The 56,499-nt window shown below is 62.8% G+C and carries 51 protein-coding genes, 2 tRNA genes, 2 pseudogenes and 3 riboswitches (2 of these 58 only partly in view); of the genes and pseudogenes, 23 read left to right on the forward strand and 32 right to left on the reverse strand.

The window, feature by feature from the left end; genetic code table 11:
- The 5 genes from C7I36_RS00735 to C7I36_RS00755 all read left to right on the forward strand — a co-directional run.
- Positions 1 to 122 carry the end of a sigma-70 family RNA polymerase sigma factor gene (locus C7I36_RS00735; RefSeq protein WP_245879985.1) on the forward strand. 394 nt of this gene lie to the left of the window's left edge, so the window shows 122 of its 516 coding nt (coding positions 395-516); its start codon lies beyond the left edge, outside the window; the stop codon is at positions 120 to 122.
- Positions 115 to 843: a DUF3379 domain-containing protein gene (locus C7I36_RS00740; RefSeq protein ID WP_106451835.1), complete on the forward strand. Its 729-nt coding sequence runs from the start codon at positions 115 to 117 to the stop codon at positions 841 to 843. Before C7I36_RS00735 ends, C7I36_RS00740 begins: the two co-directional genes overlap by 8 nt.
- Positions 844 to 1,048: 205 nt before the next feature.
- Positions 1,049 to 2,512 (forward strand): sodium/proline symporter PutP, encoded by a 1,464-nt coding sequence (putP, locus tag C7I36_RS00745; RefSeq protein ID WP_106451836.1) that lies wholly within the window; start codon positions 1,049 to 1,051, stop codon positions 2,510 to 2,512.
- A 171-nt stretch (positions 2,513 to 2,683) separates the two neighbouring features.
- The gene (locus C7I36_RS00750) at positions 2,684 to 3,982 is read left to right on the forward strand and encodes an outer membrane protein transport protein (RefSeq protein WP_106451837.1); all 1,299 of its coding nucleotides are present in this window, start codon (positions 2,684 to 2,686) and stop codon (positions 3,980 to 3,982) included.
- 114 nt (positions 3,983 to 4,096) lie between these two features.
- On the forward strand, positions 4,097 to 5,323 hold the full coding sequence (locus C7I36_RS00755) for an EAL and HDOD domain-containing protein (RefSeq protein WP_106451838.1): 1,227 nt from the start codon (positions 4,097 to 4,099) through the stop codon (positions 5,321 to 5,323).
- Positions 5,324 to 5,329: 6 nt separating this feature from the next.
- Here the strand turns inward: C7I36_RS00755 and C7I36_RS00760 are convergent, their stop codons facing one another.
- Both C7I36_RS00760 and C7I36_RS00765 read right to left on the reverse strand, forming a co-directional pair.
- Positions 5,330 to 5,908: a thymidine kinase gene (locus tag C7I36_RS00760; RefSeq protein WP_106451839.1), complete on the reverse strand. Its 579-nt coding sequence runs from the start codon at positions 5,906 to 5,908 to the stop codon at positions 5,330 to 5,332.
- Between the two features lie 3 nt (positions 5,909 to 5,911).
- Complete coding sequence (locus C7I36_RS00765; RefSeq protein ID WP_146137288.1) at positions 5,912 to 7,465, reverse strand: Na+/H+ antiporter NhaC family protein; 1,554 nt, start codon at positions 7,463 to 7,465, stop codon at positions 5,912 to 5,914.
- A 72-nt stretch (positions 7,466 to 7,537) separates the two neighbouring features.
- Positions 7,538 to 7,712, reverse strand: a riboswitch (Lysine riboswitch).
- A gap of 379 nt (positions 7,713 to 8,091) precedes the next feature.
- On the opposite strand from C7I36_RS00765, the gene C7I36_RS00770 reads away from it, so the two are divergent.
- Positions 8,092 to 8,496 carry an H-NS family histone-like protein gene (locus C7I36_RS00770; RefSeq protein ID WP_106451841.1) on the forward strand — a complete coding sequence of 135 codons (405 nt, stop codon included), beginning with the start codon at positions 8,092 to 8,094 and terminating at the stop codon, positions 8,494 to 8,496.
- 215 nt (positions 8,497 to 8,711) lie between these two features.
- Here the strand turns inward: C7I36_RS00770 and C7I36_RS00775 are convergent, their stop codons facing one another.
- The 7 genes from C7I36_RS00775 to cmk all read right to left on the reverse strand — a co-directional run bounded on the left by C7I36_RS00775 (position 8,712) and on the right by cmk (position 14,173).
- Positions 8,712 to 8,954, reverse strand: a complete 243-nt coding sequence (locus C7I36_RS00775; protein WP_106451954.1) for a DUF3820 family protein — start codon at positions 8,952 to 8,954, stop codon at positions 8,712 to 8,714.
- The gene (pyrF, locus tag C7I36_RS00780) at positions 8,947 to 9,660 is read right to left on the reverse strand and encodes an orotidine-5'-phosphate decarboxylase (RefSeq protein ID WP_106451842.1); all 714 of its coding nucleotides are present in this window, start codon (positions 9,658 to 9,660) and stop codon (positions 8,947 to 8,949) included. Before pyrF ends, C7I36_RS00775 begins: the two co-directional genes overlap by 8 nt.
- 152 nt (positions 9,661 to 9,812) lie before the next feature.
- The gene (lapB, locus tag C7I36_RS00785) at positions 9,813 to 10,982 is read right to left on the reverse strand and encodes a lipopolysaccharide assembly protein LapB (RefSeq protein ID WP_106451843.1); all 1,170 of its coding nucleotides are present in this window, start codon (positions 10,980 to 10,982) and stop codon (positions 9,813 to 9,815) included.
- 8 nt (positions 10,983 to 10,990) lie between these two features.
- Positions 10,991 to 11,278 carry a LapA family protein gene (locus C7I36_RS00790; RefSeq protein WP_106451844.1) on the reverse strand — a complete coding sequence of 96 codons (288 nt, stop codon included), beginning with the start codon at positions 11,276 to 11,278 and terminating at the stop codon, positions 10,991 to 10,993.
- A gap of 88 nt (positions 11,279 to 11,366) precedes the next feature.
- Complete coding sequence (gene ihfB, locus C7I36_RS00795; protein WP_106451845.1) at positions 11,367 to 11,648, reverse strand: integration host factor subunit beta; 282 nt, start codon at positions 11,646 to 11,648, stop codon at positions 11,367 to 11,369.
- Between the two features lie 66 nt (positions 11,649 to 11,714).
- Complete coding sequence (gene rpsA / locus C7I36_RS00800; protein WP_106451846.1) at positions 11,715 to 13,385, reverse strand: 30S ribosomal protein S1; 1,671 nt, start codon at positions 13,383 to 13,385, stop codon at positions 11,715 to 11,717.
- A 107-nt stretch (positions 13,386 to 13,492) separates the two neighbouring features.
- Positions 13,493 to 14,173 carry a (d)CMP kinase gene (gene cmk, locus C7I36_RS00805; protein ID WP_106451847.1) on the reverse strand — a complete coding sequence of 227 codons (681 nt, stop codon included), beginning with the start codon at positions 14,171 to 14,173 and terminating at the stop codon, positions 13,493 to 13,495.
- 205 nt (positions 14,174 to 14,378) lie between these two features.
- On the opposite strand from cmk, the gene ribA reads away from it, so the two are divergent.
- Positions 14,379 to 14,978, forward strand: coding sequence for a GTP cyclohydrolase II (ribA, locus tag C7I36_RS00810; RefSeq protein ID WP_106451848.1), 600 nt, complete (start codon positions 14,379 to 14,381; stop codon positions 14,976 to 14,978).
- A gap of 88 nt (positions 14,979 to 15,066) precedes the next feature.
- On the opposite strand, the gene C7I36_RS00815 is transcribed toward ribA, so the two are convergent.
- The 5 genes and pseudogenes from C7I36_RS00815 to fruB all read right to left on the reverse strand — a co-directional run.
- Complete coding sequence (locus C7I36_RS00815) at positions 15,067 to 16,806, reverse strand: PTS fructose-like transporter subunit IIB (protein WP_106451849.1); 1,740 nt, start codon at positions 16,804 to 16,806, stop codon at positions 15,067 to 15,069.
- Between the two features lie 10 nt (positions 16,807 to 16,816).
- Positions 16,817 to 17,752, reverse strand: a complete 936-nt coding sequence (gene pfkB / locus C7I36_RS00820) for a 1-phosphofructokinase (RefSeq protein ID WP_106451850.1) — start codon at positions 17,750 to 17,752, stop codon at positions 16,817 to 16,819.
- Positions 17,749 to 19,518, reverse strand: a complete 1,770-nt coding sequence (gene ptsP / locus C7I36_RS17905) for a phosphoenolpyruvate--protein phosphotransferase (RefSeq protein WP_245879993.1) — start codon at positions 19,516 to 19,518, stop codon at positions 17,749 to 17,751. Before ptsP ends, pfkB begins: the two co-directional genes overlap by 4 nt.
- Positions 19,498 to 19,785 (reverse strand): annotated as a pseudogene (locus C7I36_RS17910) (HPr family phosphocarrier protein); the annotation flags it as partial. The pseudogene C7I36_RS17910 and the gene ptsP, both read right to left, overlap by 21 nt.
- Positions 19,786 to 19,830: 45 nt before the next feature.
- Positions 19,831 to 20,925 (reverse strand): annotated as a pseudogene (gene fruB, locus C7I36_RS17915) (fused PTS fructose transporter subunit IIA/HPr protein); the annotation flags it as partial.
- A gap of 173 nt (positions 20,926 to 21,098) precedes the next feature.
- On the opposite strand from fruB, the gene cra reads away from it, so the two are divergent.
- A complete protein-coding gene (gene cra, locus C7I36_RS00830) occupies positions 21,099 to 22,076 on the forward strand; it encodes a catabolite repressor/activator (RefSeq protein ID WP_106451852.1) in 978 nt (325 codons plus the stop codon).
- A 2-nt stretch (positions 22,077 to 22,078) separates the two neighbouring features.
- Here the strand turns inward: cra and C7I36_RS00835 are convergent, their stop codons facing one another.
- The 3 genes from C7I36_RS00835 to C7I36_RS00845 form a co-directional block, all read right to left on the reverse strand.
- On the reverse strand, positions 22,079 to 22,768 hold the full coding sequence (locus C7I36_RS00835; RefSeq protein WP_106451853.1) for an SDR family NAD(P)-dependent oxidoreductase: 690 nt from the start codon (positions 22,766 to 22,768) through the stop codon (positions 22,079 to 22,081).
- Positions 22,769 to 22,836: 68 nt separating this feature from the next.
- Entirely contained in the window at positions 22,837 to 23,508 is a 672-nt protein-coding gene (locus C7I36_RS00840; protein WP_106451854.1) for a TIGR01621 family pseudouridine synthase, read from the reverse strand.
- 65 nt (positions 23,509 to 23,573) lie between these two features.
- A tRNA-Ser gene (locus C7I36_RS00845) sits at positions 23,574 to 23,664 on the reverse strand.
- Between the two features lie 208 nt (positions 23,665 to 23,872).
- On the opposite strand from C7I36_RS00845, the gene C7I36_RS00850 reads away from it, so the two are divergent.
- From C7I36_RS00850 to C7I36_RS00860, 3 genes are all read left to right on the forward strand, one after another.
- Positions 23,873 to 24,532, forward strand: a complete 660-nt coding sequence (locus tag C7I36_RS00850; RefSeq protein ID WP_106451855.1) for a Bax inhibitor-1/YccA family protein — start codon at positions 23,873 to 23,875, stop codon at positions 24,530 to 24,532.
- Between the two features lie 116 nt (positions 24,533 to 24,648).
- A complete protein-coding gene (gene yccS, locus C7I36_RS00855) occupies positions 24,649 to 26,784 on the forward strand; it encodes a YccS family putative transporter (protein ID WP_106451856.1) in 2,136 nt (711 codons plus the stop codon).
- 26 nt (positions 26,785 to 26,810) lie between these two features.
- Positions 26,811 to 27,140: a TusE/DsrC/DsvC family sulfur relay protein gene (locus C7I36_RS00860; protein ID WP_106451857.1), complete on the forward strand. Its 330-nt coding sequence runs from the start codon at positions 26,811 to 26,813 to the stop codon at positions 27,138 to 27,140.
- 3 nt (positions 27,141 to 27,143) lie between these two features.
- On the opposite strand, the gene dedD is transcribed toward C7I36_RS00860, so the two are convergent.
- The 6 genes from dedD to C7I36_RS00890 form a co-directional block, all read right to left on the reverse strand.
- Positions 27,144 to 27,833 carry a cell division protein DedD gene (gene dedD / locus C7I36_RS00865; RefSeq protein ID WP_106451858.1) on the reverse strand — a complete coding sequence of 230 codons (690 nt, stop codon included), beginning with the start codon at positions 27,831 to 27,833 and terminating at the stop codon, positions 27,144 to 27,146.
- 9 nt (positions 27,834 to 27,842) lie between these two features.
- Positions 27,843 to 29,102, reverse strand: a complete 1,260-nt coding sequence (gene folC, locus C7I36_RS00870) for a bifunctional tetrahydrofolate synthase/dihydrofolate synthase (RefSeq protein ID WP_106451859.1) — start codon at positions 29,100 to 29,102, stop codon at positions 27,843 to 27,845.
- Complete coding sequence (gene accD / locus C7I36_RS00875) at positions 29,102 to 29,965, reverse strand: acetyl-CoA carboxylase, carboxyltransferase subunit beta (RefSeq protein WP_106451860.1); 864 nt, start codon at positions 29,963 to 29,965, stop codon at positions 29,102 to 29,104. Before accD ends, folC begins: the two co-directional genes overlap by 1 nt.
- Before the next feature lie 106 nt (positions 29,966 to 30,071).
- Positions 30,072 to 30,863, reverse strand: a complete 792-nt coding sequence (truA, locus tag C7I36_RS00880; protein WP_106451861.1) for a tRNA pseudouridine(38-40) synthase TruA — start codon at positions 30,861 to 30,863, stop codon at positions 30,072 to 30,074.
- 106 nt (positions 30,864 to 30,969) lie between these two features.
- Entirely contained in the window at positions 30,970 to 32,811 is a 1,842-nt protein-coding gene (locus C7I36_RS00885; RefSeq protein ID WP_106451862.1) for a FimV/HubP family polar landmark protein, read from the reverse strand.
- Positions 32,812 to 32,992: 181 nt separating this feature from the next.
- Positions 32,993 to 34,099, reverse strand: coding sequence for a 4-phosphoerythronate dehydrogenase (locus C7I36_RS00890; protein WP_106451863.1), 1,107 nt, complete (start codon positions 34,097 to 34,099; stop codon positions 32,993 to 32,995).
- Between the two features lie 115 nt (positions 34,100 to 34,214).
- Between C7I36_RS00890 and C7I36_RS00895 the strand changes: the two genes are divergently transcribed.
- The gene (locus tag C7I36_RS00895) at positions 34,215 to 34,952 is read left to right on the forward strand and encodes a phosphatase PAP2 family protein (protein WP_106451864.1); all 738 of its coding nucleotides are present in this window, start codon (positions 34,215 to 34,217) and stop codon (positions 34,950 to 34,952) included.
- A gap of 358 nt (positions 34,953 to 35,310) precedes the next feature.
- Here C7I36_RS00895 and fabB read toward each other — a convergent pair whose 3' ends face one another.
- Positions 35,311 to 36,525, reverse strand: a complete 1,215-nt coding sequence (gene fabB / locus C7I36_RS00900; RefSeq protein WP_106451865.1) for a beta-ketoacyl-ACP synthase I — start codon at positions 36,523 to 36,525, stop codon at positions 35,311 to 35,313.
- A gap of 105 nt (positions 36,526 to 36,630) precedes the next feature.
- On the opposite strand from fabB, the gene mnmC reads away from it, so the two are divergent.
- Positions 36,631 to 38,616, forward strand: a complete 1,986-nt coding sequence (mnmC, locus tag C7I36_RS00905; RefSeq protein ID WP_106451866.1) for a bifunctional tRNA (5-methylaminomethyl-2-thiouridine)(34)-methyltransferase MnmC2/FAD-dependent 5-carboxymethylaminomethyl-2-thiouridine(34) oxidoreductase MnmC1 — start codon at positions 36,631 to 36,633, stop codon at positions 38,614 to 38,616.
- Positions 38,617 to 38,635: 19 nt separating this feature from the next.
- Here mnmC and C7I36_RS00910 read toward each other — a convergent pair whose 3' ends face one another.
- Positions 38,636 to 39,133: a DUF922 domain-containing protein gene (locus C7I36_RS00910; RefSeq protein WP_245879986.1), complete on the reverse strand. Its 498-nt coding sequence runs from the start codon at positions 39,131 to 39,133 to the stop codon at positions 38,636 to 38,638.
- 186 nt (positions 39,134 to 39,319) lie between these two features.
- Here C7I36_RS00910 and corA point away from each other — a divergent pair, with 186 nt between their 5' ends.
- On the forward strand, positions 39,320 to 40,267 hold the full coding sequence (gene corA / locus C7I36_RS00915) for a magnesium/cobalt transporter CorA (RefSeq protein WP_106451867.1): 948 nt from the start codon (positions 39,320 to 39,322) through the stop codon (positions 40,265 to 40,267).
- A 133-nt stretch (positions 40,268 to 40,400) separates the two neighbouring features.
- Here corA and nrdD read toward each other — a convergent pair whose 3' ends face one another.
- Positions 40,401 to 42,176 (reverse strand): anaerobic ribonucleoside-triphosphate reductase, encoded by a 1,776-nt coding sequence (gene nrdD / locus C7I36_RS00920; RefSeq protein ID WP_106451868.1) that lies wholly within the window; start codon positions 42,174 to 42,176, stop codon positions 40,401 to 40,403.
- A complete protein-coding gene (gene nrdG, locus C7I36_RS00925; protein ID WP_106451869.1) occupies positions 42,173 to 42,628 on the reverse strand; it encodes an anaerobic ribonucleoside-triphosphate reductase activating protein in 456 nt (151 codons plus the stop codon). Before nrdG ends, nrdD begins: the two co-directional genes overlap by 4 nt.
- A 204-nt stretch (positions 42,629 to 42,832) precedes the next feature.
- Between nrdG and C7I36_RS00930 the strand changes: the two genes are divergently transcribed.
- Positions 42,833 to 43,294, forward strand: coding sequence for a CreA family protein (locus C7I36_RS00930; RefSeq protein WP_106451870.1), 462 nt, complete (start codon positions 42,833 to 42,835; stop codon positions 43,292 to 43,294).
- Between the two features lie 51 nt (positions 43,295 to 43,345).
- Here C7I36_RS00930 and uvrB read toward each other — a convergent pair whose 3' ends face one another.
- Complete coding sequence (gene uvrB / locus C7I36_RS00935; protein ID WP_106451871.1) at positions 43,346 to 45,346, reverse strand: excinuclease ABC subunit UvrB; 2,001 nt, start codon at positions 45,344 to 45,346, stop codon at positions 43,346 to 43,348.
- Between the two features lie 158 nt (positions 45,347 to 45,504).
- Between uvrB and C7I36_RS00940 the strand changes: the two genes are divergently transcribed.
- Positions 45,505 to 45,580 (forward strand) — tRNA-Asn (locus tag C7I36_RS00940).
- Between the two features lie 136 nt (positions 45,581 to 45,716).
- On the opposite strand, the gene C7I36_RS17175 is transcribed toward C7I36_RS00940, so the two are convergent.
- Positions 45,717 to 45,980 carry a hypothetical protein gene (locus C7I36_RS17175; RefSeq protein ID WP_146137290.1) on the reverse strand — a complete coding sequence of 88 codons (264 nt, stop codon included), beginning with the start codon at positions 45,978 to 45,980 and terminating at the stop codon, positions 45,717 to 45,719.
- A 125-nt stretch (positions 45,981 to 46,105) separates the two neighbouring features.
- On the reverse strand, positions 46,106 to 47,605 hold the full coding sequence (nagE, locus tag C7I36_RS00945; RefSeq protein ID WP_106451872.1) for an N-acetylglucosamine-specific PTS transporter subunit IIBC: 1,500 nt from the start codon (positions 47,603 to 47,605) through the stop codon (positions 46,106 to 46,108).
- Between the two features lie 207 nt (positions 47,606 to 47,812).
- On the opposite strand from nagE, the gene nagB reads away from it, so the two are divergent.
- The 5 genes from nagB (at position 47,813) to C7I36_RS00970 (ending at position 52,076) form a co-directional block, all read left to right on the forward strand.
- The gene (nagB, locus tag C7I36_RS00950) at positions 47,813 to 48,610 is read left to right on the forward strand and encodes a glucosamine-6-phosphate deaminase (RefSeq protein WP_106451873.1); all 798 of its coding nucleotides are present in this window, start codon (positions 47,813 to 47,815) and stop codon (positions 48,608 to 48,610) included.
- Between the two features lie 12 nt (positions 48,611 to 48,622).
- A complete protein-coding gene (gene nagA / locus C7I36_RS00955) occupies positions 48,623 to 49,768 on the forward strand; it encodes an N-acetylglucosamine-6-phosphate deacetylase (RefSeq protein WP_106451874.1) in 1,146 nt (381 codons plus the stop codon).
- On the forward strand, positions 49,765 to 50,979 hold the full coding sequence (locus tag C7I36_RS00960; protein ID WP_106451875.1) for an ROK family transcriptional regulator: 1,215 nt from the start codon (positions 49,765 to 49,767) through the stop codon (positions 50,977 to 50,979). The genes nagA and C7I36_RS00960 overlap by 4 nt, the downstream gene beginning before the upstream one ends.
- Positions 50,976 to 51,293 carry a translation initiation factor gene (locus C7I36_RS00965; protein WP_106451876.1) on the forward strand — a complete coding sequence of 106 codons (318 nt, stop codon included), beginning with the start codon at positions 50,976 to 50,978 and terminating at the stop codon, positions 51,291 to 51,293. The genes C7I36_RS00960 and C7I36_RS00965 overlap by 4 nt, the downstream gene beginning before the upstream one ends.
- 37 nt (positions 51,294 to 51,330) lie before the next feature.
- A riboswitch (yybP-ykoY riboswitch) is annotated at positions 51,331 to 51,501 on the forward strand.
- A 17-nt stretch (positions 51,502 to 51,518) separates the two neighbouring features.
- Positions 51,519 to 52,076 (forward strand): TMEM165/GDT1 family protein, encoded by a 558-nt coding sequence (locus C7I36_RS00970; RefSeq protein WP_106451877.1) that lies wholly within the window; start codon positions 51,519 to 51,521, stop codon positions 52,074 to 52,076.
- Positions 52,077 to 52,118: 42 nt separating this feature from the next.
- Here C7I36_RS00970 and nhaD read toward each other — a convergent pair whose 3' ends face one another.
- Positions 52,119 to 53,540, reverse strand: a complete 1,422-nt coding sequence (nhaD, locus tag C7I36_RS00975; RefSeq protein ID WP_245879994.1) for a sodium:proton antiporter NhaD — start codon at positions 53,538 to 53,540, stop codon at positions 52,119 to 52,121.
- A gap of 103 nt (positions 53,541 to 53,643) precedes the next feature.
- Positions 53,644 to 53,856, reverse strand: coding sequence for a hypothetical protein (locus tag C7I36_RS17180; protein WP_146137291.1), 213 nt, complete (start codon positions 53,854 to 53,856; stop codon positions 53,644 to 53,646).
- 35 nt (positions 53,857 to 53,891) lie between these two features.
- Between C7I36_RS17180 and argA the strand changes: the two genes are divergently transcribed.
- The gene (gene argA, locus C7I36_RS00980; RefSeq protein ID WP_106451879.1) at positions 53,892 to 55,217 is read left to right on the forward strand and encodes an amino-acid N-acetyltransferase; all 1,326 of its coding nucleotides are present in this window, start codon (positions 53,892 to 53,894) and stop codon (positions 55,215 to 55,217) included.
- Between the two features lie 67 nt (positions 55,218 to 55,284).
- Positions 55,285 to 55,457: riboswitch (Lysine riboswitch) on the forward strand.
- A 67-nt stretch (positions 55,458 to 55,524) separates the two neighbouring features.
- On the forward strand, positions 55,525 to 56,499 hold the 5' portion of the coding sequence (lysC, locus tag C7I36_RS00985) for a lysine-sensitive aspartokinase 3 (RefSeq protein ID WP_106451880.1). The gene runs 363 nt beyond the window's last position; 975 of the gene's 1,338 nt are visible here — the first part of the coding sequence; its start codon is at positions 55,525 to 55,527; its stop codon lies off the right edge, out of view.

Here is a 56,499-nt window from a genome sequence, read left to right on the forward strand (position 1 = left end):
AAATAGCCGAGATACTGGACTTGAACAAGAATACCGTAATGACCCGCCTCTTTCGCGCCCGCAACCAGCTGAAAGAGGCCCTGGAACAGGACAAGAACGCGCGAGGTCGCTGCAATGGATGAGCTGGAATTTAGACGCCGGGCCTATGCGGATCCCAATGACAAAAGCCCGGAATTTATCGCCGCATCCACCGCCAGCACCGGCAACCGGCAGTTCATGGACGAAATGAAAGACTTCAACCGCAAGCTCACCCGCGCCCTGGACGAGCCCGTGCCCCCGGCCCTGCCCGACAAGCTGATGCTATCGCACCTGCTGCGCCAGCCCGACAGCCGCGAAGGCCTGGGCTGGCGGCACCTGGCCATTGCCGCCTCGGTGGCCTTTACCCTGGGCTTTGCCACCCGCTTTGTGCAGATGTCGCCGGATCCGGGGGCGGGCCTGCCGTCGGTTTCCCGGGTGGCCATGCACCATGTGCAGATGGAAATGCCCTTTACCCACTATATCGACGAGGAAGTCACGCTCACCACCATCAACGCCAAGCTGCGCCCCTACGGCGCGCGGCTCACCGACCTGGCGGGGGTGGGCAAGGTCTATTACGCCAACCACTGCATGTTTGCCGGTGGTCCGGCGGCGCACCTGGTGATCCAGGGCGAGTCCGACCGGGTGCACGTGTTCCTGGTGCCGATGGAGCGCGCGCTGCAGGTGGAAGAGCGGTTCTCCGAGGCCAACCTGCACGGCGAGGTCATGCCCATGAGCTACAACCGGCTGGTGGTGGTGAGCGACAAGCAGGAAGACATCCACCGCATGGCGGAAAAAGTGAAAGCCTCACTGGAACGCGCCATCTGATCCCCTTGCCGGCGGCAACACACGCCGCCGGCCGTCCCGACGCCCTCTCCGCCATCCGCCCTCTCCCTGTCCGGTTGTACCTTCCGGGCTTTTTCCATGCAAAAACAGCCGCCGCTGCTGGGTGTTACCCGGCCTAATGGTGTAACATTCGGTCACCTCGCTCACACGGAAGCGAATACGCTGTTCGGAACAACAGGAATGCGCTATGACCATTGAACTCCCCATTCTGATTACCTTTGTCGGCTACTTGTTGCTGACCATGCTGATCGGCCTGGTGGCCTACCGGGCCACCAGTTCGCTCAGTGACTATATTCTCGGCGGACGCCGCCTGGGCCCCGGAGTGGCGGCCCTGAGCGTGGGCGCCTCGGACATGAGCGGCTGGTTGCTGCTCGGCCTGCCCGGCGCGGTTTTCCTTTACGGTATCAACCAGGCCTGGATTGGCATCGGCCTAGTGATTGGCGCCTGGCTCAACTGGCTGTTTGTGGCCAAGCGGCTGCGGGTGTATACGGAGCAGGCCAATGACTCCCTCACCCTGCCCGATTTTCTGGAAAACCGCCTGGCGGATCATTCCGGCCTGCTGAGGGTGATTTCGGCGGTGACCATACTGGTGTTTTTCATCTTTTATACCGCTTCCGGCCTGGTGGGCGGCGCCATCCTGTTTGAAAAGGTGTTCGGCCTGCCCTACCTCACCGCCCTGATTATCGGCGGCGGGGTCATTGTGGCCTATACCTTTATGGGCGGCTTTCTGGCGGTGTCCTGGACCGATTTTTTCCAGGGCATACTGATGCTGCTGGCGCTGATTGTGATGCCCTGGGTGGTGATGAACGAGCTGGGCGGCATAGACCAGACCTTCGCCACCCTCGAAGGCATGGATGCCAGCAAGCTCGACCTGTTCCACGACTTTTCACTGCTCAGCGGCCTCAGCCTGCTGGCCTGGGGGCTGGGTTACTTCGGCCAGCCCCATATCCTGGCCCGCTTTATGGCCATCGATTCTCCCCGCTCGGTGCCGCTGTCGCGCCGCATTGCCATGAGCTGGATGATACTGTCGCTGATTGGCGCCCTGGGTGTGGGCCTGGCCGGCGCCGTCTATTTTGCCGACGCCCCGCTGGACAACCCGGAAACCGTCTTCCTCGCCCTGGCCAACGCCGTGTTCAACCCCTGGGTGGCCGGCCTGCTGATTGCCGCCATCATGTCGGCCATTATGAGCACCATCGACTCCCAGTTGCTGGTGTGCTCTTCCGCCATTACCGAGGATTTTTACAAGCGCTGGCTGCGCCCCGGTGCCGGCGACCACGAACTGGTGTGGGTTGGCCGTTTTGCGGTGCTGGGCGTGGCGGTGTGCGCCATGCTGATTGCCCTGGACCCGCAAACCACGGTGCTGGGCCTGGTGAGCTATGCCTGGGCCGGTTTTGGCGCCGCCTTCGGCCCGGTGATTATCCTGTCCGTGTTCTGGCCCAGGCTGACCCGCAACGGCGCCCTGGCCGGCATAGTGCTGGGCGCGCTGACCGTGATCGGCTGGAAACAGCTGGAGGGCGGCCTGTTCGATTTGTACGAAATCGTGCCCGGTTTCCTGATCTGCGGTCTGGCCTGCATTGTGGTCAGCCGGCTCGACAAGGAGCCCGCCAAGTCGGTGGTGCTGGGTTTCCGGCGGATGGAGTCGGACCTTTAAGGTTTGATTTCTCTCACAAAAGGAGCCCGAGGGCTCCTTTTTTGTAAACAAGTGTTTTACTTTTTAATTACAGTTTCTTATTCTCCCAACTGGTAAGAGTTCACACCTCCTTACCGGCTGCGCAAAAGGTCGTCGCGCCCGATATACCCAACAACGACAAGAGAGTCTTCTATGAGCAAAAAGACGTTGAAACTGTCCGTGCTCGCCGCTTCCATTGCAGTGGTCGCAGGGCAAGCCCATTCCGCCGCATTCCAGCTGGCAGAGCAAAACACCACGGGTCTTGGCCGCGCCTACGCCGGTGAGGGCGCCATTGGCGATAACGCCTCCGTACTGGGCCGCAACCCGGCCGCCATGACCCTGTTTGACCGCCCCGCCCTCTCCACCGGTGCGGTATATATCAATCCGGAAGTGGATGTGGATGGCCAAGGAGCAACCGCTCAGGCGGGCAAGGCGGCCGGGCTGCCTACTCACTCGAACGATATTGCCGACGATGCAGTGGTGCCCTTCTTTTACTATGTACAACCGATCAACGAACAATGGTTTGCCGGCCTGGGGATTTTTACCAACTATGGCCTGTCCACCACTTTCCAGGATGATCATTATGCAGGTCCCGTTGCAGGCAAAACAGCACTGACCACCATCAATATCAACCCCAATATCGCCTTTAAGGCCAATGAGCATCTTTCCCTCGGGGCAGGCTTTAATGCCGTTTATGCGGATGCGGAACTGATTAGGCACTCAGGTATTGCAGCTTCGGGGCTCGGCTTGCAACCCACTTCAGAATTTGTCCGTCTTGCGGGTGACGACTGGGGTTATGGCTGGAATATTGGCATCCTGCTGGAAGCAGACGAGAGTAATCGTTGGGCTCTGACTTATCGCTCGGAAGTGGATTTAACCCTCGAAGGCGACTATTCAAGTGACTTGCCTCAGCTCCCCAATAATGGCCCCCTGATGCAGGGGCTGCCGGTCGGCACCGGTGGTGTGAAAAAGCCGGGCAAACTGGACCTGACCCTGCCGGCAATAGCAGAGCTTTCCGGTTTTCATCAGGTCAGGCCGGATTGGGCTCTGCACTACGGTATTATGTGGACCGAGTGGAGCAGTTTTCAGGAGCTTAAGGCTGTCAGCAATGGCTGCAGTACCGACTGTTTCCAAAAAGATGAAAAATTTAAAAACAGCTGGCGTGTAAGTATGGGAGCCACCCATCAGCTTGATGATAAATGGACCCTGCGCGGCGGCCTGGCCTACGATAAATCCCCCGTGCCCGAGGAATACCGCTCCATTTCCATCCCGGATGTGGACCGGACCTGGTATACCCTGGGCGCCACCTATGCCTACAGCCAGAATCTGAGCTTTGATGCCGCCTTTGCCTTCTTGGACGGCAAACGTGTTGACGTCAAGGAGTCAAATTATGAATTCACTTCCGGTGGCGATGCCTATCTGCTGGGCCTGCAGATGAACTACCGTTTTTAAGCCGCCACGCCGGATGATACGAAGCGCCCGGGTGGCGCTTCTTTTTTGCCCGGGCTTTGTCTCCCTACGCAAAATCAGGTATATTCCGCCCCTGCTTTTCGTTGCGGGATCCCCATGGACAGTTTTGTAGCCAGACAAGCCATCCTCGATAAAAACGGCAATCCGTTCGGGTATGAACTGCTGTTTCGTCTCGGCCTCGAAAACCGTTTTCCCAATATCGGCGCCGAGCAGGCCACCCGCCGGCTGATGGCCGAACAGTTTTTGAGCCAGAAAATCGAGGACCTGGTCGGCAATGCCCTGTGCTTTGTCAATTTTCCCGATACCCTGCTGCACGAGGGGCTGGCCGATGCCTTCCACCAGCACAACCTGGTTATCGAGATCCTGGAAGACGCCCGGCCCACCCAGGCCCTGCTCGACTGCGTTAAGCGGCTCAAACAGCTCGGCATGAAGCTCGCGCTCGACGATCACCACCCGGGCAGCGACTGGGACGATTTTCTGCCGTTTATGGACTTTATCAAGCTGGATTTGCGCCAGACCCCGCTGGAGCAGTGCCGGCGCTTTATCGCCAATTGCCGGCTGTTCACCGGCCTGCGCTTTATTGCCGAAAAGGTGGAAACCCGGGAAGAATACGAAGCCGCCCGCCAGGCGGGATTCCATTACTTCCAGGGTTATTATTTCCAGCAACCCCAGGTGATCCGGCGCCGGCTGCTGACCACGGACGAAACCACCGCCTTCGAGCTGCTGGCCGCGGTCAACGAAGACGAGGTCAACTACGACCGGCTCACCGGCCTGTTCAGCCGGGATCTGCCCCTGTCCTATAACCTGCTGCGCTACGTCAACAGCCTGCACCTGGGCTATCGCAACCAGACCATCGACAAGTTGCGCAATGCCATTGTCTACCTGGGCCATCAGCAACTCAAACGCTTCACCGCCCTGGTGATGACCGCCTACATCAGCAAAAACAAAAATGCCGAGCTGTACCGGCTGTCGATTATCCGGGCCCGCTGGTGCGAGCTGCTGGTCCAGCACCTGGACTCGTCCCTCGCCGACGACGCCTTTCTGTGCGGCCTGTTCTCCCTGCTCGACATCCTGCTGGAGCGGCCGCTGGACGAAATCCTGCCCCAGTTGCCGGTATCGGACCAGGTCTGCCAGGCGCTGCTGCACAACAAGGGCGAACTCGGCTTTTTGATGGGCGTGATCCACGACCACGAGCAGACCAACTGGCCGCAGCTGCAGAAAAGGCTGGCCTTTATGGGCGTGAGCCAGGAAACCAGCGCCCGCTGCTATGAAGAAGCGGTGCGCTGGAGCCACTGCCTGAGCAGCTACTACCGCGCCCCCTGAGCAGGCTCAGGGCCGGGTCCGGCCCTCGATGTAGTGGCGGCGGCACAGGGCCACATAGCGCTCATTGCCGCCGATTTCTATCTGGTCCCCTTCCCGCACCACCCCCTCGGGGCCCAGCCGTGCATTCATATGGGCCTTGTTGCCGCACCAGCAGATGGTTTTCAGCTCCTCCAGCTTGTCCGCCAGGCACAGCAGGTAATATGCCCCCTCGAACAGCTCGCCCCTGAAATCGGTTTTCAGGCCGTAGGCCATGACCGGGATATCCAGCTCATCGACAATGCGCGCCAGCTGGTAAACCTGATCCCGGGTCAGGAACTGGGCCTCGTCCAGGATAAACACATCCACCGGCCGGCGGGCGGCACGCTCGGCAATAAGGGCGAACAGGTCGCAGTCCCGGCCAAAGCTGTCTACCTCCAGCTGCAATCCCACCCGGGCGCGGATCAGCCCTTCGCCCGCCCGGTTGTCAATGCGCGGCGTCATGGCATAGGGCGACAGCCCCCGCTCCCGGTAATTGAAATGGGCCTGAATAAGCTGGGTCGACTTGCCCGAATTCATGGCCGCGTATTTGTAGTGCAGGGACGCCATGGTTCAGCTCCGCTGCCGCCAGGCCCAGTAGCCCAGCACCGCCACAAATCCCGCCAGCGCGGCGATAAAGCCGGCGAGCAAGGAGCCGGTCTTGCCCAGGGCCAGGTAGCCCGCCACGCTCACCAGCGCCATCGACAGGGCATAGGGCAGCTGGGTCATCACATGGTCGATGTGATGGCAGGAGGCCCCGGTGGACGACAGTATGGTGGTGTCGGAAATGGGCGAGCAATGATCGCCAAACACGGCGCCGGCCATGACGGCCGACATGCCGGGCAGCAGCATGGCGGGATCGAGGGCCATGGTCATGTCGGCGGCAATCGGCAACATGACGCCAAAGGTGCCCCAGCTGGTTCCGGTGGCAAAGGCCATGGTGCCCGCCAGCACAAACAGCACCGCCGGCAACAGAAACAGCGGCATGTTCTGCTGTACCAGCGAAGCCAGGTATTTACCGGTGTGCAGCTCGCCGATCAGGCCGGCGATGGTCCAGGCAAACAACAGGATATATATGGCCGGCAGCATGCCCTTGATACCGGCCATGATGGTCTGCAGCCAGCCGGCGGCGGTGACCCGGCCACGGAGCATGGCGATGGCGCAGATCAGTGTGCCGGCCAGGCCGCCCAGCACCAGGGAGCGTCCCACATTGGTGTTTTCCAGCGCCCCCAGCAGGCTGAAGGCGGTTTCGCTTTCCGCCAGGGCCCGGGCGCCGGTCCAGAACAGGGCTATCACCGTCACCAGGGTCAGGCCGCCGATGGCCAGCAGCAAATCGGCCACCCGGCCGCCGCTGGTGTCGTGATCCTGGACTCCGGGCGGCGTCCCCTTGTTGGCGTCAAACAGCTCGCCCGCCATGGCCTTTTGCTCGTGCCGGGCCATGGCGCCCAAATCCCAGCCGCCACGAATGACCAGGATCACCATCAGCAGGGTAAACAGGGCATAAAAATTCATCGCGCCCATGGTCAGGAAAGCCCCCAGGGCACTTTGCCCGGTGAGGCCGTAACCGGCAAGAATACCGCCCACCAGGGCGATGATATAGGCCCCCCAGGAAGACACCGGCATCAGCACGCAAATGGGCGCGGCGGTGGAGTCGAGCAAATAGGCCAGCTTGGCACGGGATATACCGAATCTGTCGGTCACCGGACGACAAATGGTGCCCACCGACAGACTGTGAAAATAATCATCGATAAAGAAAACAAAGACCAGCAAGCCGGTCATTACCTTGGCCTGACGACGGCTTTTTATTCTGGCCTGTGCCCATTGGGCAAAGGCGTGGGTGGCACCGATCCGGCTCAACATGCTGATGATGCAGCCGAGCAATAGCAGGAACAGCAATATATTGACATTCCACTCATTGAGCGCGCCCTCATCCCAGAACAGGGTACCGACCCTGGCGGCCAAATGGCCGGCGGCGGACAAGGGCTGGAATTGTTGCAGCAACAGCGCGGCCAGGAGTATTCCCAGGCCGAGGGAAAGCAATACACGGCGGGTCGCAATGGCCAGCACGATGGCCAGCAGCGGAGGAAGCAAGGACCAAACGGTCTGGATATACGGATGAGATTCCACAACGGCACCTGGATCTGAATTGACAATATCACCACCAGGAACAGGAAACCGGTATAGCATGGCCCTCTCTTTCCCAGCAGTAGCGCATCACGGCGATCATCACCGTGACAGTATCAGCCCTTTCGGTACTGATCCCAGCCGCCATGTTCGATAAACACGGCGACTTCGGCATTCCTTCCTTTCAACCGGGATAAACGGCATCACCCTGATCCGGCCTACTGATAAGAGATGCACCTCTACGCAGGTAAGCTGGAGGATTTTACTGTCAAAAAGTGAAAGATCAACAGATTGGGCTGGACCTTGTCGCTTTTTACCGCATTTACCCACTCCATTGGCCATTCTGCGCCCTGGTGTTTAACATAACCCCCTGCACAGTTTTACATTTATGAATACATCGGGATGATGGTCCCGCCGATATCGCCAGCCCGAAAAGGATCACCCATCCTGCGCCTCCCATTTGGCAAAATTATTGCATTTTGCAAATGCAATATTCTGGAGATGTCTCCGGTCTTGAATCCTTGCCAAATCAATTAAGCCGGTAAATAACTAATTAACTTGCCAGCGACAAATTGACGTTGTAAATTTAATCCATCCGAATAAATTCAATTACACCACAGGTGAACATAATGACCGAATTCCTCAAAACACTGCTGAATATCCGAAGCCTGCGTGCCGCCGCTCGCGAGCTGACTCTGGAACAACTTGAAGAAGGCCTGTCCAAACTGACTTCTGTGGTGGAAGAACGTCGTGAAGCCGAAGCTGCCGACAGGGCCGCCCAGGAAGAGCGTGAGCGCAAGCTGAAAGAATATATGAACATGTTGGCCGCCGACGGCATTGATATCAACGATCTGGTTGAGATGGCCGAGCCCGCCAAAAAGGCCGTGGCTCCGCGCAGCAAGCGCCCCGCCAAATACGCTTATACCGATGAAAGCGGCGAGAGCAAAACCTGGACCGGCCAGGGCCGCAAGCCTGCCGTTATCCAGAAAGCACTGGATAATGGCGCCAGCCTGGATGAATTCCTTATCAAGTGATTTCACAGACTCCTGTTAAAACGGGGCCTCCAGGGCCCCGTTTTTTTATCCTTTTACCGCGCTTTTATCATCCCCGGGTTTCATGCCTTTTATTGCGTTACGCTGGCGGGCATATTTGACCACGGGTTCAATTGCAATGGCATTCGCGCCATTGGCACCATTATCCGACGGGTACGCCTCCCCTTGTGGCAATGGCACAGCCCCTTCACGATGCATCACCGTTGCGCAGCAAGAAAAGCATAAAGTCCCTGCTCCAGGCCGTTGAGCTTGAATTCATAAACCAGCGCCAGCTCGGCTCCCAGAGTACCGGGCGGCCAGCCCTTGCGCTCCAGCCAGCACAAATAGGCCATGGGCAGCCGCAACAGTGGCTGCCCCTGGTATTTGCCGTAGGGCATGGGCCGGCGGATGAGGCGAAGCAACCCGGCCTGATCCAGGCCGGGTAAAACAGCGTCAGCCATGCAGGCCGGCATTGATGGCGGCCAGCACGGCGGCGGGCTCCGCCGCCTGGGTGATGGGCCGGCCAATCACCAGGTAGTCGCTGCCTGCAGCCAGGGCCTGCTCCGGGGTCATGATGCGGCGCTGATCGCCGGCATCGCTGCCCGCCGGGCGGATACCGGGGGTAACCAGCTTGAAGTCCGGCCCCAGCTCGGCCTTGAGCAGGCTGGCCTCCTGGGCGGAGCACACCACGCCATCCAGCCCCGCGTCCCGGGTCAGGCGGGCCAGGGCCAGTACCTGCTCGGCGGGCGAACGCAGCACGCCGATCTGGCTCAGCTCGTCGCCGGTCATGCTGGTCAGGACGGTAACCGCAATCAACAGAGGGGCGCGCTCGCCATAGGGCTGCAGGGCCTCGCGGGCCGCCTGCATCATGCGGGGGCCGCCGCTGGCATGGACGTTGACCATCCATACTCCCAGCTCGGCCGCCGCCGCCACCGCCTTGGCTACGGTGTTGGGAATGTCGTGGAATTTCAGGTCGAGGAAAACATCGAAACCCCGGGCAACCAGGGCACGGACAAAGTCGGGCCCGAACAGGGTGAACATTTCCTTGCCGACCTTGAGCCGGCACTGGCTGGGATCCAGCTGCGCCACCAGGGCCAGCGCCTGCTGCTCATCGGCGAAATCGAGCGCAATCAGTATTTTGGGATCGCCGTTATGTGATGCTTGCATAAATGAGTACCTTTATTTTTATACTTGGCCATGCCGGATCCCGGGCCGGAATCCACCCTTCGGACAAGGGTGCAACCCACCCGGAACGCCGGCCTGCGCCGGAGTGACAATATGTGGTGGTTACCAACCGGTCCCCCATTCCCGTGGCCAAATCATTCGCCGTCCAGGCCACGCACCGGTTTGATGCTGCCCCACTGTTTGCAGGAAGGGCATTGCCAAAACAGGGTATGGCTGGCAAAGCCGCACTGGCCGCAGCGATGGCTGGGCTTGGCCTTGATTTGTTCGGCCACCAGCGCCTTGAGCATCTCCAGGCTGGCCCTGGCCCTGCCCTGCTCGGCGTTGGCCGCGTGGTAGGACATCAGCCGGTAAAAGCCTTTCATGGTGGGATGGCGCTGCAACTGGGACAACACCAACTGCTCGGCGCTGATTTGCCCTTCCCGCTCGGCGACCCGATCGGCCAGCATCAGCACGGCACTGGTGCCGCAGCCCCTGGCGACCCAGTGTTCGAGCAGCTCGGCAAACTGCTCGTCCTTGCCCTGCTGGTGGTAGCAATGCTGCAGATCCGGCAGTACCTCGCTGATAAAATCTTCGTCCTGCTCAACCACCTGCTCCAGACAGGCGGCGGCCTGGCTCCATTGCGCCTGGGCAATGTGGATGGCCGCCAGCCGTAAATTGGCCCGTACGCAGCCCGGATCGGCGCGTAATGCCTTTTTCAGGTCCGCTATCGCGCCCTTGTCGTCCTGGCGGCGCCGTTTTTGTTCGGCCAGCTCGCAATAGAAATGGCCTATGGGCGTCATCGTTTTGATCCCACGGCGCTTGCGCAACCGCTCGGCCACCGCAATGGCCTGCTCCCAGTCCCGCAGTTGCTGGTAAATCAGCATCAGCTGGCTCAGGGCCTCTTCTTCAAAGTCCGGGTCTTCCTTCAATTCGTTCAGGATGTGCTCGGCCCGGTCAAGCAGGCCGGCGGCCAGAAAATCCCGTGCTAGCTCCAGCATCGCCAGATGGCGCTGTTCAGGCAGCAGGTTGGGACGTGCGATCAGGTTCTGATGAATGCGGATGGCTCTGTCCACTTCGCCACGGGAGCGGAACAGATTGCCGAGAGCCAGGTGGGTTTCAATGGTTTCACTGTCGACCTGCAGCAGCTGGATAAAGAGATCCACCGCCTTGTCCGGCTCGTCGGACAGTAAAAAATTCAACCCGGCAACGTATTGCCGGGAGAAATGATTGGATTGTTTCTGAGCATCCTGCCGTACTCCCCTGCGCCCCATATACCAGCCATAGGCCGCCGCCACCGGGAGCAGCAGAAACAGCAATTCCAGCATGGGAGTCGTCAGTCCTTAACCGGCAACGCCCTGAGCTCTTCCAGTTCCTTGTGCTGACGTTCTACTTTCTTGCGCAGTCCCTTGTTGTTCATCTTGAGGCGCAGCATGACCAGGCCAAAGACCAGCCAGCCGATAAGAAAACCGGCCACAAACACCACGGCCAACAACGAAGAAAGGCGATAGTCGCCCTGGGCCAGCAGATAGTTGACATGAACCAGCTGGTCGTTTTGCGCGCCCAGCGTCAAACCCACCGCGAAAAGAATTGCCAGTATTACCAGGCCAAGAATGATTTTCACCGTATCCTCTCAACTTCCTGATTCCGAGTATCGGCATTATCCCGGAAAAGACCGGCCCCCGCCATAAGGCGAGCCGGGAAAAGTGATATTAAGCCGGGTTTACCCGCTCGCGCAGTTCCTTGCCCGGTTTGAAATGGGGTACATATTTGCCGGTCAATTCCACTTTCTCGCCGGTCTTGGGATTGCGGCCCAGGCGGGGCGCCCGGTAATGGAGCGAGAAACTGCCAAAGCCGCGAATTTCAATGCGATCCCCGCTTTGCAGGGTCGAGGCCATCTGTTCGAGAATTTCCTTGATGGCGTTTTCCACTTCCTTGGCGGAAAGGTGGCTGTATTGTTCGGACAGTCGTTCAATCAGGTCTGATTTGGTCATGATTCAGTCTCCGGAACATCCAACAAAAAGGGGCCGCGAAGGGCCCCCTTTTCAAATCGGACAGGCTTATTCGCCTTTGGCCGCCTTGAACGCTTCCGCCATGGCACTCAGACCAACTTCTTCTTGCTGTTGGTTCAGGTTGTCCATAACGGCTTTCTCTTCAGCTTCGTCCTTCGCACGGATGGACAGGCTGACGGTGCGGTTCTTGCGATCCACGCCCATGAAGCGCGCTTCGACTTCCTCACCCACGCTCAGCACGGTGGAGGCGTCTTCGATGCGGTCGCGGGAGATGTCGGCAACGCGGACGTAACCTTCCACGCCTTCTTCCAGCTCAACCACGGCGCCCTTGGCGTCAACGGCGGTGATGGTACCCTTAACGATAGCACCTTTCTTGTTGTCAGACAGGTACTTATTGAAGGGGTCCTCGTCGATTTGCTTCACGCCCAGGCTGATGCGCTCGCGCTCGGGATCGACCTGCAGAACAACGGCGTCGATTTCGTCGCCTTTCTTGAAATCACGAACGGCTTCGTCACCGTTGGCGTTCCAGGAAATGTCGGACAGGTGAACCAGACCGTCGATGCCGCCGTCCAGACCGATGAAGATACCGAAGTCGGTGATGGACTTGATCTTGCCGGAAACGCGATCACCCTTGTTGTGGGTCTCGGCAAACAGCTGCCAGGGGTTGGCTTTGCACTGCTTGAGGCCCAGGGAGATACGACGACGCTCTTCGTCGATGTCCAGAACCATGACATCCACGTTGTCGCCAACGGAAACCACTTTGGAGGGGTGGATGTTCTTGTTGGTCCAGTCCATTTCGGACACGTGCACCAGGCCTTCAACGCCTTCTTCGATTTCAACGAAGCAGCCGTAGTCGGTCAGGTTGGTCACGCGGCCGGACAGACGGGTGCCTTCCGGATAACGGTTGGCGATATCGACCCACGGATCTTCGCCCAGTTGCTTCAGGCCCAGAGACACACGGGTGCGCTCGCGGTCGAACTTCAGCACTTTAACGTTGATTTCGTCGCCCACGTTCACGATCTCGGACGGATGCTTAACGCGCTTCCAGGCCATGTCGGTGATGTGCAGCAGGCCGTCTACGCCGCCCAGATCAACGAAGGCACCGTAGTCGGTCAGGTTCTTGACGATACCCTTGACTTCCTGGCCTTCCTGCAGGTTTTCGAGCAGCTGCTCGCGCTCTACGCTGTTCTCGGTTTCGATCACGGCGCGGCGGGAAACGACCACGTTGTTGCGCTTCTGGTCCAGCTTGATGACTTTGAACTCAAGCTCTTTGCCTTCCAGGTGCAGGGTGTCGCGTACCGGACGTACGTCGACCAGAGAACCGGGCAGGAAGGCACGGATGCTGTTCACTTCTACGGTGAAGCCGCCTTTGACCTTGCCGTTGATAACGCCAACAACGGTTTCCTGATCTTCGTAGGCTTTTTCCAGTTGCAGCCAGGCTTCGTGACGCTTGGCTTTTTCGCGGGAAAGCTGAGTCTCGCCGAAACCGTCTTCAACGGCATCCAGAGCTACGTCAACCTGGTCGCCAACGCTGATTTCCAGCTCGCCCTGGGCGTTCTTGAACTGTTCGGCGGGAATGGCGGATTCGGATTTCAGACCGGCGTCAACCAGAACGATACCGTTCTCGATGGCAACAACGGTACCCTTGACGATGGAACCGGGACGGGTTTCGAGCTCTTTCAGAGACTCTTCAAAGAGTTGAGCAAAAGATTCAGTCATGTTTAATGAATACACTTTTAAAGTTGAACATCCACGGGGCAATCCGGCTCCGGTGGGGTGATTAACACTGACCGGCCTCTTCCTTAAGGCTGGCATTGCCAAATGCTTTAGCGGCCAAGCATAACCTTAGTATGACCCAGGACTTTTTCCAGCACTTGTGTGATGGTCAGGTCGGTGGAGTCGATAACCAGGGCATCGTCGGCCGCCTTGAGGGGCGCCACACTCCGGTTTCTGTCCCGGTGGTCACGCTCCTGAATTTCGCTTAAAAGGCGGTCAAAGCTAACATCAAAGCCCTTGTCTTGCAACTGTTTAAACCGCCGCTGGGCACGCTCCTCGGCACTGGCATCGAGGAAGATTTTGACCTGCGCATCGGGGAACACCACTGTGCCCATATCGCGCCCGTCGGCGATAAGTCCGGGCTTGGCACGAAAGGCGCGCTGGCGCCGTAGCAGGGCCTCGCGCACCCGGGGGAAGGCGGCAACCTTGCTGGCCGCATCGGCGATATCCTGGGTGCGGATACTGCGGGAAACGTCTTCGCCCTCCAGTATGGTGCGGATCTGCCCCTGCTCCACCGGAAACTGTACATCCAGGTGTGCCGCCAGGGGCATCAGGCCGGCTTCATCGTCCAGCGCCACATTGTGATGCAGGGCGGCCAGCGCCAGCACCCGGTAGATGGCGCCGGAGTCGAGCAAATGCCATTCCAGTTGTTCGGCCAGCAACTGGCAAAGGGTTCCCTTGCCGGCTCCGCCCGGGCCATCGACGGTGATGACGGGAGCTTGTTCAGACATGGCGTCCTCCATAGATCATGAGTTCGGGCAACGCCGGGCCGGGCCCGGGTTCCGCGCGGCCGGCATTATACCCGAGTTGGGCAACAAAGGCATATATTACAATTAATTAACAATGAGCCCCACGCGATTGAACCTATACCTGCCCGTTTATCCGCTTTACAATAGCCGCCATTTTTCGTTGATGTGCTAACGCAAGAGGAACGCCATGAGCAGTGTTACCCGGATGGCAAACTCCAAATTGCCCACCCCCTGGGGCACCTTTACCCTGGTCGGGTTTGAAGAAAAGGGAACGGGCAAGGATCATGCCGCCCTGGTCATGGGCGACATCGGCAACGGTGAACCGGTGCTGGCCCGCATCCATTCCGAATGCCTGACCGGCGACGCCCTGTTCAGCCTGCGCTGCGACTGCGGCTTCCAGCTGCAGGCCGCCCTGGAAAACATCGCCAGGGAAGGCCGGGGCGTGCTGCTCTATGTCCGCCAGGAAGGCCGGGGCATCGGCCTGCTGAACAAAATCCACGCCTATCACCTGCAGGATCAGGGCAAGGACACGGTAGAAGCCAATGTCGAGCTGGGTTTCGCCGCCGATATGCGCGATTACACCATCTGCGCCGACATGCTGCGCAGCCTGGGCGTAAGCGGGCTGCGGCTGATGACCAACAACCCGCGCAAGGTCAAGGCGATGGAAAACTTCGGTATTCCGGTGGTGGAGCGGGTGCCGTTGCAGGAAGGGCGCAACCCCTTCAACGAGCATTACCTCGACACCAAGGCCGGCAAGCTGGGCCATATGCTCAAGGAGCAGGACTGAGCACAAAAAACGGGCGCCTGGCGCCCGTTTTGTCGTTATATCAACACCAGACGCCCTGGGACACTCCCGGGGCGTTTTTTGTGCCGGATTAGGCCCTAGCCCCGGCGGCGGCCGCCAGCATGTCGGCATCGCTGCGCTTGATCACGGAGTAAATCACCCCGGTCACGATGGAGCCCAGCGCGATGGCCAGCACATACCACAGCACTTGCTGGATGGCGTTGGGGATGAACAGCACGAAAATGCCGCCATGGGGCGCCAGCAGCTTGGCGCCGAACAGCATGGACAGGGCGCCGGTCAGGGCGCCGCCGATCATGCAGCTCGGGATCACCCGCAGCGGATCCCGGGCCGCGAAGGGAATGGCCCCTTCGGAGATAAAGCACAGCCCCAGCACGAAGGAGGCCTTGCCTGCTTCCTGCTCGTTGGTGTTGAACTTGCGCCGGGCCAGGAAGGTGGCGATGCCCATGCCGAGCGCCGGCACCATGCCCGCCGCCATGGCCGCCGCCATGGGACCGTAGGTTTCGGACGCCAGCAGGCCGACCGAAAAGGCGTAGGCCGCCTTGTTGACCGGACCGCCCATGTCGAAGCACATCATGGCGCCGATGATGATGCCGAGCAGCACGGCGTTGGCCGAGCCCATGTTGTTGAGGAAGTCGGTCATGGTGTTCATGATGGCCGCAACCGGGCCGCCGACGATGTAGATCATCACCAGGCCGGTAAAGAGGCTGGCGAACAGCGGGATGATCAGAATCGGCTTGAGCGACTCCAGGCTCTTCGGCATGGGGATGTTGCGTGCCAGGAAGCGGGCGGCATAGCCGGCCAGGAAACCACTGGCGATACCACCGAGGAAACCGGCTCCCAGGGAGCTGGCCAGCATGCCGCCGATCATGCCGGGGGCGATGCCGGGCCGATCCGCAATGGAATAGGCGATATAGCCGGACAGCACCGGTATCATCAGGGCGAAGGCTGAGCCGCCGCCGATCTGCATCAGGGCGGCGGCCAGGGTGCCTTCCTCTTTAAAGGCCTCGATGCCGAACACGAAGGACAGGGCGATGATAAGGCCCCCCGCCACCACCATGGGCAGCATGAAGGAAACCCCGGTCAGCAGGTGCTGGTAGGGACCGGCCTGTTTCTTGTCGTCCTTGCCTTCCTGGGCGGCGCCGTTGCCCTGCCCCTGATGCTGGTACATCTTGGCTTCGGCGAGGGCGGTCTCGATGGTGATCTTCGGCTTTTTCAGCGCCTGGCCGGTGCTGGTGCGGTACACCCGCTTGCCGTCGAACCGGCTCAGGTTGACGTCGATGTCGGCGGCCACGATGACGCAGTCGGCGGCGGCGATGTCCTCGGCGGTAAGGCCGTTCTGGGCACCCACCGAGCCCTGGGTTTCCACCTTGATCTGGTGGCCCATGGCCTTGGCGGTTTCATTCAACGCCTCGGCCGACATAAAGGTATGGGCCACCCCGGTCGGACAGGCGGTAATGGCCACCAGCCTAACGCCGGCAGCGGCGGCCGGCGCGCTCCCCTGCTGCCTGACCGCCTGGCCGGCGGCCTGCTGCAGCCAGGCCTTGGGCCCGTTCAGCGCCTGCTGGATATCACTCTTGTACAACGGCTTGCCGGCAAAGCGGGATAAATCCAGCTCAACGCCGGCGGCCACCACCACCAGTTCCGCCCGTTCTATCTGGGCGGCGGTGAAAGGGGTGACCGGCTCCAGCTGACTGTGGCATTCCACCGCAACCTGCCAACCCAACTCCGTCGCTGCCTGGCCCAATACCCGGGCGGCCATGTAACTGCTTGCCATGCCGCTGGGGCAGGCGGTAATGATCAGCGCGTTCATGTGTTCTCCTTTAGGCCTCGATCTTGTCGATCTGGATGGCGTTCTGATAGTCACTGACTTCCTTTTGATTACGAATGCCTACCCCAATCTGGGTGACCGCCATCAGCGACAGGGCCACCGCCCGGCGCAGGGTTTCCTCTTCGTCCATCCCCTCCACCATGCCGGCGCACAGGCCGGCCACCAGGCTGTCTCCCGCCCCGACGGTGCTGACCACCTTGACCCTGGGGACCCTGGCCCGCCAGTAGCCCTGGGGGCCGAACCAGTGCACGCCGTCGGCACCGGCCGATACCACCACGTGTTCGATGCCCTTGGCCTGCAGCGCACGGGCGCAGGCAGCCAGATCGTCCTCATCGGCAATGGGGCGCCCCACCAGGCCCGACAGCTCTTCGATATTGGGCTTGATCAGGGCGGGAAATCCCTTGATGCCGGCGCGCAGCGCCTCGCCGCTGGCATCCAGCAGCACCGTTTTGCCCCGTTCGCGCCACATTTCGATCATGCCCTCGAGCTGCTGGGGATGGACCCCGGGCGGCAGGCTGCCCGCCACCACCAGGTAGTCGAAGTTGTTGGCCAGGGACTCCAGCCGCGCCAGCAGGCGGTTCCAGTCCACGTCGGTCACCTTGAGGCCGGGCAGGTTGATATCGGTCACCCGGCCGTCGGCTTCGCTGATTTTGACGTTGACCCGGGTGTCGCCGGCCAGGCGTACGAAGTCGTCTTCGATGCCGTGCTGGCTGAACAGGGCGCGGAACGACGAGTCGTTGTTCAGGCCGAGAAAGCCGCTGGCCCTGGGGGTGTGGCCCAGATCCGCCAGCACCCGGGCCACATTGATGCCCTTGCCCGCCGCCCCCAGGTGGCCGGATCTGGCCAGGTTGACATGGCCGGCATTAAGGCTGTCGAGGGACACGGTCAAATCCAGGGCCGGATTCAGGGTCAGGGTTAAAATACTCATTTGGCTTCTCCTACCAGGGCTCGTACCGCATTGGCATCGCTGGCCCTGAGCGCCTGCTCGGCCAGTTGTTGACATTCACTCAGGCTCCAGTCGCGCACCTGGGCCTTGACCAGGGGCACCCGCTTGAGGCTGACCGACAGCTCGTCCACCCCCAGGCCCACCAGCAGCGGCAGCGCCTTGGGATCCGAGCCCAGCTCGCCGCACACCCCGACCCACTTGCCTTTGGCATGGGCGGCGTCGACGGTCATTTTGATAAGCCGCAGCACTGCCGGGTTGAGGCCGTCGGACAGGCTGGCCAGCTCGCCGTTGCCGCGGTCCACCGCCAGGGTGTACTGGGTCAGGTCGTTGGTGCCGATGCTGAAGAAGTCGGCCTCCTCGGCGAACACCTGGGCGTTGAGGGCGGCGGAAGGCACTTCCACCATGATGCCCACCTGCACGTCACTGGCCTGCACCTCGGCCTGGACCTGGTCGAACATGTCCTTGGCCCAGCGCCATTCGGACCAGTCCGCCACCATGGGGAACATGATGCGGATGGGCTGGTCGCCGGCGGCGGTCAACAGGGCACGCAGCTGGGTTTCGAGCAGTTCGGGCTTTTCCATGCACAGGCGGATGCCGCGCACCCCGAGGAAGGGGTTTTCCTCTTTCGGCACCGGCCAGTAAGGCAGCGGCTTGTCACCGCCCACGTCCAGGGTGCGGGCCACCAGGGGGCGGCCGTCGAGGGCGTCGATGGCCTTCTTGTACTCGGCAATCTGGGCATCCAGGCCGGGGGCGCTGCTCTGGGCCATGAACACGAATTCGGTACGCAGCAGGCCCACGCCCTCGGCGCCGGCTTCCACCGCCTCCACCGCCTTGGCGGTCTCGCCCAGGTTGGCGCACACCTCGACGCGATGGCCGTCGCGGGTGGCGGCATGCTGGTCGCGGGTCGCCCAGGCCTGCTCCGCCAGTGCCTTCTCTTGCTGCTGGCGAGTCTTGGCCTGCGCCAGCTGCTCGGCCTCGGGCGCCACCCAGAGGGTGCCGGCCTCGCCGTTCAGTATCACTTCGGTGCCCTGCTTCAGGGTCATGACGGCACCACCCATGGCCACCAGGGCCGGAATGCCCAGCGAGCGGGCCAGGATGGCGCTGTGGGAAGAGGCGCCGCCGCCGGCAGTGACCATGCCCAGCACCTTGGCCGGATCCATGTTGACCACGTCGGAGGGGCCGATGTCTTCCGCCACCCAGATGTAGGGGGTATCCGGCTTCTGCGGCAGCGGCGTGTCGCACAAAATGGCCATCACCCGGCGGCCGATGTCGCGGATATCGGCGGCACGCTCGGCGAGCAGGGCGTCGGGGCTCGCCGCCTGCAGGGTGGCGGCGGAGTCGATTTCGCTCCACCAGGCGGCGGCGGCGGACAGCCCCTTGCCCATGCGCTCGGCGGCGCCGTCGGCCAGGGAGGGATCCTCCAGCAGTTCCTGGTGCATGGCCATGATCTCGCGGGCCTGGGGCTGGCTGGCCTTGGCCACGCTGTCCGCCAGGTCGGCATGGGCCTGTTTGATGGCTGCGCTCAATTTTTGTTGCTCGGCAGCGGCATCGCTGGCCTTTTCCGGGTAGTCGAACTGGACGGGGGCTTCCACGTAGACGGGTCCGATGGCGGTGCCCGGCGAGGCGGCCACGCCCTGTACCTCGGTGTTGGGGGCGATGTCGTGCACCGGGTGGGTCTCGGGCTGTCCGGCCTCGGCCGCCGGGGCTTCGGCCAGCGGGGCGATGTCTTCGCCCAGGCCGCTGTTCACCGCCTCGACCAGCCCGGCCAGGGCGGCTTCGGCATCGGGCCCCTCGGCCCTGAACACCAGTTGGTGACCGGCCTTGACGCCCAGGCTGATGACCTTCATCAGGCTCTTGGCGGACACGCTGTGGCCGTCGCCGTCCTGGTTGCGCACCTGGATGTCGGCCTCGAACTGTTTGGCGGTCTGCACCAGCATGGCGCCGGGGCGGGCGTGCAGGCCGTGGGGGTTGCGCACCACCACCAGCCGCTCGTTGGCGGCCAGGTCCGGCGTCGCGGTCGCCGACACCGACACCGACGCGGCGATAATGTCTTCCCCCAGGCCGGACTCGACGGCGGCGACCATGGCCCGGACGGCCTCGGCGGCGTCCTCGCCCTCGGCCCTGAATGCCAGGGTATGGCCGAGCTTGACGCCCAGGGTCATGATTTTCATCAGGCTCTTGGCGGACACCGCCTTGCCGTTGCCGTCCAGGTTGCGCACCTGGATATCGGCCTTGAATTGTTTGGCCGCCTGTACCAGCATGGCACCCGGGCGGGCATGCAGGCCATGGGGATTGCGCACTTCCACCGTCAGTTCGTCCTGGCCGGCGGCCCGGCCCGGCCCCTGTTGCAGGGCGGCCAACAATGCCGCCGCCGAGGCCTGGCCGGCCAGTTCGGCGCCCTTGCCCGCCACCAGCCAGTCGGCCAGTTGGCCGAGCAGGGTTTTATGGCCACTCCCCCGGGTGGCCAGCGCCAACAGCGCCCTGACCTCCTGCTGCTGGTGCTCGAAGGCGTTCGCCAGGGTCAGTATCGCCGCCTGGGGCCGCTCTTGCGCCGGCGCCTGGGCCAGCCACCAGCCCTGGCCGAGGTGGAGGGTCTGCTTGAACAGGGCCGCCTGTTCGGCACTGTCGGCCTGCAACAGATCGCCCGCGCTTTTTTGCAGCTGGAGCAGGCCGGCGGCCTTGGTGGCGGTGCGCACCTGCCGCTCATCCAGCTCAAGCTGAACACTGTCATCGCCCTGCAGCAGGCTGAGGATGTCTTCGGCCTGGCTGGCGGTCTTGACCCGCTCGGCCAGATCGTCCCGGGACAGGGCCCGGGCCAGTTGTTTGAGCAGACCGAGGTGCTCGTCGGAGCCGGCGGCGATGCCCAGCACCAGATAGGCTTTTTCGCCTTCGCCCCATTCCACGCCCTGGGGCAGGTGGATGGCCTTGATGCCGGTTTTCTTCACCAGGTGGCGGGTGTCCTGGGTGCCGTGGGGAATGGCAATACCCTGTCCCAGGTAGGTGGCGGTCTGCGCTTCCCGGGCCCGCATGCCGGCCTCGTAGCCGGCGGCAACATTGCCGTCCTGCTCAAGCCATTCGGCCAGGGCCGCAATAACGGCATTTTTGTCGGCCAGGGACTGGCCGATTCTTACGTCTTGTGTGGACAGTGAAAGCATGACATCACCTGCTGATTGACAAGGATATTGACACCCTAGAACACGTTGGGACTAATTGGACCGATTTTGTAACTGAATTCATACTGAATCGTTTCAGCAATTCAGGCAAGCTATCCGCACCGACAGATTGCAATGATATGATCTGGTGCACATTTTGATGGATTTACCGACCAATGAAACTTGACGAAGTCGCCCGCCTGGCCGGGGTCTCCCGCACGACCGCCAGCTATGTGATCAACGGCAAGGCGGAGCAGCACCGCATCAGCCAGGCCACCCAGGACAAGGTGATGGCGGTGGTCCGGGCGCACAATTACCAGCCCGACCGCCAGGCCGCCGCCCTGCGCGGCGCCCTGTCCCACACCTTCGGCCTGATAGTGCCGGATCTGGAAAACCCCAGTTACGCGCGCATGGCCAAGCTGCTCGAGTGGCAGGCCCGCCAGGCCGGTTTCCAGTTGCTGGTCACCTGCTCCGACGACGAGCCGCAAACCGAAAAGGATCTGGCGATGATGCTGAAAGGGCGGCGGGTGGACGCCCTGATTGTCGCCTCCTGCCTGCCGCTGGAGGATGATTTTTATCTCCGGCTCCACCAGGATCTGCCGGTGATCGGGGTTGACCGTTCCCTGCCCGCCCCCCTGATTTATGTGAGCAGCGAAAACAAGGCTTCCTCCTTCCGGCTTACCCAGACCCTGGCCTGCGCCGAACTGGAGCAGGCCTGGCTGATTGCCGCCGCGCCGGATCTGGGTATCAGCCTGGAGCGGGAGCAGGGCTTTGTGAAGGCGCTGGAAAAAACCGGGGTACCCTACCAGGTGCTCTACGGCGAGCGGTTCGAGCGTCAGACCGCCTTTCGCCTGCTGACCGAACTGGACCCGGTCGACTGGCACCGGCCCCAGGCCATCGTCACCACCGCCTTCGTGCTGCTTGAAGGGGTGCTCGACTATTTTTACCAGCACGAGGCCCAACTGCCGCCCCGGCTGCGGCTCGGCACCTTTGGCGATCACCGGCTGCTCGATTTTCTGTCGAGCCCCATCAACACCATTGCCCAGGATCACCATATCCTGACCCAGCAGGTATTGACCCTGACCCTGGATGCGGTGCGCGGCAACTACCGCAGCGGCCATTATCCCATTCCGCGGATCCTGCACAAGCGCTGAACTCAGGGCGCGATTTCCTGCCCGTTCCAGGCGAAAAGCCGGCCCGAGTCCGCCGGCTCCAGCCGCTCCAGCACCGCCAGCAAATGCCGGGCCGCCTGTTCCGGCGTCTGCAGCTGCCCCTCGGCCAGGCCGGCGCGAAAGGGCGCCGACAAAGGGGTGGCCACCGTCCCCGGGTGCAGGCCCACCACACAGGCGGCGGGAAAACGCCGGCTCCACTCCACCGCCAGCGTTTTAATCGCCATGTTGAGGGCGGCCTTGCTGATGCGGTAGCTGTACCAGCCGCCCGCGCGGTTGTCGCTGATGCTGCCGACCCGGGCCGACAGGGCGGCAAAGCGCAGCGGCTGGTGTCGGCCCAGCCGCCGGGACAGCAGGCGGCCCATGGCCAGGGTGGGCCAGGTGTTGACATGGATGCTGTTAAGCAGCGCGGCTTCGCTCAGGTGTTCAATGCGTTTTTCCGGCTGCTGCCCCTGCTGGTGCAGCATGCCCAGGGTGTTGATCACCCGCTCGGGCAGGGCATCCTCGGCGCAGGCCTGCTCCAGGGCCTCGTCGTCGGTGCCATCCAGCCTTCGCCAGTCCAGGCCCGCCAGGCAGGGATCGCGCCGGCTGAACAACAGTACCTGATGGCCGTCGGCCAGGCAGGCCTCGGCGATGGCGCGGCCAATGCCGCCGCCGCCCATGATCCAGTAACGCATGCTGCTTTCTCCCTGTGTACCAAACCCATCCGGACCGGGAGCGGTGCGACTTTATTGCGGCAAGGGAGTTATGGCGCCGCCGGGAAGGACTCCTTCGTCAGCAGGGTGGCGGCCCAGCGGGTCAGGGGCTCGGCCAGCTCGCCAAACAACGCCCCCTGATCCGCCGGCGCGGTGACCGACACAAGCCGGCCCTGCCACTGGAAGTCCAGTTTCCAGGCATGCAGATAGCCCCTGTCCGCCGGACTGCCCCCATAACGCTCGTCGCCGAGAATGGGGCTGCCCAGGCTTTTCATGGCTACCCTCAGTTGGTGGGTCCTGCCGGTGTAAGGTTGCAGCAACAAGGCCCGCAGCCCCTCGGCAAGCAGGGTACTGTAAAAACGGGTGATGGCTGGATTGACCTGGCTACGGCTGAGCTTCCAGCTGCCGCCCCTGGCCTTTTCCATGTCGCCCCGGATCAGCCCCTGCTTTTTGGCGGGCTTGCGGTCGGTCAGGGCCAGGTAATGCTTGCGAGGAATACGTTCGGCAAACTGGCGACTGAGCTCCCGGTTGGCCTCGGCGGTGCGGGCCAGCAGCAGGGCACCCGTGGTCATCTTGTCGAGCCGGTGCACCGGATAGAGGGACTCGCCCAGCGCCTCGCCGAGCCGGCGCACCAAACCCGGGCTGTCTCCTTCCTGGTGCATGCCGATACCGGCGGGCTTGTTGATCACGTAGAACTGGTCGTGGCGTAACAGTATGTCCATGAGTTCACTCCGGGCGGGACAATGCAAAAAGCCCGCTGCGGGTTACGCAGCGGGCTTTTCCGGTCTGGCGGAGGAGGTGGGATTTGAACCCACGGTGGGCTATTAACCCACGCCGGTTTTCAAGACCGGTGCATTCAACCACTCTGCCACCCCTCCGACGGGCGACAATACTACTCAAGCGCCCCCGGACTTGTAAACCGATAAATGCGCAAGCCGGCGCGACTGGACAAGAAATGGCCAGCCGCCGGCCGGGCATGGCGCGCCGGTGCAACAGAAAGCTCGACAACCGGGTCATATTATGTCCAGAATGGGGTTAACGAATTGACCGTGCTATCCTTGCCTGAGTGACAAAGGAGTCTCAACAATGCGATACAACAATACCCTGTCCCGTACCCAGTCGGGCGCGCTGGAAACCAACAAGGTCCTGCGCAATACCTATATGCTGCTGGGCCTGACCCTGGTGGTCGCCGCCCTGTCGGCGGGCGTCAGCGCCATGATGAACCTGCCCCATCCGGGCCTTATTATCACCCTGGTCGGCTTTTACGGCCTGATGTTCCTGACCGAACGCAACAAAAACAGCGGGCTTGGTCTCCTGTTCATCTTCGCCTTCACCGCCTTCACCGGCTACACCATAGGCCCCATCCTCAACTATTACCTGAGCACCAGTTCGGGCACCGAAACCGTGATGCTGGCCCTGGGCGGCACCGCCCTGACCTTCCTGTCCCTGTCCGCCTATGTGCTGACCACCAAGAAGGACATGTCCTTCCTCGGCGGTATGATGATGGCCGGTTTCGTGGTCATCCTGGTGGGCTTCGTGGCCAACCTGTTCCTGGCCCTGCCGGCCCTCAGCCTGGCCCTGAGCGCCCTGTTCATCCTGTTCTCGTCCGGCGCCATCCTGATGCAGACCAGCGCCATCATCCACGGCGGCGAGCAAAACTACATCTCCGCCACCGTGACCCTGTATGTGTCTATCTTCAATATCTTCCTCAGCCTGCTGCAGTTGCTGGGGCTCAGCCGCGACTAAAACACCGGCTCCTTATACAAAAGCCCCGTCCGGGGCTTTTTTTATGGATAACGGCGCTGTACCCGGCCTTTGAGTCGAGTATGATTCCCTTATATTTCCCCTTGCAGAGTCGTACCATGTCTTTTGCTGTGCCCTGGCTGAGACGGGTCGTTACCGACAGCCACTTTTTCTTTGCCCTCAAGGTATTACTGGCCATGGCCAGCATGCTGCTGCCGGGCTGGTGGCTGGGTGAGGTACCCGCTGCCGTCACCCTTTGCCTGGGTGCCATGGCCGCCGCCCTGAGCGAGGCGGATCACCGGCCGAGTCGCCGCCTGCTGACCCTGGTACTGAGCCTGCTGTGCTTCTTCGTCGCCATTACCGGGGTGACGCTGGGTATGGCACACCCCCTTATTCTGGGTCCGGTGCTGGTGCTGGCCACCTTTGTGCTTATTCTGATCGGCGCCTGGGGCCAGAGCGTAGGGGCACTGGGCTACGGCACCCTGCTGATATCCCTTTATGCCATGCAGGGCCATGTGGACAGCCCCTCCTTCTGGTATCAGCCGCTGATGCTGACCGCCGGGGCCGCCTGGTATGGCCTGTTGTCCTGGTTGATTCTGCTGGCCTGGCCCTATAAACCGGTACACGAGCAACTGGCCGGCTGCTGCTTTGCCCTCTCGCGCTATCTGCTGGAAAAATCCCGCTTTTTCGACAGCCCCGAAGAACTGCACCGGGGCCTGCGCCATCAGTTGGCCCAGCTTAATATTCAGCTGGTCAATGCCCTGGAAATCACCAAACAGATGCTCAACCGCCGGCTCAAGGGGCCGGTACAGGATCCCGAGCTGGCCCGTTTGCTGGCGCTTTACCTGCTGATACAGCGCATTCATGAACGGGCCGCGTCCAGTCACTATTCCTACCGCCAACTGCACCGGGATCTGGACCGGGCCGATCTGCTGGCCGGCTACCAGATCCTGCTGGCCGAATTGGGAGAGGCCTGTCACCGGCTGGGCTATTCCATTCTGACCCACAACCCCTTTCATCCGGGCAAGCGTATTGCCTGGGAGCTGTCGGCACTCAAGGATCAGCTCGACTACAGCCATCATCAGCGCCATTATTCCGCCGAGCTGATGAGCCCGCTGCGTTTTCTGACCCGAAATATGGACCATGTGCACCGGGCACTGCTGCAGGCCGAAACGCTCACTGCCGACCATGCCGCGACCCTGGAGGACAACCGGCCTTCCGAACTGGCCCGGCCCCGGCCCCAGCCCTTTTTTACTCGGCTGAAAGCCCTGCTTAACCCCAACGCCATCCTGTTTCGCCACGGGGTACGCATGAGCGCCTGCTTTGCACTGGGGTTTGGCCTTATTAACGCCCTGGACATCGCCCAGGGCTACTGGATACTGCTGACCATCCTCTTTGTGTGCAAACCCAGTTTCAGCGCCACCCGCCAGCGGCTGACCGAGCGGACCCTGGGCACCCTGGCGGGTATACTGGTGGGCATTCCCCTGCTGCTGCTGTTTCCTTCCCTCGAAAGCCGGCTGGTTATCCTGGTTCTCTGCTGCTTCCTGTTTTTTACCCAGGTGCGCCAGCGCTACAGCCTGGCGGTATGCTTTGTCACCCTCTTTGTACTGCTGGCCTTTGAGCTGCAGGGAGGACGCCAGGATCCGGTACTGCTACCCCGCCTGCTCGACACCCTGGCCGGCAGCATCATCGCCTTTGTGGCGGTGTGGTTTATCTGGCCCGACTGGCAGCGCCGCCACCTGCCCCGGCTGCTGGCCGATGCCCTGGACGCCAACGCCGCCTACCTGGCTGCCATAGGCAAGCCGGTCAGCCGGGCAGAGGAAGAGGATCAGGCCTACCGCATCGCCCGCAAGCAGGCCCACCTGGCCGACAACCAGCTGGCCCAGGCCTGGCAGAATATTCGGGTGGAGCCCCTGTCCCGCCACTGGCTGAACCCCTTTTTTGAAATTGCCTATCGCAACCATGCACTGCTGTCCTACCTGTCAACCCTGGGAGCCCATCGCCAGCCGGATCAACTGTTACCCCAGACGATAGTGAGCGGACTCTGCGAGCGGCTGCGGGCCTCGGCCCGGGCCCTGCGCAGCGGCTCTCCCCTGCCCGAGCCACCGCCCCTGCCGCTGCCCCCGGCCCGGCAGGACGAATGGCACATTCTGACCCGGCAGATACTCGGCAACATGGCCATGCTCATCAACGACCTGCACCAGCTGGCCGGTGGCGTGCGGGATCAACATGGACAAGCTCCCGCACCTGAGTAAGATGGCGGTCCAACACAGGAGGCAGCATGCTTGAATTTGAAGGGCGCCCCATCGCCACCGATGCCCAGGGGTATTTAAAACACCACCAAGACTGGCAGCCGGCCTTGGCCGAGTTGCTGGCGGAGCAGGAAGGGATCAGCCTCACCCCGGAACATTGGGAAGTGATCCATTTTGTGCGCAATTTTTACCTGAAGTACAACAGCTCGCCGGCTATCCGGGCGCTGGTCAAGGCCATGGCCAAGGAGCTGGGAGAGGAGAAAGGGAACAGCCGTTATCTGTACCGGCTGTTCCCCAAGGGGCCGGCCAAGCAGGCCACCAAACTGGCGGGCCTGCCCAAGCCGGTCAAGTGCATCTGAACCCTACTGGGGCAACACCCGCCCCTTGAGGCCGGTCAGCCGCTCCAGGGCACCGAGCTGCTGCTCGAGTCGCCCCTTGGCGTCCGGCCCCACCCACACCCGGTTCAGCTCTCCCTGGCGGGGCACCGAGGGCGTGGTCTGGGCCCGGTAGCCCGCCGCCCTCAGCTTCTGCACCAGGGCGTTGACGTTGTCGGCATTGCGAAACGCCCCCAACTGGACGATATAGCCGCCCTGCTGGGGCTCGGCAGGCTTGACCACGGGCGCGGCCTGCACCACGCCGGCCGCGGGCAGCGGCGGCGCCGGCTTGATTTCCGGTGCCGGCCTGGGCTGGGGCACCGGTTTGGGCACGGGAGCCGGGGTCGGTTTGGGGGCCGGTGCGGGCGGCGGCTCGGGCGCCGCCCGAGGGGCGCTGGCGGCCTGGGCCAGGGCGGTCTCGGGCGCCGGTTGCGGCGCCACCGGCGGCGCTTCCTTCACTTTCTCCAGGGTCCACACCGGCGGCGCGGCCGGTTCGGCCGGATCAGCGGGCGGCTCCACCGGTGGACGCGCAGGCTCGAGCTCGGGGCGCAGCGGTATGCTGACCGCCTCTTCCGGCAAGGGCTGCTGCTTGCCGTCCAGCAGGTCCGGCAGGAAAATGACGCCCAGGGCCACCAGGATAACGGTGCCCACCAGTCGATGCTGAAATTGTGTTGCCAAAACCGCCTCTTATTCGTGTGCCGGTGACGGGCGCGGCAGGGCCAGCACCTCGGCCACCGTGTAAAAGGAGCCGAACGCAATAATGATGTCATCTTTGCCGCAGGCCGCCTCGGCGGCCTGCAGGGCCTCCGCCACCCGGGGGTAGCTGTGCCCGGTTTGGAGGATGCGGGCCAGCTCGGCACCCTCGGCCCCCCGCGGGCCCGCCAGGCTGGCCGGATACCAGTGATCAACCAGCGCCTGCAGGGGTGCCAGGCTGGCGGCGATATCCTTGTCTCTGAGCATGCCCACCACCCCGTGGATGCGCCCGGCCACCGTCATGCCGGCCAGCCGGCGGGCCAGGTAGGCGGCCGATTCGGGGTTGTGGGCCACGTCCACCCACAGGCAGGGCGACAGTCGCTGCAACCGGCCGGCGAGCCGGGCTTCGGCCAGGCCGGTGCGGATGGCCCGCTCCGGCAGGCGCAGGGGTGACAGCGCCAGGGTCGCCAGGGCGGTGGCGGCGTTCATCAGCGGCAGCTCGGGCATGGGCAGGGCCTCGAGTTCGAGGCCAAGGCCACGGAAGCTCCACCCCCCTGCCTGCGCCTGCCAGTGAAAATCCCGGCCGGTGCAATAGAGCGGAGTGCCTTTCTTTTCGGCCTGCGCCAGCACGCTGGCGGGCGGTTCGGGATCGCCGCACACCGCCGGCTTGCCGGGCCGGAAGATGCCCGCCTTTTCAACGCCGATGGTTTCCCGGTCATTGCCCAGCCAGTCGGTGTGATCGAGGGCCACAGTAGTGATCACCGTCTGATCCGATGCCACCACATTGGTGGCATCGAGCCGTCCGCCAAGGCCGACTTCCAGCAGCACTACCTCGGGCGCGGCGGCCCTGAACAGCCACAACGCCGCCAGGGTACCGAATTCGAAGTAGGTCAGGGCAATGTCGCCACGGGCCGCTTCCACGGCCGCAAAGGCCTCGCAAAAGGCCGATTCGGCGGGAAAGTCACCATTGACCCTTACCCGCTCGCGGTAGTCGAGCAGGTGCGGCGAGGAATAGACCCCAACGCTGTGCCCCGCCGCCCGCAGCATGGCCTCGAGCAGCGCACAGGTGGTGCCCTTGCCATTGGTGCCGCCCACGGTGATCACATGGGCCGGCAGGCTCAGCAGCCCGAGCCGGCCGGCCACCGCCTGCATCCGTTCAAGGCCAAGCTCGATATGGGCGATGTTCAGGCTTTCCAGGTACGCCAGCCAGCCGGCCAGGGTTGCGGTCGCCGGCGGGACCAGGGGAGTGTGCATCAGAATTCCGCCGGCTCCTGGTTCATCAGCTTGCCGATAAGCCCGGCCAGGCGATCACGCATCTCGCGCCGGTCGATGATCATGTCGATGGCGCCGTGCTCCAGCAGGAACTCGCTGCGCTGGAAACCTTCCGGCAGCTTTTCGCGCACCGTCTGTTCGATGACCCGGGGACCGGCGAAGCCGATCAGGGCCTTGGGCTCGCCCACGTTGACATCGCCCAGCATGGCGAGGCTGGCGGAGACGCCGCCCATGGTCGGATCGGTCAGGACCGAAATATAGGGCAGGCCGGCGGCGGAGAGACGGTTGAGGGCGGCGCTGGTCTTGGCCATCTGCATCAGCGAGAACAGGGCTTCCTGCATGCGCGCGCCGCCGGAAGCGGAAAAACACACCAGGGCGCGGTTTTCGGCCAGGCAGGCTTCCACCGCGCGCACGAAGCGGGCGCCGACCACGGATGCCATGGAGCCGCCCATAAAGGAGAATTCGAAGGCACAGGCCACCACCGGCAGGCCCTTGAGGGTGCCTTTCATCACCACCATGGCGTCTTTTTCATTGCTGCTTTTCTGGGCGGCGCTGATCCTGTCCTTGTATTTTTTCGAGTCCTTGAACTTGAGCACGTCCTGGGGCTCGAGTTCGGCCCCCAGCTCCTCGCGACCGTCCTGGTCCAGGAATTTATCCAGCCGGGCACGGGCGGAAATGCGCATGTGGTGATCGCACTTGGGGCAGACTTCCAGATTGCGATCGAGCTCGGCCCGGTACAGAACCTGCTCGCATTGGGTGCACTTGGTCCAGACCCCTTCCGGAATATTGTGACGACGAACACCGATGTTCTTATTCTTGGGGAGAATTTTCTCAAGCCAGCTCATGGAAATCCTTACTCGTTTTCGTGGTTGTCACGCAGCGGTCATTAAAGCATATAACCGCCCGCGGGTTGATAAAAAACTGCCGGTCGCCGGACTGGTCCTACCGCCGTCAGAATGGGTCGGGCAGCCACAGGGGCCCGGGCACCGTCTTCGGCAAACCGAACTCGGGCGGATAGTCGACCTCCACCAGATAAAGCCCGCCGGCCTTGGCGGTGGCGCCGGCCAGGTTGCGATCGCGCCCGTCCAGCACCTCCTGCACCCAGCCCGCCTCGGCCTGGCCCAGGCCCACCTGCAGCAAGGTACCGGTAATATTGCGCACCATGTGGTGCAGAAAGGCGTTGGCCTTGATGTCGAGCACGATAAAGTGGCCAAAGCGCCGCACCCTGAGGTGCATAACATTGCGACAGGGGCTCCTGGACTGGCATTGCACCGCCCTGAAGGCGCTGAAGTCACGCTCGCCGAGCAGGCACTGGCCGGCCTGGTGCATCCGCTCGGCGTCGATGTCGCCCACATAGTGGCTTACTCCGGCGCCATGGATGGCGGGCCGCATATTGTGGTTGAAAATAATATAACGGTAGCGACGGGCGGTGGCACTGAAGCGGGCGTGGAATTCGTCCGGCACCCGCCTGACCCAGCGCACCGCGATATCCGGCGGCAGGTTGGCATTCATTCCCAGGGTCCAGGCGCCGTCCGGCCGGACCGCCTCGGTATCGAAATGCACCACCTGGCCGGTGCCGTGCACTCCGGCGTCGGTGCGCCCGGCGCACTGTACCTCGACCGGATGATCGGCAATTTTCGACAGGGCCTTTTCCACCTCTTCCTGAATGCTGGGAACCTCCCGCTGCCGCTGCCAGCCGTAGTAACGGCTGCCGTCATACTCTATGCCAAGGGCAATGCGCATAATCAGTTCCAAGGTCAAAAAAGACGGCAATTATACCCGTTACCGCCGCAAAATGAAGAACCGGCCCAGGGGGCCGGTTGGAGACGAGGTCCGCCCGCGGCGGGGCTCAGCGCCGGGCCAGGCGCTGCAACAGCTTGCGGGCCTCGGCCTGGTGCTCGTCGTTGCCCTTGGCCAGGGCTTCGTTGAGCAGCTCGCGGGCGCTGTCGATATCGTCTATCTCGATATAGGCCCGGGCCAGATCCAGCTTGGCCCCCATGCCGCCCTCGTCGAAATCGATGTCCACATCCCGCCCCTGGCCAAGTACCTTATCGTACTCGTCCGCCCGGGCGTCCTGGGGACCAGGCTGCTCGCTTTCTTCCATCAGGCTGTCGATAAAGGCGAAAGGGTCCTCCTCGGCGGCCCGGCCGGGCGCGTCGGCCGGCCGGCTCGGTGCGGGCTCCGCCGGTGGCTCGACCGCCACGGGTTCGGGTTCCGCATCGGCCTCGGCCCGGCGTTCCGGCTCGGCATCCACCGCCCCATCGAACAACAGGGCATCGATATCGTCGTTGGATACCGTATTTTCCGTCGCCAGGCCCGCACTGGATTCATCATCGAACATCATGTTGGCGTAATCGATCTCTTCCCGCTCCTCTTCCGCCTCCAGGGGCGCGCCTTCCACTTCGTCCCGGCGCTGGGCCTGGGCGTCTTCGGCTTCCTGCTGCTCGGCCAGGAAGCGGGCGAAGGCGTCTTCGTCGATTTCCCCTTCCGCCGCCTTTTCCACCGCCGGCTCGGGAAGATCCGGCTCGGCTGGGTACAGGTCCGGAGACTCGCTCCGGTCCGGATCCGGGCTCAGATCGGTGGTGAACAGCTCGTCGAACTCACTGCGTTCATCATCCAGCAGGGTTTCGCGATTGGCCAGATCCTGCTCCTGCTCCGCCAATTCGCGCCGCACCCGGGCCCGCCACCACAGGGTGAACAGGGCCAGCAGCAGCAGCGCCGGCATGACCAGCATCAAGGCCAGGTTGAGCGGATTGGCGAGCAGGGCATCCAGCCCGTTGCCGGGCGCGCCCGTCTCGCCGGCGCTTTCCTGCTGGCGCTCGGACTTGAGCTGGTTGACCTCCTCGGTCAGCTCGCCAAGACGGGTGCGCAGGGCCTGATTATTGTTGGACAGCTCGGCAAGTTGTTCGTTGGACATGGCGACCTGGGTTTTCAGTTCGTCCAGCAACCGCGCCTGCAACCGGGCCAGGGCCAGCTCCTCGGCCTGCGCCGGCGACGGTGTCTCCGGCGCCAGGGGCTCGGGTTCGGGCACCGGGGCCGCCCGGGGGACGGAAGGCTCGCTGACCGGCACCACCCGCACCGTGGCCGGCTCGGCGGCGGAAGCCTGGGGCGGCGTGGCAACCACGGGAGCCGCCGCCGGGGGCTCAACGGGGGCCACCACCTTGGGGGTTTCCACCTTGGGAGCAGCCGGTTCGGGCTTGGCCGGCGCGCTGGCAACGGCCCGGGCAGGCGCCGGCCGCTCCGCCGGTGCCGTACGCGCGGCGCTGCCCTGGCGGCTCAGCCGGCGGAATTCGGCCTCGGCTTCCCGCGGGCTGCGCTGCTGGGCCTGGGTCAGGGTCGGCAGGCGCAGGGAGGCGCCCCGTTGCAGGTAGTTGATGTTGCCCCGCACAAAGGCGCCCGGGTTGAGGTAATAGAGCGCCACCATGGTCTGCTGTACCGTGGCCGGGGCCGGAGTATGACGGGCGGCGATGGACCAGAGGGTATCGGTACGGGTGACCGGGCCGTAGCGGCCGGGAGCCAGGTTGGCGGGCGCGGAGGCCGCCGGGCGCGGGGCCGCTGCAGGCGCCGCCGCCGGGGCCGAAGACTCAGGGCCTCTCAGCTCGATATAGAACTCTTCCTGGGCCTGAGCCGGCAGGGTACAGGCCAGCCACAGGGCCAGAGCGGAATAACAATGAGGTCTGAGTCTTTTCATTCTGTGTCTTGTGTCCTTGTTCCTGACTCTGCGCCGGTTTATCCGGCCGTCTCGGCTCACCATGGCGCAAGTGTAGAAAAAAACCGTGCCAATAGGAACTTATCTGTCAGTGTTGCAGGTAACCGCTTATCGGCCGAGCAGGTCCAGACTTTACTTCGGACGGCCCCGGGAACAGCGCCGTTCAGCCAAACCCCAGCGCCCGCAGTGCCTCCCCGCCCCCTGTGACATGCAGGGAGCCCAGCTCGCGCCGATCCGGATATTCCTTGCGCAGGCGGTCGAAAAAGCCCGGATCATCGCCGGCCAGCGCCCGGCGGAACTGTCGGTCGTCCCGCTCGATATCGTAAACCAGGCGCACCAGACGCTCGGTCAGCGTCTGATCCCTCCCCCCCTCCAGGCCGATCTGCGCCACCGCCGGCGCCGGCAGCAGCTGCTCCACCGTCAGCTCGCACGGGCGTCCTAGCCGGCGGCTCAGGGCCTGATACAGGGCGAAGCTGCCCCTGGCCTTGCCCTCCAGGCTGTAGCCGGCGATATGGGGCGTTGCCAGCAGCACATGGGGCACCAGCGCCGTCAGTACCCTGGGCTCGTGCTCCCACACGTCCATCACCAGGGTCAATGGGCTGTCGCCCTGCTGACGCGTCAGCAGGGCGTGGTTGTCCCAGACATCCCCCCGGCAGGCGTTGATCAGCAGTTGCCGCTCATCGAGCCGGGCGATACGCACAGCATCCAGCAGGTGATGGGTGGCGTGGGGGCCCTGGTGGCTGAGCGGCACATGAAAGCTGACGACATCGGCGCACAGCGCCTGCTCAAGGTCGACAAAACCGGTCGCACCGCGCTCGGCCAAAGGAGGATCGCAACACAGCACTTCCATTCCCAGCGCCCGGGCCCGGCCGGCCACCTCGGAGCCGGTGTTGCCGGCCCCGATCACCGCCAGTGAACGCCCCGCCAGCGACCAGCCCTGGTGTTCCGCCACCCGCAGCAGGGCGGCCAGCACATAGTCGCCCACCGCCACCTTGTTGCATCCCGGGGCGCTGGCGAAGGCGATGCCCCGACGGGCCAAGAGGCCGGTGTCCACGTGGTCACAGCCGATGGTGGCGGTACCGACGAAGGCCAGACGCCCGGCACGGGCCAGCAGGGCATCGTCCACCCGGGTGATGGAACGCACCAGCAGGGCGTCCACATCGATCAGTTGTTCCGGAGCCAAGGCACGGCCGGGGCAGGTGACCACCTCGGCCCAGTCGCCGAACAGCTCGCGTACGAACGGCATATTTTCATCGGCCAGAATTTTCATCGTGTTCTCCTTGCTCGGGGGAGCGCCATTGTAACCCGAGTCGGCCCGGGCTTCAGCTGTCAGCCGGCGGTGATTCTGCTAGACTCGCCGCCTTTGTCATCCCCTGGTCCATCTCATGACCTTATCTTTGCTGTTGCGGATCCTGGCCTTGCTGGTGGTGCCGGTGGCCCTGGCCAGCCTGGGCTACCACTGGCACTGGCGCTGGTTTCCCCTGCTCGAGCTCGACGAGCCCCCCGCCCTGCTCGCCTACGGCCTGACCCTGTCGGTCGGCGGCGTGGGTATCGGCATCACCTTGTTGCTGCTCAGCCTCCTGACCCTGCACCGCTGGCGCCGGCAGCCGGGGCAGTTGCTGGTCTTCTTTTGCTGTCTGCTTGCCGCCCTGGGCGGCGCCTTTGTCACCAAAACCCTGGCCAAACTCTACTTCAAGGAGCCCAGGCCCTATGTGGTCTGGCTGGATGAGCAGGGCCGGCTCGACGGTGATCACTTCTATGCCCAGCGGGAATCGGTGCGGGAACAATGGCTGGCCGAGGGCCTGAGCCGGGTGCCCGAGCAGCAGATTCCCGGCTGGCTCAAGCTGCACTGGCAGGATGAGGTGAACTATTCCTTTCCCTCGGGTCATTCCATTGCGGCCATGACCATCGCCGCCTTTTTCTGCCTGTTGCTGGCCTACCGTGGCAGTTCCCCCTGGCTGGTCACCGCCCTGGCCGGCTGGGCGGTGGCGGTGTGTTATTCCCGCCTGCTGCTGGGCCTGCACTGGCCTGCCGATATCCTTGCCAGCAGTGTGCTGGGGGTGTTGTTTGGCGGTGCCGGGGCCTGGGGATTTGTGATGCTGGACAAACGGTTGGGCAGTTGACGCACAAATGCGAAGCCGCAGTGCGGTTGCACTACGCCGACACGCTTCAAGCCCATCCGTGGGGCGCTCGAAAATACCATCCATGGCATTTAATGGTCGGCTCCGGCAATCCCCACTGCTACTTCGGGTAATTTCGGCGTTGTCTGCATGCTGCCAATCAGCGCTGAGCGTGCTGAGGAGGACAAAGGGTGTCTGCTTCGCCGTGCCCTTTGCGCCAAGGATGGCGCAACGGAGCCTACATGGATGTATTCACGGCGTGCCGGAGAAGTAGTGCCCTTTGACCGACGACGGTGCACGATGTATAGGTTCAAGGTATAAAAAAAGCGCCCTGAGGCGCTTTTTCTAGTTACCGCTGCGTTCAGCCCTTGTACTTGCTGAACACCAGGCTGGCGTTGGTGCCGCCGAAACCGAAGCTGTTGGACATCACGGTGTCCAGCTCGGCTTCCTGATATTCGGTGACGATGGGCAGGCCCTGGGCCTTCTCGTCCAGCTCGGTAATATTGATGCTCGGGGCGATAAAACCGTGCTCCAGCATCAGCAGGGAGTACACCGCCTCGTGCACGCCGGCAGCACCCAGGGCGTGGCCGGTCATGGCCTTGGTGGCGGAGATGTAGGGAGCCTGGTCGCCGAACAGGCCGTGGATGGCTTCCAGCTCCTTCACGTCACCCACCGGGGTGGAGGTGCCGTGGGTGTTGATGTACTGCACCGGGGCCGGGGCGGTGGCCATGGCCTGCTTCATGCAGCGCACCGCGCCTTCACCGGACGGGGCCACCATGTCGTAGCCGTCGGAAGTGGCGCCGTAGCCGGTGATCTCGGCGTAGATCTTGGCGCCGCGCTTCAAGGCGTGCTCCAGCTCTTCCACCACCAGGATGCCGCCGCCACCGGAGATGACAAAGCCGTCACGACCGGCATCGTAGGTGCGGGAGGCCAGCTCCGGGGTGTCGTTATACTTGCTGGACAGGGCGCCCATGGCATCAAACTGCAGTGCCAGGGTCCAGTCCACCTCTTCGCCGCCGCCGGCGAAGACGATGTCCTGCTTGCCCATCTGGATTTGTTCCAGGGCGTGGCCGATGCAGTGGGCCGAGGTGGCGCAGGCGGAGCTGATGGAGTAGTTGATGCCCTTGATCTTGAAGGGAGTGGCCAGGCAGGCGGAGGTGGTGGACGACATGGTGCGCGGCACCATGTAGGGACCGACCCGACGCACGCCTTTCTCGCGCAGGGTGTCGCAGGCTTCAATCTGGTTTTTGGAGGAAGCACCGCCGGAGCCCACCACCAGGCCGGTACGCTCATTCGACACCATGGACTCGTCGAGTCCGGCGTCGGCGATGGCCTGCTCCATGGAAAGATAGGCAAACGCGGCCGCGTCACCCATAAAGCGCATGACCTTGCGATCGATGTGCTCGGCCGGGTTCATTTTCAGATTGCCCCACACCTGGCTGCGCAGTTTGTAGTCGGCGAATTGCTGGGAGAAGGTGATGCCGGAGCGCCCCGCCTTGAGGGAGGCCAGGACTTCTTCCTTGTTGTTGCCAATGCTGGACACCACACCGATACCGGTAATGACTGCTCTTCTCATCTATCTTTCCTACTGTCTTGATTTGACGCCAATTCTAACCACAAACCATGGTCAAACTGGTCTGCTTTCACATAAAATGACCGTTTTTGCGGTCCCGGAGGTTCAGTGTCACCCCGCTTTATTACCACAGCGCGTCTCGACTGGAACGACCAGGGTACCCCGGTCGCCACCGCCTTCAACGATGTCTACTTCTCCAACGACAACGGCCTGGCCGAAACCCGCTATGTATTTCTGGGGCACAACGGCCTGCCCGCGCGCTTTGTCGATCACGACCGGCCCCTGTTCGTGGTGGCCGAAACCGGCTTTGGCACCGGCCTCAACTTCCTCGCCACCTGGCAGGCCTTTATCCAATATCGCCGGGCACAGCCCCAGGGCCGCACCCGGCGATTGCATTTTATCAGCGTGGAGAAGTATCCACTGAGCCGCGCCGATCTTCAGCAGGCCCTGAGCCAGTGGCCAGAGCTTAGCACTTTAAGCGAACATTTGTTAGCTGAATATCCGCTGCCTGTCGACGGTTGCCACCGCCTCTGGTTTGGCGATGAAGTCTGCCTCGATCTCTGGCTGGGCGACGTCGCCGACATCCTGCCCCAAATGGAAGCCGGCCTTGCCGGCAAGGTGGATGCCTGGTATCTGGATGGCTTTGCGCCGGACAAAAACCCTGCCATGTGGACCCCGGCGCTGTTTCGCGAGCTGGCCCGGCTGGCCCGGGGCAATGCCACCCTGGCCACCTTTACCGCCGCCGGCTTTGTCCGGCGGGGATTGAATGAAGCCGGTTTTGAGGTCAGTCGGGTCAAGGGCTTTGGCCGCAAACGGGAGATGCTGGCCGGTCGCCGCGCCCCGGGCCGCGCGCCCTACACCACGCCCTGGTACTGGCGCCGGCCCGGCCGCGGCGAACACAGCCTGATCATCGGCGCCGGCGTGGCGGGAGCCGCCCTGGCACTGGCCCTGACCCGGCGCGGCCACCGGGTGACCCTGCTGGAACAGGCCGGCGAACCCGCGGCGGGCGCCTCCGGCAATCGCCAGGGCGCCATCTACCCCCTGCTCAACGGCGATCACGATCCGCTCAGCCAGTTCTACCTGCAGGCCTTTCTCCATGGCCGGCGGGAGCTGGCCTCGCTGGCCCGCCGGCACACCTTCAGCCACCACTGGTGCGGCGTGGTGCAACTGGCCTATGACGACAAAAGCCGCGCCAAGATAGACAAGCTGACCGCCGGCGGCTTTCCCGCCGAGCTGGTACACCCGCTCGACGCCGGCGAGGTCGACCAGCGCTGCGGCCTGGCGGCGGCGCTGCCGGGCGTGGAATACCCGCTTGGCGGCTGGGTTTGCCCCTTCGAGCTGACCCGGGCCCTGCTGGCCCGCGCCCGGGACAGCGGCCTGCTGGAGTGCCATTACCACTCCCGGGTCGATACCCTGGACCCGGAGCGGGACGGCTGGCGGGTTACGGCGGGAGAGCGGGTGTTCCGCGCCGCCAACCTGATCCTGGCCAGCGGCCACCAGGTCACGGACTGGCCCCAGACCGCCGGCCTGGCGCTTTATCCGGTTCGGGGCCAGGTTAATCACCAACCGGCCCAGGCGCCCCTGGCGGGGCTGAAAACGGTGCTGTGCTACGAGGGCTACCTGACCCCGGCCTGGCAGGGGATGCATTGTGTGGGCGCCAGCTACCAGCGCCGCCAGCATCAGCTCGACTACCGGGAGCAGGACGAAAGGGAAAACCTGGAAAGGCTGCAACATACCCTGCCGGTCCTGGCGGGGCTCAGCCCGGCGCCGGGCGCCGGCCGGGTCGGTATCCGTGCCGCCTGCCGCGACCACCTGCCCCTGGCCGGGGCGGCGGCGGACAAGGATGCCCAACTCGCCCACTACGAACAGCTGCCGCGCAAAACCGGCCAGGCCCTGCCCCTGGCGGCGGATCATCCCGGGCTGTATGTGCTGACGGGGCTGGGCTCGCGCGGCCTGTGCTCGGCTCCGCTGCTGGCGGAACTGCTGGCGAGCCAGTTGCTGGACGAACCCCTGCCCCTGCCGGCATCGCTGCTGGCGGCGCTCAACCCCAACCGCCACTGGCTGCGCAAACTGCAGAAGGGAAAACCCGTATAACCGCTCCCGCAAGAGGGGCCTATTCAGCCGGGCGAATCAACCCCAGGTTGCGGCCGTAGTCGTGCTGGCGCTGGAAGTCGCGCAGCAGCGCCTGCGCGATGCCGAGCTGGTGGTGGCCGATGTTGTCGGCAACCCGGCGCAACTGGTCGCAGCCGGGCTGGGGCGCAATCTCGAACAGGGAACGCTCCAGCCATTCGGCGGCCAGCAGCGCCCGCTCCCGCACCAGCCGCTCATAGCCGGTCAGGGCCAGACGGTAATTTTGCCATTCGGGGGTTTGCGGCCACTCCAGCGGCTCGGTCACCGTGGCCGTCATCGACACCAGCACCTGGGCCGGCAGGCAGCCCGCCTCCCCCTGCTGGCCGGACAACTGCCAGGACAAACGGTAGTCCACGTCGGCCAGGCTGGGCTCCAGGGCACTGGAGCCGTAGATATCCACCGTCTGCCGGGCCTTGAGTTCCATTTCGGCCTTGAGCGGCAGGGCAAGCAATAATAACAGGGCGTAACAGACTGATTTCACGGTGTGTCTCCCGATTGGACGGCCCGGGCCGGTGGTCTGAGTATAATACCGCCGGCGGGCTCAAGTCATTTGGGTCTGGTCTCTGCCCGAAAAAAGACCGAAAAGCGCCCGCGCCCGGCCCCGGCACCTGACAGGGCCGGCCGGCATCTATATAGTGCAACTACATGTTTCTGGTTGGAGAGCTGCATGATCACAGCCTATACCCTGAAGGGAAAATCCCTTGAAATTCAGCCGCTGAGCCTTGAAGACAGCCTGCCGGCCAACACCCTCTGGCTGGATATCCTCAAGCCCGACGAGCAGGAACAGAGCTGGATGAAACAGCTGTTTGTCGAAGAAGTGCCCGAACTGGACGAGCTGGACGACATCGAAGCCTCGGCCCGCTTCTACCGGGACAAGGACGGCCTGCACATCCATTCCCTCTTTCCCCAGCGCCTGGGCAAGGAAATCGACGGCATCAACGTGCTGTTTACCCTGCGCAACGACCTGCTCATCAGCTTTCGGGAGGACGATCTGGGGCTGATGCGGCTGCTGCGCCACTATATGCGCCAGGACCGGCTGGAAGTGGAAGACGCCCCGGATCTGCTGCTGGAAATCTTCCAGCTCAAAATCGAATATATATCGGACCTGATTGAAGACGGTTACAAGACCCTGGAAGACACCGCCAAGGACGTGCTGCAGGTGGACGACCTGCGCCGCACCATGTCGGATCTGATGCTGCAGGAGGACGGCAACGGCCACATCCGCCTGGCCCTGTACGATACCCGTCGTGCCCTGCGCTTTCTCAAGCGCTCCCTGCGCAAAAACAGCAACGACGAGCAGCGCAAATGGATCGATGAAATGCTCTACGACATTGAGTCACTGCTGCCCCATACCCAGTTTCTGTTCGACAAGATCAACTTCCAGCTCGAGGCCGCCATGGGCTTTACCAGTCTGGAGCAGAGCAAGGTGATCAAGATTTTCTCGGTGGCCGCTGTGGTGTTTCTGCCGCCCACCCTGATCGCCAGCATCTACGGCATGAACTTCGAGATCATGCCGGAGCTGGGCTTCGATTACGGCTACCCCATGTCGCTGGTGATGATGCTGATGTCCGCCTGCGGCACCTACTACTTCTTCAAGCGCAAGGGCTGGCTGTAACGGCCGGGACTGGGGATTGGGGATTGGGGATTGGGGATTGGGGATTGGGGATTGGGGATTGGGGATTGGGGAAAGAGCTTAAAACGGCTCCTCGAATCCCCATTCCCCATTCCCCATTCCCAACTCCCTGTTGTTAAACGTGGTAGAAACGCCGGCCGTGCTCTTCGCGGCGGCCGGCGCTGAAGGCGGACACCCGCTTCAGGTAGCCGATCACCCGGGTGGCGTGGTCGATGTTCTCGCTGCCGCACTGCCCGCACGCCCAGTCGGTATGCTTGCTGATATGGCCGCAGTCGTTGCACAGGGTGCTGCGCACGTTGACGGTGAAATAATGGCAGCCGGTGCTGGCGGCGATGCGGTAGAGCTGCAGGTAGCCGGCCTGGCTCAGGTGCTCGTCCAGGTTGAGGTGCAGCGCCGAGCCGCCGTCCAGGTACTGCACCAGATCCCGGCCGTGCAGCACGAACTTGTCGAGCACCTGGGTCCCCTCCTCGTCCTCCACCACATAGAAGTAGGAGTTGTAGCAGTCCCGCGGCACCGCATAGCCGTCGGCTTTGTCCCACTTGGCGTTCTTCACCCCCAGGTTTTCCGCCGGCACGAACTCGGTGTTGAACAGGTAGCCGTACTCCCGCCGCGCCACCCGGTTGGCGTCGTAGATGATCTTGAGCCGCTCGCTGACAAAGCGCTGGTAGTCGGGGTTGTTGCCGACCTTGATGCCCCGGTATTCCGCCGCCTCCACCATGCCGTTGATGCCGATGGTGAGAAACTGCTTGTCCAGGCTGATAAAGCCGGCGTCGTAAACGGTAAGGATGCCGTTTTCCAGGAAGTCCTCCATCAGCTTGCGATAGGCCACCTGATAGCGCTGGATCTTGTGGATCTCGGTCAGCAAATCGCGGCCGTCCTGCTCCAGCCGGTTCATGTTGAGGGTGATGACGTTGATGGAGCCGGTGGCCACCCCGCCCGCCCCCAGGGTGTAGGAAAAGGTATGATCGCTCACCTCGTTGCGCAGCCGGCAGCAGGAGGCCAGGGAGTCGGCGCTGTCCGACATGTAGATAAAGAAGCTGTTGCCCCGGCTCATCTGCCCGGCGCACAGCTCGGCGAAGTCGTCATCGGCGGGGGCGCCGTCCCGGGTGAGCATGGCGGCGGTCACCACCGGGAAGGTCAGTACCGCCCGGCGCCGCTCTTCATTGAACCAGTCGAGGAAGTGGGCCTGCAGGCGAAATACCGACTCCCGCGCCGGCCGGCTGCCGTCGGGGAAGACGAAAAACTCGAACATGGTGTTGAAATAGTCGCGATCGAACAGGGAAATGTTCCAGAACACGCTCTGGTAGCCCCTCGCCGCCGCCGGCTGGTTGATGGCGTAGACCACATGTTGCAGGTGATTGTTGATGGCGTGGGCATGCTCGCTGAGGTAGTCGTCGCCGTAGTCCTTGCGGGCGAAGTAATCGAAATAGGTCAAAAACTCCACCGTGGCCACGGCGCCGGCGAACTGGCTGCTGACCGCAAACACCAGGTTGACGAAGGCACCGCAGAAGGACTCCAGATGCCGGGGCGCCTGGCTCTCGCCCCCGAGTTTGGTCAGGCCGTCGAGCAGGAAGGGATACATGGTCATGGACACGCAGTAGGGCTTGAGACTGGTTTCGTCGTGCACATAGATCTCGTGGTGTTCTATTTGCCGCTCGTACTCGGTGGCAAGATCGGTGCCGAACAGCTCGGCTATCTTGTTCTTTACCAGACCCCGGTTGACCTGCACGAAAAAGTCCTTCATCAGCTCCGCTTCGGCGGTGGCGATATTCTTGTGGGTGACGTTGGCATTGGGATCCAGGCGGGATCCATCCGCCGCATTGGCCGCGTGCATGTAGCGATAGAAGTCTTGCAGCTTGGCCTCAAGCTGATCCGGGTGCAGACGTATCATGGCTTTCTCCAGAAAAGGGGGTTGAGCGACTCGCCATCGGACAGGCGGACCAGCCGCTGGTTGCTGTGGGGAGAATCAAGACCACCCAGCGCGGCCCGCCAGGGCCCTGTCTTGAGATAGTCCAGCTCGGCCAGCAGCACATCGGGGATCCGCTCCCGCCCGGTGTACAGGCAGGTTTTGAGCCCCTGCCGCCGGACCTGGCGCAACAGCGCCAGCAATGCCTCTCGCTGCCATTCTCCACCGAAAAACAACACACAGGTCAGCAGCCCCTGGTAACGCGCCAGCCAGTCATCGAGCCGCGCGGCGGTCAGCGCAGAGCCGGCCCGCGGATCCCAGCTGTCGCGGCTGTGGCAACCCGGGCAGGCCAGGGGACAGCCGGTCACCAGCCAGGCCAGGCTGACCTCGCCGGGCACTTCCTGCAGGACCACACGGGGCTCGAAGGCATTGAGCATACTCAGGCACCAATCACTATATGTTGTGCCATGATACTAGTTAAACACACTACATATTGAAACACCCCCTGAAGCCGATCGTTCCTTTCCCTGATCTGGATCAGTCCGCCAACAGAAAGCGGTACCCTGGATGCAGCTTACGGCCCGACTGGTTCCCACACCGGCTTTGTGGTATCACAACGATTCAAGACTAAGGAGAAATTGATGACATACCGAATGGCGACCGCCCTGCTGCTGGCCCTGGGGCTTGCGGGCTGCGACAACAACGAGGTGGGCGATGTGTCCCTGGGTATCTTCACCACCAAGGACATCAAGATAGAAGTGCTGACCGATCCCGTGGTTACCGGGGTGACCTGCCACATCTCGGATGTGGTGGCGGATCTCAACCTGTCCGATCCTTCCGACATGTCGATCAGTTGCCGTCAGACCGGCGAAATCACCCCGGCCATGATAGCGGCCATCGACAAGTCCAAAAGTGGCGATCTGGTGTTCAAGAAATCGAAAAGCATCTTCCTGAAAAGCCTGAAAATCCGCCGTATCTACGACGAGGCCAGCCAGAGCCTGCTGTATGTGGCCTACAGTACCAAGGAAACCGAAGGCAGTTTCAAACACTCCCTGTCGACCGTGCCCCTGTGGGATACCGCGGCGTACCAGGCAAAGCCCTAGCCGGAAGCCAGGCAGGCTCTCACTTCCAGCTTCTAGCCTCCAGCGTCTGGTTCAGCTGCGGATTAGCTGCTCCCGCAGCAGGTGGATGCGATCGCGCACCGCGGCCGCCTGCTCGAACTCCAGGTTGCGGGCGTGGTTGAGCATAACCTTCTCCAGCTCGTCGATCTGGTGGCTAAGCTCCCTGGCACTGGGCAGATGCTCCGGCAGCGGGGTCTTTTCCTTGGCGCGCTTGGAGCCGACCCGCTTGGTGCCGTCCAGATCCATCACATCGGTAATACGCTTGTTGAGCCCCTTCGGCACTATGCCGTGCTCCTCGTTGAAGGCCTGCTGCTTGGCCCGCCGGCGCTCGGTTTCGCCGATGGCGGCGGCCATGGAGCGGGTGATGCGGTCGGCGTAGAGGATGGCTTTGCCATTGAGGTTGCGCGCCGCCCGGCCTATGGTCTGGATAAGGGAGCGTTCGGAGCGCAAAAAACCCTCTTTATCCGCGTCCAGGATGGCCACCAATGACACTTCCGGCATGTCCAGCCCTTCCCGCAGCAGGTTGATGCCCACCAGTACGTCGAACTGACCGAGACGCAGGTCGCGGATGATCTCCATGCGCTCCACGGTGTCGATATCCGAGTGCAGGTAGCGCACCTTGACGCCGTGTTCATTCAGGTATTCGGTCAGATCCTCCGCCATCCGCTTGGTGAGGGTGGTCACCAGCACCCGCTCGCCCAGCTCCACGCGCAGCCGGGCTTCGGAGAGCAAATCATCCACCTGGGTGGCCACCGGCCGCACTTCCAGCTCGGGGTCGAGCAGGCCGGTGGGGCGCACCACCTGCTCGGCGATGTCGGTGCCGGACTTGTCGAGCTCGTAGGGACCGGGGGTGGCGGAGACAAACACCGTCTGGGGCATCAACGCCTCGAACTCCTCAAAGCGCAGTGGCCGGTTGTCCAGCGCCGAGGGCAGGCGGAAACCGTACTCCACCAGGGTTTCCTTGCGGGAGCGGTCGCCCTTGTACATGCCGCCTATCTGGGGCACGGTGACGTGGGACTCGTCGATGATCAGCAGGCCGTCGCCGGGCAGGTAGTCGAACAGGGTGGGCGGCGGCTCGCCCTCGCCCCGCCCCGACAGATAGCGGGAATAGTTTTCGATGCCCGAGCAATAGCCCAGCTCCTGGATCATCTCGATGTCGAACTGGGTGCGCTGGCTGATGCGCTGCTCTTCCAGCAGCTTGTTGGCCGAGAGCAACTGGGCCTTGCGTTCCGCCAGCTCCTTCTTGATGTGCTCTATGGCCGCCAGCAGGGTTTCCCGCGGGGTGACGTAGTGGGTCTTGGGGTAGATGGTAAAGCGCGCCAGGGTTTGCAGCACGGCGCCGGTGAGCGGATCGAACAGGCTGATGCGCTCGATTTCGTCGTCGAACAGTTCCACCCGCACCGCCTCTCTGTCCGATTCGGCGGGGAAAATATCCACCACCTCGCCCCGTACCCGGAAGGTGCCCCGCTGGAAGGCGGCGTCGTTGCGGCTGTATTGCAGCTCCGCCAGCCGCCGCAGCATGTCCCGCTGGTTAAGCGTATCACCGGTGCGCAGGTGCAGCATCATGCTCAGGTAGGACTGGGGATCGCCCAGGCCGTAGATGGCCGACACCGAGGCCACGATGATGACGTCGCGCCGCTCCATCAGCGCCTTGGTGGCGGACAGCCGCATCTGCTCGATGTGGTCGTTGATGGAGGCATCCTTCTCGATAAAGGTATCCGTGGTGGGCACATAGGCCTCGGGCTGGTAGTAGTCGTAGTAGGAGACGAAATACTCTACCGCGTTGTGGGGAAAGAATTCCTTCATCTCGCCATAGAGCTGGGCCGCCAGGGTCTTGTTGGGCGCCAGTATCATGGTGGGCCGGTTAAGGGTGGCGATGACGTTGGCCATGGTGAAGGTCTTGCCGGAACCGGTCACCCCCAGCAGGGTCTGGTGCGCCAGCCCCGCTTCTATCCCCTCCAGCAATTGCGCTATGGCCCTGGGCTGATCGCCAGCGGGCTGGTAATCGCTGACCAGTTGGAATGCTTTGCTCATCAACACCTGTCTCCTCGTTCAAACCGGTCCAGTTTACTCCCCGGAAGCGGCACAATTTAAGCAAAAACTGCCCAATCGACCACCCGGGCCAAAAAAGCCCCCTCCGGACTTGACCCTGGCCAGCGGTCTGCGTATCATCTGCCGCCTCTTCACGAGATTCCCCCTTAGTTCAGTCGGTAGAACGGCGGACTGTTAATCCGTATGTCGCTGGTTCAAGTCCAGCAGGGGGAGCCAAATTTTCCTCCGTCGCCCTTGACTTATCCACTAAATCAACATCCCCCGGCGCCAGAAACCCACATTCAGCGCATTTGCTCTAATTCCATTGATACCGTTCAGATAGTGAGCGGCGTTTTTGCATGGATTTTTTTAACTATTTGATTTTCAAATAAATTATTTTTGGCGATTTTTTTGCCGACTTATCCGTAACGCCTGCCACCACTGGCTTTGCACCGGTTGTATCTAGCCAATCCACAACCTTATCCACAGAAATGGTGGATAAGTGAGCCAAGCCCTGCCGGCACAAGGCTCCCGGCGGCTGTGTATAACCTTTTGAGTCTTGAGCTTCGTTCAGCGCCTCTTGACAGTTGCCTTGCCGTCTCTCCAAAAGCGTGTCGCCCGCCTGCCGTTTTTGCAATCAGCTCCCTCCCCCAGGGCCGGGAGGGGCTTCATCAGGATATTGTTTTGGCCCTTTGGTGAACAACAAGGCCTCAAAACGCAAAAAGCGCCCCGAAGGGCGCTGTCAGGATGCCGGCAAAACCGCTACCCCTTGCCGGCCAGGGCCTTGATCTCCGCCGCCATGATTTCGGCCAGCGGCCCCAGTATCACCTGCAGGTTCTTCTCCCCCAGTCTGACCACCCCCTTGGCGCCCAGCGCCTTCAGCCGGGCTTCGTCGACCCGGCTGCGGTCAACCAGGGTAAGGCGCAGGCGGGTAATGCAGGCATCGATCTGGGCCAGGTTGTGTTCGCCGCCCAGGGCCTCCAGGTATTCCCGAGCCAGGGCGGATTTGTCGCCGACCTTGTTGCCAGCCGCCGACGGTTCATCGGCCTCCCGACCCGGGGTCTTGAGGTTGAACAGCCGGATGACGAAGTAGAAAGCCACAAAATACACGCCGCCAAACACCAGGCCGATGCCCACCAGCAGCCAGGGCCTGGTGGCCAGGCCCCAGTTCAGCACCAGGTCGAACAGGCCGGCGGAAAAGCCGAAACCGTGCAGTACGCCGAACAGGTTGACCACCACCAGCGACAGGCCGGTGAGCAGTGCATGGAGGGCATAGAGCAGCGGCGCCAGGAACATGAAGGTAAATTCCAGCGGCTCTGTGATGCCGGTAAGGAAGGAAGTCACCGCCACCGACAGCAGCAGGCCGCCGGCCTGGGCTCGCTTGTCCCTGGGGGCGGCCAGCACCATGGCCAGGGCCCCGGCGGGCAGGCCGAACATCATCACCGGGAAAAAACCGGCCATAAACACCCCGGCGGTGGGATCGCCGGCAAAGAAACGATGCAAATCGCCCCGGGTCACCTCGCCGGCAATCTGGGTGACGGTGGCGCCATCCACCCCGGGCACGGCGCCGCCCACGCTCAGGGTACGCACCAGGGCCGGATCCAGGCAAATATTTTGTATCGCCCCGGCCGCCTCGTAGGTCACCTTGAGGCACTCGCCCAGGCCGAACCAGAAGATGGAATTCACCACATGGTGCAGGCCTACCGGGATCAGGCCCCGGTTCAGCAGGCCGTAAAAGAACTGGCCGACCCCGCCGGACGTCGACACCGCCAGGCCAAAACTGTCGATGCCGTGCTGGATGGCCGGCCAGACGAAACCGGCAACAACGGCGGCCAGCAGGGCGAACAGTCCGGTCATGATCGGTACCAGCCGCTTGCCGCCGAAAAAGGCCAGGTAGTCGGGCAGCTTCACCATATGGAAGCGGTTATAGCAATGGCCGGCGATGATGCCGGCGATAATGCCGCCGAAAAAGGACATGTCGATGTCGGCATTGATGGTCCTGGCCGCGCCGGTCAGCACAAAGTAACCGACGGCGCCGGCCAGGGCCGCAGCCCCGGCGTCATCCCTGGACAGGCCAACGGCGATGCCCAGGCCGAACAGCAAGGGCAGCTGGCTGAAGATGGCGCCGCCGGCCTCCGCCATAAAGGGGATCCCGAGCAGATCCGGCTGCCCCAGGCGCAGCAGCAGCGCCGCCACCGGCAAGGTGGCGATGGGCAGCATCAGCGCCTTGCCCAATTTCTGTAAATATCCCAGCACGTTCACGGCCGATCTCCTTATGCATGCGGTAACAGGGGCCGGTTTATCCGGCCTGCCACCAGTCTATGTCGGTATAATTCTCAAAACAAATTAAGATCTCTTTATTCGTGATTTCAATCACCAACAAAAGGTTTGAAAAGCGCTTTTTAGTGGTAATCAACCCACACTTATTTTATTATAAAAAATATCTTGCCACTTTACTTGAGGTGCTCCATGCGTTTGATCCCCCTTGCCAACAGTGAACAGGTCAGCCGTTGGGCCGCCCGCCACATCGTCAACCGTATCCAGGCCTTTGCCCCCGAGGCAGGCCGCCCCTTCGTGCTCGGCCTGCCCACCGGCGGCACGCCCCTGGCCACCTATCGCGAGCTGGTCCGGCTGCACCGGGCCGGGGACATCAGCTTTCGTCACGTGGTCACCTTCAATATGGACGAGTATGTGGGGCTGCCCAGGCATCACCCCCAGAGCTACCACCATTTCATGCACGAGCATTTCTTCAGCCAGGTGGACATCAGCCCGGAAAACATCAACCTGCTGGATGGCAACGCCCCGGATCTCGAGGCCGAGTGCCGGCGCTACGAAGACAAGATCAAACACTACGGCAAGATCCACCTGTTTATGGGGGGCGTGGGCAGCGACGGTCATATCGCTTTCAATGAACCCGCGTCTTCTTTATCCTCCCGTACCCGGATAAAAACCCTCACCGAGGATACCCGGATGGCCAATTCCCGCTTTTTCGACAACGACCCGGACCAGGTGCCGCGCCAGGCGCTCACGGTCGGCGTCGGCACCCTGCTGGAAGCGGAAGAAATCATGCTGCTGGTCACCGGCCATGCCAAGGCCCTGGCCCTGCAGGCGGCGGTGGAAGGCTGCGTCAACCACCTGTGGACGGTGTCGGCCCTGCAACTGCATCCGCGCAGCCTGATCGTCTGCGACACCCCGGCCACCCTGGAGCTCAAGGTGAAGACGGTACGTTATTTCGAACAGCTTGAAGCCGAGCACATTTATCCCTGACGAGAGGCCGCCATGTTTGCCCTGACCCACTGTACCCTGTTCGACGGCGAACGCCTGCTCCAGGACCATGCCGTGCTGATCGAGCACGGACGCATCGCCGCCCTGCTGCCCGAGTCCGGCCTGACTCCCGGCCTGCCCCGCCACGACCTGGGCGGAGCCCTGCTCAGCGCCGGTTTTATCGACCTGCAGCTCAACGGCTGTGGCGGAGTGATGTTCAACAACGACATCAGCCCAGCCACCCTGGATACCATGCACAGGGCCAACCTGAAGGCGGGCACCACCAGCTTTCTGCCGACCCTGATCACCTCGCCCGACCGGGACATGCGCCAGGCGGTGGCGGTCACCCGGGAATACATGGCCCGCCATCGCCACCGGGTGCCGGGGCTGCACCTGGAAGGCCCCTACACCAACGTCCTGCGCCGGGGCATCCATCCCGAACGGCAGATCCGTGCCCTGGACGAACCCATGCTTGCTTTCCTGTGCCAGCATGCCGACGCCATCGCCCTGCTGACCCTGGCCCCCGAGTGCAACAGCGCCGACCATCTGCGCCGCCTGCGCGCAGCCGGCATACGGCTGTCCATGGGCCATACCGCCGCCAGCTATGACCAGGCCATGGCAGGTTTCGCGGCCGGCATCGGCTTTGCCACCCACCTCTACAATGCCATGACCCCCACCGCCAACGGCCGCGAGCCCGGCGCCGTGGGCGCCGTGTACGACCACCCCGGGGTGTACGCGGGCATCATAGTGGACGGCTTTCATGTGCATGAGGCCAATGTGCGGCTGGCACACCGGATCCTGGGCGAGCGCCTGTGCCTGGTGACCGACGCCACCGCCGCCGCCGGCGCCCCTCCCGGATTCGAGCGGTTTGATTTTTGCGGCGCCACCGTCCATGTGCGGGATGGGCAATGCCGGGACGAGCGTGGTACACTCGGCGGCTCGGCGCTGACCATGATAGAAGGCGTCCGCAACCTGGTCGAACGGGTAGGACTGCCGCTCACGGAAGCGCTGCGCATGGCCAGCCTGTATCCGGCCCGGGCACTGGGGCTGGAAGCGGAGCTGGGCGCCGTCGCCACCGGCAGGGTGGCCAATCTGGTGGTGCTGGACGCCGGCTACGGCGTCAGGGCCACCCTGGTAAACGGACAATTCACAACCCCATGACCCGCGGACAAATCGCCAATGTCGACCTGGTCAAACAGGTCAACAGCTCTGCCGTCTACCGGCTGATCGACAGTCAGGGCCCGATATCCAGGGTCAAGATCGCCGAACTCAGTCACCTGGCCCCGGCAAGCGTGACCAAAATCACCCGCACCCTGCTCGAGCACGGCCTGATCCGTGAAATGGAGCACCAGGCCTCCACCGGCGGCCGGCGTGCCATTTCCCTGACCACGGTCACCCGCGATTTCCACCTGGTATCGGTCAAGCTCGGCCGGGAAGAGCTGCGCCTGGCGCTCTATGACCTGGAAGGCAACGAAGCCGGACGCCGTACCCTGCCCTTCCCCCGGCGCGAGCTGGAGCCCTTGCTCACGGCCCTGCAACGGGAAATCGCCGGCTTTATCCGAGAGCAGGGCCATCCGCTCAGGCTGGTGGCCCTGGCGGTGGTCATGCCCGGCCTGACCGACGCCCGCCTGGGACAGGTGATTTATCATCCCAGCTACCCGCTGGCGGGCGTCCCTCTTGCCGCCCGCCTTGGCCAGGCGCTGGGGCTGCCGGTCTTTATCGGCAACGACATCCGCGCCCAGGCCCTGGCCGAACACTATTACGGCGCCTCCCGCGACTGTCTCGATTCGGTGCTGGTGAGCGTGCACCACGGGGTGGGTGCCGGCATCATTACCGAAGGCCATATTTTCAAAAGCCAGGGACGGGACGTGGCGGAAATCGGCCATATCCGGGTTGATCCCCTGGGCGATCGCTGCCACTGCGGCAACTTCGGCTGCCTAGAAACCATGGTGGCCGATGCCGCCCTGCTGCGCCAGGCCGGGCACATGCTGAGCCAGGGCTACCCCAGCCGGCTCGACCCGGACCGGCTGAGCATGACCGCGCTGTGCCAGGCCGCCCTGGCCGGCGACCGCCTGGCCCGGGAGGTGCTGGAGCGGGCCGCCGAGCACCTGGGCCGGGCCCTGGCCATCATGGTCAACCTGTTCAATCCCCAGAAGGTGCTGCTCAGCGGCGCCCTGTGCGAGGCCGAACGGCTGGTCTTTCCGATTGTGGCCAAATCCATCGAATACCAGTCCCTGCCGAGCTTCCACCAGGGCCTGCCCCTGGAACGGGCCCGCTTCCAGGACGATCAGACCATCGGTGGCCTGGCCCTGGTCAAGCGCGCCCTGCTGGAGGGCGAACTGCTGCAACTCATCATGGAGCCCAAATCATGAACCGTATCGTCTATAGCACGGATCCCGGCTGGCAGGCCGAAGTCCAGCCGACCGCCGGCGGCAACGGCCCCTTTCCCGCCGATGGCCTGGTGCGGCTGCGCCGGGAAACCAAGGGGCGCAAGGGAGCCGGTGTCGTCTGCGTTTACGGGGTTCCGGCGGAGCACATCAAGGCACTGGCCAAGCGACTGAAATCCCAGCTCGGCACCGGCGGTGCGGTCAAGGACGGCGTGATCGAAATCCAGGGCGATCGCCTGGAACAGGTGGCCGAGCTGCTCACCAAGGCCGGCTTCCAGGTCAAAAAGGCGGGCGGCTAAGTCCTTGCTTTTTCGCCTTCGGCGGCTAAAATGGCCGCTCCTGCACAAGGGGGAGTAGTCTCTCGATATCGAGATGGTCGTCAACACAATTGGTGCAAAATCACCATGGCGGCCGTGACCCACCGGGGTTTGACGAGACCTTTGACAGGCTGGTGCCGATACCGGGGACGGGCGGCGCGGTCTGCTCATTGGTAAATAATCACCCCGTCCCCTCTGGTATACACCTTGGAAGCCTTGACCACCTCGACGCTCGCCGTCGCCATCGCCGAAATCGGCGACAAAACCCAGTTGCTCGCCCTGGTGCTGAGCTGTCGTTTCAGAACCCCTGTGACCATTATTGCCGGCATCCTGGCCGCCACCCTGCTCAACCATGCCCTCGCCGGATGGGTGGGCGTCTGGATCCAGCAATGGCTGGATCCAGACTGGTTGCGCTGGTTGCTGGCCGGCTCCTTCTTCGCCATGGCCGCCTGGATGCTGATCCCCGACAAGCTCGACGACGAAGAAGGCCGGTTTCGTCGTTTCGGCCCCTTTATCACTACCTTTGTGCTGTTTTTCCTGGCGGAAATGGGCGACAAAACCCAGCTGGCCACGGTGCTGCTGGCAGCCCGCTTCGTGGAGGACTTCTGGCTGGTGGTGGCCGGTACCACCCTCGGCATGATGGCGGCCAACGTGCCCGTGGTGCTGCTCGGCAAGAAAGGGGCCGAGCGGATCCCCATGAAATGGGTCCACAGCGCCAGTGCCGCGCTGTTCGTCATCCTGGGCATGACCACCCTGTGGTGGTGAGGTTCGACAAGGCGGCTGCCGGAACGGCAGCCGCGAGGGGCATTAACCGTAAACCGTGAAACTCTCGGCATTGAGCCAGAGGTGGGCCAGTATGCTGATCACATAACCCAGGGCAATCACCGGCGCCCACTTCAAGTGGCCGACAAAGGTATACATGCCCCTGGCCTGCCCCATCAACGCCACCCCGGCGGCGGAGCCGATGGACAGCAGGCTGCCGCCCACGCCGGCGGTCAGGGTGATCAGCAGCCAGTTGCCATGGGACATTTCCGGCTGCATGGTCAGCACCGCGAACATCACCGGAATGTTGTCGACCACAGCCGACAGCAGGCCCAGGGCAATATTGGCATACACCGCATCCCAGCTGGTGTAGAGCAGGTCAGAGACCAGCGCCAGATAGCCCATGTAGCCAAGGCCACCCACGCACATCACCACCCCGTAGAAGAACAGCAGGGTGTCCCACTCGGCCCGGGATACCCGGCTGAACACATCGAAGGGCACCACGCTGCCCAGGCGCTTGAGCGCTTCCTCGTCTCCCCGTTTCTGGGCCAGGGCCCGTTTGCGGGCCAGCGAGCCCGGCAGGGTCTGGCGCAGAAAATAGCCAAAAAACTGCAGGTAGCCCAGGCCGGTCATCATGCCCAGCACCGGCGGCAGGTGCAGCAGGCTGTGGCAGGCCACGGCGGAGGCAATGGTGAGCAGGAACAGCACCACAATACGGATGGCACCACGCTTGAGTTCCACTTCCTCATACAGGGCGGCGGGCTTGCGGTTTTCGATGAAGAAATTCATCACCAGGGCCGGCACCAGGTAGTTGAGCAGGGACGGGATGAACAGGATGAAAAACTCGTTGAACTTGATGATCCCCGCCTGCCACACCATCAGGGTGGTGATGTCCCCAAAGGGGCTGAAGGCACCGCCGGCGTTGGCGGCAATCACGATATTGATACAGCACAGGTTGATGAATTTCCTGTCCCCTTCCGCCACCTTGGTGATCACGGCGCACATCAGCAGGGCGGTGGTCAGGTTGTCGGCGATGGGAGAGATGAAGAAGGCCAGGAAGCCGGTCAGCCAGAACAGGGTCTTGTAGCTGAACCCCTTGCGCACCATCCAGGCCCGCAGGGCGTCGAACAGGCGGCGTTCCTCCATGGCGTTGATGTAGGTCATGGCCACCAGCAGGAACAGCAACAGTTCGGCATATTCCAGCAGGTTATGGCGAAAGGCCGTTTCGGTCACCCCGGGAATGCCGTGGGCCATGTAGGTCCAGCCAATGGCAACCCAGATGATGCCGGCAGCCACCAGCACGGGTTTGGATTTACGCAGATGGAGGTACTCTTCCCCCATCACCAGCAGGTAGGCGATAACGAAGATCACGACAGCAAAAATGCCCACGGCGGAGGACGTCAGATCCAGCTGACCTCCGGCGGCGAAGACAGGCGTACTCGACAGCCCTGCCAGCCCCCCCAACATGGACAAGCACAGTTTCCTTTGCATTGTTTTTTCTCGCTTTTGTTGTTTTGGCTATAGTTACCGAGTGTCCTGGCCACCAGCGAGGCCAAAACACCCAAAAAGATTAACATAAAAGCACCCGGCGCCGCAGTGCGGATTCTTGGCCCGCGCTCGCATTTTTGGCACAAAGGAGCCCGTGGGGCACGGCGTTAAACGACATCCAGTATGCGTCTATTCCCCCTTGGCGGCCTTGATAAAAATCAACCCCCAGGCCCGGCCCGCGGTCGGCGCAAAGTAAATATTTAATCTTGTTTTTTGCATTAATTTTCACGATCATAATCCCCTGCTTTCTCATGTTTCAAAGGACAGTCCGTGCGCGATAATGATGCCGCCCTGGTCAAGGCATTTCGTCAATCCAGCCCCTATGTCAACCTGCACCGGGGCTCGACCTTCGTCGTCATGCTTGGCGGCGAGGCCATAGATCAGGATAACTTTCCCAATATCATCAGTGATATAGCGCTGCTTACCAGCCTCGGGATCCGGCTGGTCATCGTGTTCGGCGCCCGCCCGCAAATCGACCGGGGCCTGGCGGAAGCCGGCCTGGACGGCGTCTACCACAAGCATACCCGGGTTACCGACGGCCCCAGCTTCAGGGTGATCAAGGATGTCTGCGGCGGCCTGCAAATGGACATCATGTCCCGGCTGTCGATGGGCCTGGTCAACACTCCCATGCAAAACGCCCGCATCAACGTGGTCACCGGCAACTTCGTTATTGCCCAACCGCTCGGCGTCGACGACGGCATCGATTACCAGCATTCGGGGCGGGTCCGTCGCATCCATACGGATACCATCCACCATCAGCTGGCCAACGGCGCCACCGTGCTTATCTCCCCCATCGGCTTTTCGGTCACCGGCGAGAGCTTCAATCTCTCCTCCGAGGAGCTGGCCCGCCGCCTGGCCATCGAACTCAAGGCCGACAAGCTGATCGGCTTTTGCTCCCAACGCGGGGTCATGGGCGAGGACGGCGTGGCCATCGCCGAGCTGTTTCCCGAACAGGCGGAAGAACACCTCGCCCGGCTGGCGGCGCGGGATCCCATGTCCGGCACCGTGCGTTATCTGCGCGCCGCCATTTCCAGTTGCCGGGCCGGCGTGGCACGCAGCCACCTGGTCAGCTACAAGGAAGACGGAGCGCTGATCCAGGAGCTGTTCACCCGTGACGGCCTGGGTACCCAAATCGTCAGCCAGAGCGCCGAACAGGCCCGCCAGGCCCGGATCGACGATATCGGCGGCATCCTCGACCTTATCCGCCCGCTGGAGGAGGAAGGCATACTGGTGCGCCGTTCCCGGGAGCAGCTGGAAATGGAAGTGGATCAGTTCACCATTATCGAAAAGGACGGCGCCATTATCGGCTGTGCCGCCCTTTATCCCTTCCCGGAGGAAGGCATGGCGGAAATGGCCTGTGTCGCCATTCATCCCGACTATCGCCGGGGCAGCCGGGGCGACATGCTGTTGCAAAAGGTGGAAGAGCAGGCCAAACGGCGTGGCCTGACCCGGCTGTTCATCCTCACCACCCGCTCTATCCACTGGTTCCGGGAGCGGGGCTTCGAGCCGGTGGATGTCGGCGCGCTGCCGATGGGCAAACAAAAGCTGTACAATTACCAGCGCCGCTCGAAAATCATGATGAAAGACCTGGTTTAGGTCATTTCGCCATTTTCTCGTTGACACTGCGGGGCAGAGTCAGTAGTTATATGGCAGCCCGCATAGGGCAACAAGAAGAGGCGCGTTGTTCAGGCAGCCGGCGGGAGGAGCACCCACTCCCGGGATCGCCGGTCAGGGGAGACAACGCCGAGATGGCCGTCCGTGGGCAAGCGGGCCGCCATCGGCTGCGAAGGCTGAATCCTTCGGGCTGTCACCTGTGGGTGGAGTGCTTCTAAGTGACCTTTCCCGTCTCTGCAGTCGTTCCTCCCGTTATTTGTACCCGTTTTCGCATAGCAAGGAGCCCGCCTTGAATCAACCCGTTGTCGCCAAATTCGGTGGAACCAGTGTGGCCGACGCCGACGCCATGAGCCGCTGCGCCGCCATTCTCGAACAGCATCCCGCCACCCGCCTGGCGGTGCTGAGCGCCAGCTCCGGGGTCACCAATTTGCTGGTGGCCCTGGCCTCCGGTGAGCACAACCCCAGCCAGCGCGCCGAGCTGCTGCAACAGCTGGCCGCCATCCAGCACGGCATTCTCGACAGCCTGGAGCGCCCGGAAATGCTGACCCGGCACATCGAGGAAATCCTTAACCACATCAAGGAGCTGGCCGACAGCGCCGCGATCAGCCCGAGCAAGCCCCTGCACGACGAGATAGTGGCCCAGGGCGAGCTGATGTCGACCCGGCTGTTCGTGGAGCTGCTGCGCCGCCGGGGCACCCCGGCGGTATGGTTCGACGTACGCAAGGTCATGCGCACCGATGATCGCTTCAACCGTGCCACCCCGGATCTGGCCGCCCTCGCCAATGCAGTGACCGAGGAACTCAAGCCCCTGTGCGATCGTCAGTTGGTCGTTACCCAGGGCTTTATCGGCGCCGCCAACGATGGCCGCACCACCACCCTGGGCCGCGGCGGCAGCGACTTTTCCGCCGCCCTGCTGGGCGAGGCCCTGGGCGCCGCCGCCGTGGAAATCTGGACCGACGTGCCCGGCATCTATACCACGGATCCGCGCCTGGTGAACGAGGCCCGCGCCATCCCCGAAATCAGCTTCAGCGAAGCCTCGGAAATGGCCACCTTCGGTGCCAAGGTGCTGCATCCGGCCACCCTGCAGCCGGCGGTGCGCCGCCAGATACCGGTGTTCGTGGGGTCAAGCAAGGCCCCGGAGGCGGGCGGTACCTGGATCCGCAACAGCACCCCCAGCCAGCCCCTGTTCCGCGCCCTGGCCCTGCGCCGCAACCAGGTGCTGCTGACCCTGACCAGCCAGAGCATGTTCCAGGCCCACGGTTTT

Source organism: Zobellella taiwanensis (assembly GCF_003012795.1).
GTDB classification, from domain to species: domain Bacteria; phylum Pseudomonadota; class Gammaproteobacteria; order Enterobacterales; family Aeromonadaceae; genus Oceanimonas; species Oceanimonas taiwanensis.

Coding starts and splice junctions, on each gene's coding strand:
- C7I36_RS00740 (WP_106451835.1), top strand. CDS start 115: ATGGATGAGCTGGAATTTAGACGCCGGGCCTATGCGGATCCCAATGAC.
- putP (WP_106451836.1), top strand. CDS start 1,049: ATGACCATTGAACTCCCCATTCTGATTACCTTTGTCGGCTACTTGTTG.
- C7I36_RS00750 (WP_106451837.1), top strand. CDS start 2,684: ATGAGCAAAAAGACGTTGAAACTGTCCGTGCTCGCCGCTTCCATTGCA.
- C7I36_RS00755 (WP_106451838.1), top strand. CDS start 4,097: ATGGACAGTTTTGTAGCCAGACAAGCCATCCTCGATAAAAACGGCAAT.
- C7I36_RS00760 (WP_106451839.1), bottom strand. CDS start 5,908: ATGGCGTCCCTGCACTACAAATACGCGGCCATGAATTCGGGCAAGTCG.
- C7I36_RS00770 (WP_106451841.1), top strand. CDS start 8,092: ATGACCGAATTCCTCAAAACACTGCTGAATATCCGAAGCCTGCGTGCC.
- C7I36_RS00775 (WP_106451954.1), bottom strand. CDS start 8,954: ATGGCTGACGCTGTTTTACCCGGCCTGGATCAGGCCGGGTTGCTTCGC.
- pyrF (WP_106451842.1), bottom strand. CDS start 9,660: ATGCAAGCATCACATAACGGCGATCCCAAAATACTGATTGCGCTCGAT.
- lapB (WP_106451843.1), bottom strand. CDS start 10,982: ATGCTGGAATTGCTGTTTCTGCTGCTCCCGGTGGCGGCGGCCTATGGC.
- ihfB (WP_106451845.1), bottom strand. CDS start 11,648: ATGACCAAATCAGACCTGATTGAACGACTGTCCGAACAATACAGCCAC.
- rpsA (WP_106451846.1), bottom strand. CDS start 13,385: ATGACTGAATCTTTTGCTCAACTCTTTGAAGAGTCTCTGAAAGAGCTC.
- cmk (WP_106451847.1), bottom strand. CDS start 14,173: ATGTCTGAACAAGCTCCCGTCATCACCGTCGATGGCCCGGGCGGAGCC.
- ribA (WP_106451848.1), top strand. CDS start 14,379: ATGAGCAGTGTTACCCGGATGGCAAACTCCAAATTGCCCACCCCCTGG.
- C7I36_RS00815 (WP_106451849.1), bottom strand. CDS start 16,806: ATGAACGCGCTGATCATTACCGCCTGCCCCAGCGGCATGGCAAGCAGT.
- pfkB (WP_106451850.1), bottom strand. CDS start 17,752: ATGAGTATTTTAACCCTGACCCTGAATCCGGCCCTGGATTTGACCGTG.
- cra (WP_106451852.1), top strand. CDS start 21,099: ATGAAACTTGACGAAGTCGCCCGCCTGGCCGGGGTCTCCCGCACGACC.
- C7I36_RS00835 (WP_106451853.1), bottom strand. CDS start 22,768: ATGCGTTACTGGATCATGGGCGGCGGCGGCATTGGCCGCGCCATCGCC.
- C7I36_RS00840 (WP_106451854.1), bottom strand. CDS start 23,508: ATGGACATACTGTTACGCCACGACCAGTTCTACGTGATCAACAAGCCC.
- C7I36_RS00850 (WP_106451855.1), top strand. CDS start 23,873: ATGCGATACAACAATACCCTGTCCCGTACCCAGTCGGGCGCGCTGGAA.
- yccS (WP_106451856.1), top strand. CDS start 24,649: ATGTCTTTTGCTGTGCCCTGGCTGAGACGGGTCGTTACCGACAGCCAC.
- C7I36_RS00860 (WP_106451857.1), top strand. CDS start 26,811: ATGCTTGAATTTGAAGGGCGCCCCATCGCCACCGATGCCCAGGGGTAT.
- folC (WP_106451859.1), bottom strand. CDS start 29,102: ATGCACACTCCCCTGGTCCCGCCGGCGACCGCAACCCTGGCCGGCTGG.
- accD (WP_106451860.1), bottom strand. CDS start 29,965: ATGAGCTGGCTTGAGAAAATTCTCCCCAAGAATAAGAACATCGGTGTT.
- truA (WP_106451861.1), bottom strand. CDS start 30,863: ATGCGCATTGCCCTTGGCATAGAGTATGACGGCAGCCGTTACTACGGC.
- C7I36_RS00885 (WP_106451862.1), bottom strand. CDS start 32,811: ATGAAAAGACTCAGACCTCATTGTTATTCCGCTCTGGCCCTGTGGCTG.
- C7I36_RS00890 (WP_106451863.1), bottom strand. CDS start 34,099: ATGAAAATTCTGGCCGATGAAAATATGCCGTTCGTACGCGAGCTGTTC.
- C7I36_RS00895 (WP_106451864.1), top strand. CDS start 34,215: ATGACCTTATCTTTGCTGTTGCGGATCCTGGCCTTGCTGGTGGTGCCG.
- fabB (WP_106451865.1), bottom strand. CDS start 36,525: ATGAGAAGAGCAGTCATTACCGGTATCGGTGTGGTGTCCAGCATTGGC.
- corA (WP_106451867.1), top strand. CDS start 39,320: ATGATCACAGCCTATACCCTGAAGGGAAAATCCCTTGAAATTCAGCCG.
- nrdD (WP_106451868.1), bottom strand. CDS start 42,176: ATGATACGTCTGCACCCGGATCAGCTTGAGGCCAAGCTGCAAGACTTC.
- nrdG (WP_106451869.1), bottom strand. CDS start 42,628: ATGCTCAATGCCTTCGAGCCCCGTGTGGTCCTGCAGGAAGTGCCCGGC.
- C7I36_RS00930 (WP_106451870.1), top strand. CDS start 42,833: ATGACATACCGAATGGCGACCGCCCTGCTGCTGGCCCTGGGGCTTGCG.
- uvrB (WP_106451871.1), bottom strand. CDS start 45,346: ATGAGCAAAGCATTCCAACTGGTCAGCGATTACCAGCCCGCTGGCGAT.
- nagB (WP_106451873.1), top strand. CDS start 47,813: ATGCGTTTGATCCCCCTTGCCAACAGTGAACAGGTCAGCCGTTGGGCC.
- nagA (WP_106451874.1), top strand. CDS start 48,623: ATGTTTGCCCTGACCCACTGTACCCTGTTCGACGGCGAACGCCTGCTC.
- C7I36_RS00960 (WP_106451875.1), top strand. CDS start 49,765: ATGACCCGCGGACAAATCGCCAATGTCGACCTGGTCAAACAGGTCAAC.
- C7I36_RS00965 (WP_106451876.1), top strand. CDS start 50,976: ATGAACCGTATCGTCTATAGCACGGATCCCGGCTGGCAGGCCGAAGTC.
- nhaD (WP_245879994.1), bottom strand. CDS start 53,540: ATGTTGGGGGGGCTGGCAGGGCTGTCGAGTACGCCTGTCTTCGCCGCC.
- C7I36_RS17180 (WP_146137291.1), bottom strand. CDS start 53,856: ATGATCGTGAAAATTAATGCAAAAAACAAGATTAAATATTTACTTTGC.